The organism is Actinomyces culturomici, from assembly GCF_900499005.1.
Lineage (GTDB): Bacteria > Actinomycetota > Actinomycetes > Actinomycetales > Actinomycetaceae > Pauljensenia > Pauljensenia culturomici.
Genome location: NZ_LS991316.1, coordinates 1232473 through 1290143, shown reverse-complemented (window position 1 = coordinate 1290143; position 57671 = coordinate 1232473). Strand labels below are relative to the sequence as shown.

45 protein-coding genes, 2 tRNA genes and 4 pseudogenes are annotated in these 57671 nt (G+C 70.8%); 35 read left to right on the top strand and 16 right to left on the bottom strand.

Going from position 1 to position 57671, the window contains the following annotated elements; genetic code table 11:
- The first annotated feature begins 1079 nt into the window (after window positions 1-1079).
- The 3 genes and pseudogenes from DY157_RS11695 to DY157_RS05695 all read left to right on the top strand — a co-directional run bounded on the left by DY157_RS11695 (window position 1080) and on the right by DY157_RS05695 (window position 3352).
- A complete protein-coding gene (locus DY157_RS11695) occupies window positions 1080-2423 on the top strand; it encodes an ATP-binding cassette domain-containing protein (RefSeq protein WP_235827077.1) in 1344 nt (447 codons plus the stop codon).
- Window positions 2424-2492: 69 nt separating this feature from the next.
- Window positions 2493-2720 (top strand): annotated as a pseudogene (locus DY157_RS11690) (hypothetical protein); the annotation flags it as partial.
- The gene (locus DY157_RS05695; protein WP_328587400.1) at window positions 2612-3352 is read left to right on the top strand and encodes an aldo/keto reductase; all 741 of its coding nucleotides are present in this window, start codon (window positions 2612-2614) and stop codon (window positions 3350-3352) included. The pseudogene DY157_RS11690 and the gene DY157_RS05695, both read left to right, overlap by 109 nt.
- Window positions 3353-3438: 86 nt before the next feature.
- On the opposite strand, the gene DY157_RS05690 is transcribed toward DY157_RS05695, so the two are convergent.
- Window positions 3439-3515, bottom strand: a tRNA-Pro gene (locus DY157_RS05690).
- 112 nt (window positions 3516-3627) lie between these two features.
- Between DY157_RS05690 and DY157_RS05685 the strand changes: the two genes are divergently transcribed.
- Window positions 3628-3701, top strand: a tRNA-Gly gene (locus DY157_RS05685).
- 68 nt (window positions 3702-3769) lie between these two features.
- Here DY157_RS05685 and DY157_RS05680 read toward each other — a convergent pair.
- Both DY157_RS05680 and DY157_RS05675 read right to left on the bottom strand, forming a co-directional pair.
- Window positions 3770-4096: an SNARE-associated domain-containing protein gene (locus DY157_RS05680; RefSeq protein ID WP_115727616.1), complete on the bottom strand. Its 327-nt coding sequence runs from the start codon at window positions 4094-4096 to the stop codon at window positions 3770-3772.
- 152 nt (window positions 4097-4248) lie between these two features.
- Entirely contained in the window at window positions 4249-4599 is a 351-nt protein-coding gene (locus DY157_RS05675) for an NINE protein (protein ID WP_115727615.1), read from the bottom strand.
- Window positions 4600-4711: 112 nt separating this feature from the next.
- Between DY157_RS05675 and DY157_RS05670 the strand changes: the two genes are divergently transcribed.
- A complete protein-coding gene (locus DY157_RS05670; RefSeq protein WP_115727951.1) occupies window positions 4712-4990 on the top strand; it encodes an FMN-dependent dehydrogenase in 279 nt (92 codons plus the stop codon).
- Window positions 4991-5007: 17 nt separating this feature from the next.
- Here DY157_RS05670 and DY157_RS05665 read toward each other — a convergent pair whose 3' ends face one another.
- A complete protein-coding gene (locus tag DY157_RS05665) occupies window positions 5008-5229 on the bottom strand; it encodes a hypothetical protein (RefSeq protein ID WP_160159462.1) in 222 nt (73 codons plus the stop codon).
- The gene (locus DY157_RS05660; RefSeq protein ID WP_160159461.1) at window positions 5226-6335 is read right to left on the bottom strand and encodes an MFS transporter; all 1110 of its coding nucleotides are present in this window, start codon (window positions 6333-6335) and stop codon (window positions 5226-5228) included. The genes DY157_RS05665 and DY157_RS05660 overlap by 4 nt, the downstream gene beginning before the upstream one ends.
- Before the next feature lie 66 nt (window positions 6336-6401).
- Here DY157_RS05660 and DY157_RS05655 point away from each other — a divergent pair, with 66 nt between their 5' ends.
- Window positions 6402-7049: a TetR/AcrR family transcriptional regulator gene (locus tag DY157_RS05655; RefSeq protein WP_115727613.1), complete on the top strand. Its 648-nt coding sequence runs from the start codon at window positions 6402-6404 to the stop codon at window positions 7047-7049.
- A gap of 40 nt (window positions 7050-7089) precedes the next feature.
- Here the strand turns inward: DY157_RS05655 and DY157_RS05650 are convergent, their stop codons facing one another.
- Window positions 7090-8511, bottom strand: a complete 1422-nt coding sequence (locus DY157_RS05650) for an MBL fold metallo-hydrolase RNA specificity domain-containing protein (protein WP_115727612.1) — start codon at window positions 8509-8511, stop codon at window positions 7090-7092.
- A 207-nt stretch (window positions 8512-8718) separates the two neighbouring features.
- Here DY157_RS05650 and tig point away from each other — a divergent pair, with 207 nt between their 5' ends.
- From tig to DY157_RS05635, 3 genes are all read left to right on the top strand, one after another.
- Window positions 8719-10062: a trigger factor gene (gene tig, locus DY157_RS05645; protein ID WP_115727611.1), complete on the top strand. Its 1344-nt coding sequence runs from the start codon at window positions 8719-8721 to the stop codon at window positions 10060-10062.
- A gap of 258 nt (window positions 10063-10320) precedes the next feature.
- On the top strand, window positions 10321-10902 hold the full coding sequence (locus tag DY157_RS05640; RefSeq protein ID WP_115727949.1) for an ATP-dependent Clp protease proteolytic subunit: 582 nt from the start codon (window positions 10321-10323) through the stop codon (window positions 10900-10902).
- Window positions 10899-11543 (top strand): ATP-dependent Clp protease proteolytic subunit, encoded by a 645-nt coding sequence (locus tag DY157_RS05635; RefSeq protein ID WP_115727610.1) that lies wholly within the window; start codon window positions 10899-10901, stop codon window positions 11541-11543. The genes DY157_RS05640 and DY157_RS05635 overlap by 4 nt, the downstream gene beginning before the upstream one ends.
- A 69-nt stretch (window positions 11544-11612) precedes the next feature.
- On the opposite strand, the gene DY157_RS05630 is transcribed toward DY157_RS05635, so the two are convergent.
- On the bottom strand, window positions 11613-11882 hold the full coding sequence (locus DY157_RS05630) for a hypothetical protein (RefSeq protein WP_115727609.1): 270 nt from the start codon (window positions 11880-11882) through the stop codon (window positions 11613-11615).
- Complete coding sequence (locus DY157_RS05625) at window positions 11876-12496, bottom strand: hypothetical protein (RefSeq protein WP_115727608.1); 621 nt, start codon at window positions 12494-12496, stop codon at window positions 11876-11878. Before DY157_RS05625 ends, DY157_RS05630 begins: the two co-directional genes overlap by 7 nt.
- Window positions 12497-12731: 235 nt before the next feature.
- Between DY157_RS05625 and clpX the strand changes: the two genes are divergently transcribed.
- The 3 genes from clpX to DY157_RS05610 all read left to right on the top strand — a co-directional run bounded on the left by clpX (window position 12732) and on the right by DY157_RS05610 (window position 16515).
- Window positions 12732-13988 (top strand): ATP-dependent Clp protease ATP-binding subunit ClpX, encoded by a 1257-nt coding sequence (gene clpX / locus DY157_RS05620; RefSeq protein ID WP_115727607.1) that lies wholly within the window; start codon window positions 12732-12734, stop codon window positions 13986-13988.
- Between the two features lie 114 nt (window positions 13989-14102).
- Window positions 14103-14462, top strand: coding sequence for a chorismate mutase (locus DY157_RS05615; protein WP_115727606.1), 360 nt, complete (start codon window positions 14103-14105; stop codon window positions 14460-14462).
- Between the two features lie 130 nt (window positions 14463-14592).
- Window positions 14593-16515: an AMP-dependent synthetase/ligase gene (locus DY157_RS05610; protein ID WP_115727605.1), complete on the top strand. Its 1923-nt coding sequence runs from the start codon at window positions 14593-14595 to the stop codon at window positions 16513-16515.
- Window positions 16516-16594: 79 nt separating this feature from the next.
- Here DY157_RS05610 and valS read toward each other — a convergent pair whose 3' ends face one another.
- The gene (gene valS / locus DY157_RS05605; RefSeq protein ID WP_115727604.1) at window positions 16595-19327 is read right to left on the bottom strand and encodes a valine--tRNA ligase; all 2733 of its coding nucleotides are present in this window, start codon (window positions 19325-19327) and stop codon (window positions 16595-16597) included.
- A gap of 110 nt (window positions 19328-19437) precedes the next feature.
- Here valS and DY157_RS05600 point away from each other — a divergent pair, with 110 nt between their 5' ends.
- From DY157_RS05600 to DY157_RS05575, 6 genes are all read left to right on the top strand, one after another.
- The gene (locus tag DY157_RS05600; RefSeq protein ID WP_115727603.1) at window positions 19438-20796 is read left to right on the top strand and encodes a M20/M25/M40 family metallo-hydrolase; all 1359 of its coding nucleotides are present in this window, start codon (window positions 19438-19440) and stop codon (window positions 20794-20796) included.
- Between the two features lie 117 nt (window positions 20797-20913).
- Window positions 20914-22503, top strand: a complete 1590-nt coding sequence (locus tag DY157_RS05595) for an ABC transporter substrate-binding protein (protein ID WP_115727602.1) — start codon at window positions 20914-20916, stop codon at window positions 22501-22503.
- Window positions 22504-22573: 70 nt separating this feature from the next.
- Window positions 22574-23536 carry an ABC transporter permease gene (locus DY157_RS05590; RefSeq protein WP_115727601.1) on the top strand — a complete coding sequence of 321 codons (963 nt, stop codon included), beginning with the start codon at window positions 22574-22576 and terminating at the stop codon, window positions 23534-23536.
- Window positions 23533-24444 carry an ABC transporter permease gene (locus tag DY157_RS05585; protein WP_115727600.1) on the top strand — a complete coding sequence of 304 codons (912 nt, stop codon included), beginning with the start codon at window positions 23533-23535 and terminating at the stop codon, window positions 24442-24444. Before DY157_RS05590 ends, DY157_RS05585 begins: the two co-directional genes overlap by 4 nt.
- Window positions 24441-26072, top strand: a complete 1632-nt coding sequence (locus DY157_RS05580; RefSeq protein ID WP_115727599.1) for an ATP-binding cassette domain-containing protein — start codon at window positions 24441-24443, stop codon at window positions 26070-26072. Before DY157_RS05585 ends, DY157_RS05580 begins: the two co-directional genes overlap by 4 nt.
- Window positions 26069-27172 (top strand): peptidase C39 family protein, encoded by a 1104-nt coding sequence (locus tag DY157_RS05575; protein WP_115727598.1) that lies wholly within the window; start codon window positions 26069-26071, stop codon window positions 27170-27172. The genes DY157_RS05580 and DY157_RS05575 overlap by 4 nt, the downstream gene beginning before the upstream one ends.
- Window positions 27173-27326: 154 nt before the next feature.
- Here the strand turns inward: DY157_RS05575 and DY157_RS05570 are convergent.
- The 3 genes and pseudogenes from DY157_RS05570 to DY157_RS05560 all read right to left on the bottom strand — a co-directional run.
- Window positions 27327-28352 (bottom strand): annotated as a pseudogene (locus DY157_RS05570) (Na+/H+ antiporter NhaC family protein); the annotation flags it as partial.
- A gap of 79 nt (window positions 28353-28431) precedes the next feature.
- Window positions 28432-29238, bottom strand: coding sequence for a pyrroline-5-carboxylate reductase (gene proC / locus DY157_RS05565; protein WP_115727596.1), 807 nt, complete (start codon window positions 29236-29238; stop codon window positions 28432-28434).
- Between the two features lie 115 nt (window positions 29239-29353).
- Window positions 29354-31041 (bottom strand): annotated as a pseudogene (locus DY157_RS05560) (helicase HerA-like domain-containing protein).
- 81 nt (window positions 31042-31122) lie between these two features.
- Here DY157_RS05560 and DY157_RS05555 point away from each other — a divergent pair.
- The 4 genes and pseudogenes from DY157_RS05555 to DY157_RS05540 form a co-directional block, all read left to right on the top strand.
- Entirely contained in the window at window positions 31123-31935 is an 813-nt protein-coding gene (locus DY157_RS05555; RefSeq protein ID WP_115727595.1) for a ComEA family DNA-binding protein, read from the top strand.
- A 53-nt stretch (window positions 31936-31988) separates the two neighbouring features.
- Entirely contained in the window at window positions 31989-33497 is a 1509-nt protein-coding gene (locus DY157_RS05550; protein WP_160159460.1) for a ComEC/Rec2 family competence protein, read from the top strand.
- 72 nt (window positions 33498-33569) lie between these two features.
- Entirely contained in the window at window positions 33570-34556 is a 987-nt protein-coding gene (gene holA / locus DY157_RS05545) for a DNA polymerase III subunit delta (protein ID WP_115727593.1), read from the top strand.
- A gap of 377 nt (window positions 34557-34933) precedes the next feature.
- A pseudogene (locus DY157_RS05540) lies at window positions 34934-36214 on the top strand (BCCT family transporter); the annotation flags it as partial.
- Between the two features lie 67 nt (window positions 36215-36281).
- Here the strand turns inward: DY157_RS05540 and rpsT are convergent.
- Together rpsT and DY157_RS05530 are read right to left on the bottom strand one after the other, a co-directional pair.
- Window positions 36282-36545 carry a 30S ribosomal protein S20 gene (gene rpsT, locus DY157_RS05535; RefSeq protein ID WP_115727591.1) on the bottom strand — a complete coding sequence of 88 codons (264 nt, stop codon included), beginning with the start codon at window positions 36543-36545 and terminating at the stop codon, window positions 36282-36284.
- Window positions 36546-36812: 267 nt separating this feature from the next.
- The gene (locus DY157_RS05530; RefSeq protein WP_235827076.1) at window positions 36813-37454 is read right to left on the bottom strand and encodes a type II toxin-antitoxin system PemK/MazF family toxin; all 642 of its coding nucleotides are present in this window, start codon (window positions 37452-37454) and stop codon (window positions 36813-36815) included.
- Between the two features lie 217 nt (window positions 37455-37671).
- Between DY157_RS05530 and DY157_RS05525 the strand changes: the two genes are divergently transcribed.
- From DY157_RS05525 to DY157_RS05475, 11 genes are all read left to right on the top strand, one after another.
- Window positions 37672-38640, top strand: a complete 969-nt coding sequence (locus tag DY157_RS05525; RefSeq protein WP_115727589.1) for a tetratricopeptide repeat protein — start codon at window positions 37672-37674, stop codon at window positions 38638-38640.
- 97 nt (window positions 38641-38737) lie between these two features.
- Window positions 38738-40606, top strand: coding sequence for a translation elongation factor 4 (gene lepA / locus DY157_RS05520; RefSeq protein ID WP_235827075.1), 1869 nt, complete (start codon window positions 38738-38740; stop codon window positions 40604-40606).
- Window positions 40607-40613: 7 nt separating this feature from the next.
- Window positions 40614-41486 carry a tRNA (guanosine(46)-N7)-methyltransferase TrmB gene (trmB, locus tag DY157_RS05515; protein WP_115727588.1) on the top strand — a complete coding sequence of 291 codons (873 nt, stop codon included), beginning with the start codon at window positions 40614-40616 and terminating at the stop codon, window positions 41484-41486.
- Window positions 41483-42748, top strand: a complete 1266-nt coding sequence (locus DY157_RS05510; RefSeq protein WP_115727587.1) for an MFS transporter — start codon at window positions 41483-41485, stop codon at window positions 42746-42748. The genes trmB and DY157_RS05510 overlap by 4 nt, the downstream gene beginning before the upstream one ends.
- Window positions 42745-43998, top strand: coding sequence for a radical SAM family heme chaperone HemW (gene hemW / locus DY157_RS05505; protein WP_115727586.1), 1254 nt, complete (start codon window positions 42745-42747; stop codon window positions 43996-43998). The genes DY157_RS05510 and hemW overlap by 4 nt, the downstream gene beginning before the upstream one ends.
- Window positions 43999-44167: 169 nt before the next feature.
- Window positions 44168-44590: a cupin domain-containing protein gene (locus tag DY157_RS05500; protein ID WP_115727585.1), complete on the top strand. Its 423-nt coding sequence runs from the start codon at window positions 44168-44170 to the stop codon at window positions 44588-44590.
- Window positions 44591-44753: 163 nt separating this feature from the next.
- Window positions 44754-46715, top strand: coding sequence for an OPT family oligopeptide transporter (locus tag DY157_RS05495; protein WP_115727584.1), 1962 nt, complete (start codon window positions 44754-44756; stop codon window positions 46713-46715).
- 303 nt (window positions 46716-47018) lie between these two features.
- Window positions 47019-47810: a DUF3097 family protein gene (locus DY157_RS05490; protein ID WP_407923464.1), complete on the top strand. Its 792-nt coding sequence runs from the start codon at window positions 47019-47021 to the stop codon at window positions 47808-47810.
- A 92-nt stretch (window positions 47811-47902) separates the two neighbouring features.
- Complete coding sequence (gene hrcA, locus DY157_RS05485) at window positions 47903-48943, top strand: heat-inducible transcriptional repressor HrcA (protein ID WP_115727582.1); 1041 nt, start codon at window positions 47903-47905, stop codon at window positions 48941-48943.
- Window positions 48944-49025: 82 nt separating this feature from the next.
- Window positions 49026-50141: a molecular chaperone DnaJ gene (gene dnaJ, locus DY157_RS05480; protein ID WP_115727581.1), complete on the top strand. Its 1116-nt coding sequence runs from the start codon at window positions 49026-49028 to the stop codon at window positions 50139-50141.
- A complete protein-coding gene (locus DY157_RS05475) occupies window positions 50138-50908 on the top strand; it encodes a 16S rRNA (uracil(1498)-N(3))-methyltransferase (protein WP_115727580.1) in 771 nt (256 codons plus the stop codon). The genes dnaJ and DY157_RS05475 overlap by 4 nt, the downstream gene beginning before the upstream one ends.
- A gap of 73 nt (window positions 50909-50981) precedes the next feature.
- Here the strand turns inward: DY157_RS05475 and DY157_RS05470 are convergent, their stop codons facing one another.
- Both DY157_RS05470 and DY157_RS05465 read right to left on the bottom strand, forming a co-directional pair.
- Complete coding sequence (locus tag DY157_RS05470; protein WP_218938050.1) at window positions 50982-53897, bottom strand: alpha-L-rhamnosidase; 2916 nt, start codon at window positions 53895-53897, stop codon at window positions 50982-50984.
- Between the two features lie 166 nt (window positions 53898-54063).
- Window positions 54064-54726: a TetR/AcrR family transcriptional regulator gene (locus DY157_RS05465; protein WP_115727579.1), complete on the bottom strand. Its 663-nt coding sequence runs from the start codon at window positions 54724-54726 to the stop codon at window positions 54064-54066.
- Window positions 54727-54903: 177 nt separating this feature from the next.
- On the opposite strand from DY157_RS05465, the gene DY157_RS05460 reads away from it, so the two are divergent.
- Both DY157_RS05460 and DY157_RS05455 read left to right on the top strand, forming a co-directional pair.
- The gene (locus tag DY157_RS05460; RefSeq protein WP_115727578.1) at window positions 54904-56226 is read left to right on the top strand and encodes an MFS transporter; all 1323 of its coding nucleotides are present in this window, start codon (window positions 54904-54906) and stop codon (window positions 56224-56226) included.
- 107 nt (window positions 56227-56333) lie between these two features.
- Entirely contained in the window at window positions 56334-57596 is a 1263-nt protein-coding gene (locus tag DY157_RS05455) for a glycoside hydrolase family 1 protein (RefSeq protein WP_115727577.1), read from the top strand.
- The last annotated feature ends 75 nt before the right edge of the window (window positions 57597-57671 follow it).

Below are 57671 nucleotides of genomic sequence, written 5' to 3'. Positions count from 1 at the left end.
AATCGCAGGCGCGCGCGTGCTTGAATATTCACCATGCCCAGCCGCGCGCCCCGTCCCGCCCGCCCCGTCATCTCCGTGCGCGGAGCGCGCGAGAACACCCTGAAGAACGTCGACGTCGACATCCCCAAGCACGCCCTCACCGTCTTCACCGGGGTATCCGGCTCGGGGGAAGTCCTCCCTCGTCCACGACACGATCGCCGCCGAGGCGACCCGCCAGCTCAACGAGACGCACTCGGCCTTCGTCCAGGGGTTCCTCGACTCGGCGCCGAGCCCCGACGTCGACGCCCTCACCGGCATCACCGCGACGATCGTCGTCGACCAGGAGCCGATGGGCGCGAACCCGCGCTCGACCGTCGGCACCGCGACCGACATCGACGCGATGCTCCGCGTCCTCTTCTCCCGCCTCGCGTCCCCGGCGATCGGCGGTCCGAAGGCGTACTCCTTCAACACGCCGTCCGTCAGCGGCGGGGGAGCGCTCAAGGAGGTGAAGGACGGGCGCACGGTCGTCGTCCACAAGACCTTCTCGATCACCGGCGGCATGTGCCCGAAGTGCGAGGGCCGGGGCTCCGTCTCCGAGATCGACGTCACCGCCCTCTACGACGAGGAGCGCTCGATCGACGAGGGCGCCATCCTCATCCCCGGATTCAAGGTCGGCGGATGGGCGGTGCGACAGTACGCCGACTCCGGGCTGTTCCCCTCGGACCGCCCGATCAGGGAGTTCACGCCGAAGCAGCTCGACCACCTCCTCTACGCCGAGGGGCTCAAGGTCCGCGTCGCCGACATCAACATGACCTACCAGGGGCTCGTTCCGCGCGTGCGCGGCTCCTACCTCTCGAAGGACCCCGATTCCCTCCAGCCGCCGGCTCGCGCCTTCGTCGATCGGCTCGCCACCTTCCGGACCTGCCCGGAGTGCGGCGGCACGCGCCTCGCCGAGGCCGCCCGCACCTCGAGGATCGGGGAGGTCTCGATCGCCGACGCGTCGGCGATGCAGGTGAGCGACCTCGCGCGTTGGGTCCGCGAGATCGACGCCCCCCGAGGTCGCCCCGCTCCTCGAACGGCTCGGCACCGCCCTCGACCCGATGACGACCATCGGCCTCGGCTACCTCTCCCTCGCCCGCCCGACCGGGTCGCTCTCGGGCGGCGAGTCTCAGCGCGTCCAGCTCGTGCGGCAGATGGGGTCGGCCCTGTCCGACCTCACCTACGTCTTCGACGAGCCGACGACGGGCCTCCACCCCCACGACGTCGCCCGCATGAACGCCCTCCTCCAGGACCTGCGCGACCAGGGGAACACCGTCCTCATCATCGAGCACGACCCCACGACCATCGCGATCGCCGACCACGTCGTCGACATGGGGCCGGGGGCGGGCGCGGCCGGCGGGTCGATCGTCTACGAGGGCGACGTCGCCGGGCTCGCCGCCTCGGGGACGAGGACGGGGACCCACCTGTCCGTTCCGGCGAGGCTCAAGGACGCCTCGGCCCTGCGGGAGCCCCGCGGACATCTCGCGATCGCCCACGCGAACGCCCACAACCTGCGCGACGTCTCCGTCGACGTCCCCCTCGGGATGCTCGTCGCCGTCACCGGCGTCGCCGGGTCCGGGAAGTCCTCCCTTATCCCGGGATCCCTCCCGAAGAACTCGGGCGCCCTCGTCCTCACGCAGGAGGCGATCAAGGGCTCCTCGCGCTCGAACGCCGCGACCTGGACGGGGATGCTCGAGCCGATCCGCAAGGCCTTCGCGAAGGCGCACGGCGTCAAGCCCGCCCTCTTCTCCGCGAACTCCGAGGGCGCGTGCCCGCAGTGCAAGGGCCTCGGGATCATCACGACCGAACTCGGATTCATGGAGTCCGTGTCGGCCACGTGCGACGCGTGCGGCGGGCGACGCTTCGACGCCGCCGTCCTCGACTACGCGCTCGGCGGGCTCTCGATCGCCGACGTCCTCGACCTCTCCGCGGCCGAGGCCGCGCAGTTTTTCAAGGGCGAGGGCGTCGCGGGCGCGAAGGAGGCGAAGGTGAAGGCCGCCGCCGACATCGCCGCCTCGCTCACCGCCGTCGGCCTCGGCTACCTCGGCATCGGTCAGCCGCTCTCCACCCTCTCGGGCGGCGAGCGCCAGCGCCTCAAGCTCGCCCAGGCCCTGCGCTCCGACGCCGCGATCCTCGTCCTCGACGAGCCGACCACCGGACTCCACCCCGCCGACGTCGACGCCCTCGTCGACGTGTTCGACGCGATCGTCGACGAGGGCCGCAGCGTCATCGTCGTCGAGCACGACCCCGCCGTCATCGCCCGATCCGACTGGGTGATCGACCTCGGCCTCGGGGCCGGCACGGACGGCGGGCGCGTGGTCTTCGAAGGACGCCCCAGCGCCCTCGCCGACCTCGACGAGAACCTCACCGGGCACCACCTCGCCCTCGCCCTTAGTCGGGCGTGAACGGCGACGCGGGAGGACAATAGGGGCAGCCGGTCCGTCGGAACCACCCCACCCCAATGGAGGCACCCCATGCCCGAAGTCCTCGCCTACGCGTGCGACGACACGACGTCGACCTTCCACAAGACCACGGTCACCCTGAGGGAGCCCGGGCCCGGGGAGATCTACTTCGACGTCAAGTACGCCGGAATCTGCCACTCCGACGGCATCACCACCTACTCGCCCCTCACACGCTACGGTGCCGGCCCCGGGAAGAAGGTCGCCGTCGTCGGCATAGGCGGGCTCGGACACATGGGCGTTTAGATCGCCTCGGCCTCGACTTCGTCGACCTCCTCTACTGCCACCGCCCCGATCCGGAGACTCCCATCGAGGAGACGGTCTACGCGATGAGCGACATCATCGCCTCCGGCAAGGCCCTCTACTGGGGCACCTCGGAGTGGAGCGCCGACGAGATCCGCGCCGCCTGGGAGATCGCCGACAAGCGGAACCTCCGCAAGCCGGTGATGGAGCAGCCGCAGTACAACCTCGTCCACCGCGACCGCGTCGAGAAGGAGTACGCGCGCCTCTACGAGGATCTCGGACTCGGCCTCACGACGTGGAGCCCGCTCGCCTCCGGCATCCTCACCGGCAAGTACGTCGACGGGATCCCCGAGGGATCGCGCGCGTCCCTCTCTGGTTACGACTTCGTGGCGGAGAAGGCGACGGACGCCGAGCTCATTGAGCGCATCCGCGAGTTCGTCGCGATCGCCGGCGAGCTCGGGACGACGCCTGCGAAGCTCGCCCTCGCGTGGACCGCGTACAACCCGCACGTCTCCTCGGTGATCCTCGGCGCCTCCTCGGTCGCGCAGCTCGAGGAGAACCTCGGCGCCGTCGAGGTCCTCGAGACGATGACGCCCGAGATCGCCCGGAAGATCGAGGCCGTCTTCGAATGAGCACGGTCGGCTGAGCTCGGTCGCCCGACCCGAGGGGAGGGGCTGCCGCCACCATCGCATCGGACGGGATCGCGCAGGGGTCCGCGTGGTCGGGGCGACAGGATTTGAACCTGCGATCTCCTGCTCCCAAAGCAGGCGCGCTACCAAGCTGCGCTACGCCCCGTCTCCGCCGTCGAGGCTGCGGATCCTCCTCGCATCATAGGGGGGGAGGTGCAGGATTTCGCAATCGTCCGATCAACCCGTTAGGATCAGTGCTGCGCGCTCACGCGGGCGACGCGGACGTAGCTCAATGGTAGAGCCTCTGCCTTCCAAGCAGATCACGCGGGTTCGATTCCCGTCGTCCGCTCCAGTAGGGAAAAGGCCCCGCACCTGGGAGAATCCGGGTACGGGGCCGTTCGCTATGAGGCGCCGGGCCGGTCAGGCGCTCTGCTTCGCAGGGATCAGCTTCCGGACTAAGGAGGCGACGGTCGGCAGGACGGAGATCCCGACGATGACGAACGTGATCGCATCGATCGAGTGGGCGATTCCGGGGATCTGCCCGAGGAAGAGGCCGACCGAGGCCATCGCGACGACCCAGGCGATCGCGCCCGAGACGTTCCATCCGATGATGCGCGAGTCTCCCGGGAGGAACGGGAAGAGGACCACCGACTCGATGAAGACGATGCTCGCCATTCCGACGAGCGCCCAAGGGCCGAAGCCCTGGAGCAGCGTTGCCCAGTCGAGGATCTGCGTGAGAGAAGCCATTGCGTCCGTCCTTCTGGGCGCGTGCCCCGCGCCCAGAATCAATGGTTCCGGGCGGGTCCTGAGAATCCTCCAAGAAAGGAGAAGGCGGCGCCTGTGACGAGGAGCCGCCGTCGCGCGGACGGTGGCTCCTCGTTGCTCAGGGCGAAGCGCGATCAGGCGAGCGGCTGACCGTTCGCGTCGGTCGCGTAGCGGCCCTTGCGCATGAGAATCTGGATGAAGGTGACGATGGCCCAGATGCCGAGCGCCGCCATGAGGAGGCCGCCGATCGCCATTGCCGGAGACGGTGAGGGCATGACTCCGTTCTGGATGCTCGCGACGGCGGAGAGATATCCGGGGACGTAGAGGACGGCGCCGATCGCCCAGACGACGAGCTTGATGACGCCGATCTTCGTGTATCCGAGGTAGAAATCGGGAGCGCCGAAGCCCCCGAGGAAGAATCCGAGAACGGCGGCGACGGCCTTCGACTTCGGAGCGGCGGCGGGGGCGGAGGGATTCGGGTTCATCACGAATCTTTCTACGAGAATTGTCTGGTTGTCTGGCGAGGCAGGTCGGTGACCGGGTCAAGCCAACGAGTACCCTAGTTGTACTTCCCCGTGAGTCGCAAAGGTGTGCCCCGTGCCTTCCTATCGGACGATCCTCGGCATCGGCGCCCTCCATCCTGGGCATGCGCCCCAGGAGGTTGAGGCGAATGCCCGACGTGCTCACCTCCTTGAGGCGTTCGACGTTGGAATCGTTCGTGGGGCCGCGCAGGTGACCTGCCGTTTCGCCGCGATCGACGACGAGGAGGCGATCCGCGTGCATCGTGAGATCGTTGCGGCCGTTCGGCTCGCCGCGCAGGTTCCGCGGGCCGGACTCGCGAAGGTCGTGCGTGGAAGGAACGCGCCGATCCTCTGAACGCCGTCCGCCAGGGCTCACGTCGGATTCGCAGTGGGGGAGGCGCTTATCGTTCCCGGCTCGCCCTTGGTCGACGGGAGTGCGCGAAGATGGACGAGTCCGGAGGCGGTGACCGGGAGCGCGGCGAGGGCGAGGAGACAGGCGGCGAAGGCGAGGCTCGGAAGGAGCCCGAATGTCTGCCCGAAGGCTCCGCCCGCCAGGGCTCCGATCGGCATCGCGCCCCACTCGAGGAATCTCAATGTGCCGAGGATACGGCCCCGCGATCGCGCGGGTGCGATGCTCTGGCGAAGTCCCGCCGCCATGGTCTGGCTGAGCATGACGCCGAAGCCCGCGACGGCGGCTCCGACGTGGACGAGGGGGAAGGCGGGAATGGAGGCCGTTGCGGCGACGAGGACGGGAAGGAATCCTGAGGAGGCGGGGGCGGGCCCCGCCTCCCCCCACCCCCCCCGNAGGAGGCGGGGGCGGGCCCCGCGGCGAGGAGGGGACCGGGGCCGAGGCGCCGTGCGAACCTGTCGGCTCCCAGGCCGCCGGCCGCGGCTCCGAGCGCGAAGGCGGCGAAGACGAGGCCGATCCCGAGCGCGCCGAGTCCGAAGGAGCGCGCCAGGATGAGGAGGAGGACGGCCGACGTTGCGTTGAGTCCGATCGCGGTGAACGCCCCCATGAGGCCGATTCCCACGAGTCGCCGATCGGAGCGGACCTCGGCGATCCCGGCGAGGATTTCCTGGAGCGGTCTGGTGTCGCGCGGGCCCGGCTCGGATTCCGCAGGGCTGGCGCGTCGAAGCGCGAGGATCGAAACTGCGGAGACGAGATAGGAGGCGGCGTCCGAGACGAGCGCGAGCGGTGCTCCGACGGCGGAGATGAGAATCCCCGCGAGGCCGGGCGCGGCGAGCGAGGCGATGCCGGTGGCCGCTTGAAGCTCACCGTTCGCGGCCACCAGGCCCTTCGCTTCGACAAGTTCGGGCATCTGCGCCTGGCAGGCGACGTCGAAGACGATGTTGCCGACGCCCACGGCGAAGGCGATCGCGCCGAGGAGGGGGAAGGAGAGGTGGGAGGAGAGGGCCATGATCGGGAGGAGGATCGCGAGCGCACGCATGAGGTCCGCCCGGATCATCAGGGGCCTGCGTTTGCGTCTGTCGACGAGAGGGCCGACGAGGAGCCCGAAGAGGAGGTAGGGGAGATTGTCGAGGGCGGCGAGCACCCCCATCTGCCAGGGGGAGGCGCCGAGGGTGGTGGCGGCGATGAGCGGGAGGGCGATGAAGGTGACCTGGGAGCCGAGAGTGGAGACCGTCTGCCCGGCGAGGAGGTATCGGAAGGCTGCGCGTCGACGGTCGGACTGTGACGCCATCGTTGGTGCCTTACGCTGTAAGTTGCTGATGGCCGGTAGAGTATCCTTACGACGTAAGGAGTTCAAGTGGCGGCTCGAGGAATAACGAAGGACGCGATCATCGATGCGGCGCTCGCCATCGGCGACGCCGCGGGGCTCGAGGCCGTATCCATGAGAGCGGTCGCCTCCCGCCTCGGCATTCAGGCGATGTCCCTCTATCACCATCTCGCGAACAAGGCGGACCTCCTCGACGCCCTCCACGAGCGCCTCATCACCGAGATGAATCTGCCCGACGGCGCCGGAACCGACTGGCGCGACATACTCCGGGGAGTCGCCGCCGCCTACCGCGCGGTCGCGCTCGCCCACCCGAGGCTCTTCGTCCTCCTCGCGACGCGTCCGATCTCCACGCCCGCGTCCTTCGCGCACATCTCACCGGCGCTGAGGGTGCTCGACGCCGAGGGGATCGCGCCCGACGTCCAGTTCTTCGCCATCGAGGTCTTCTTCACCTCGCTCAACGGCTACCTCCTCGCCGAAGTCGGTCCCGTGCCCGGACATCCCGACCTCCTCAATCCCGCGATGCCGACCATCGGCGAGGACGCTCCCGCGATGCTCCGCCTCCTGCGCGAGCTCGATGAGGCGGGACGCGGCGACCACTACTTCGCCGACACCTTCGACGCGTACGTCGAGGTCCTCATCGGCGGCCTCGCCCCGCTCGTCGATGGCGCACAATCGTGAACGCCCGGGCCGCAGGGGCGGGCCGACGTGGTGATGCTTGTCAGGCCCGATAGCAGCCCCTCGCGACGATGTCGCGCAGGTCGACGCAGACCCCCGGCTCTGCCGGGACGGCGTTGAGGCCGAGCCCCTCGGAGAGCTTCTCCGCGAGAGCCTTCGTCGAGTCCTCCTCGCCGTGGACGCAGAAGACCTGCGCCGGCGCGGGCCGGAGGGCCTCCACCCAGTCGACGAGTTCGGAACCGTCGGCGTGAACAGAGAACTCCTCGTCCTTGACGATCCTCGCTCGCACCGCGACCTCCATCCCGTGCATCTTCAGTGAGGTCGCACCGTCGACGAGGGCGCGACCGCGTGTGCCGACGGCCTGATAGCCCGTGAGGACGACGCAGTTGCGCTCGCCCGGCAGCATGCGCTCGAGATGATGGAGAACCCGGCCGCCCGTCGCCATTCCGGACGCGGAGATGATGATCGAGGAGTGCCCGAAGGTGTTGAGCCCCTTCGACTCGTCGACGCTGTGGATTTCGCGCAGATCGAGGTGGGGAAGTCGCAGTCCGTCCGCGCCCTCGTTCAGCTCCTCGGCCTGTCCGTGCGCCCGGTAAATCTCGAGGGAGGCGAGCGCCATCGGCGAATCGACGAAGACCGGCAGGTCGGGGATCCGCCCCGACGCGACCATTTCGTCGAGGGCGAGGAGGACGACCTCGGTCCGGTCGACCGCGAAGGCGGGCACGAGGACGGAGCCGCCCGCATGGACCGTCTCCCGGATCGCCTCGGCGAAGGCCTCGTGCGAGGGCCCGTCGGGGTCGAAGTGCTCGCGGTCGCCGTACGTCGACTCGACGAGGACGACGTCCGCGCCCGGCGGAATCTCCCTCCCGCGGAGCACCGGATGGGTCGTCCGCCCGAGATCGCCCGAGAAGAGGATCGATCCATCCGGGGTGGTGAGGCGGATCGAGCCCGAGCCGAGGATGTGCCCCGCCCTCGTCCACGTCGCCTCCATCCCGTCGCCGAGGTCGAGGGGGCGCCCGAATTCGATCGTCCGGAAGAGGGGGAGGGTGCGCTCGACGTCGCCGATCCGATAGAGCGGCTGGGCCTTCGAATGACGCGAGTAGCCGTGCTCGTTCGCGAACTCGGCGTCGCGCTCCTGGAGATAGGCGGCGTCGCGCAGGACGATCTCCGCGAGCGCGAGCGTCGAGTCCGTCCCCCAGATCGACCCGGTGAAGCCGTTCTTCACGAGCCGCGGGAGGTACCCCGAGTGGTCCATGTGCGCGTGGGTGAGGAGCACGTCGGTGATCGTCGAGGGCGGGACGGGGAACTCCGACCAGTTGAGGAGACGGAGCTTCTTCACCCCCTGGAACATCCCGGAGTCCACGAGGACGCGTCGCGGCCCCTCGGGCCGATCGATCTCGACGAGGTACTTCGAGCCGGTGACCGTGCCGGCGCCGCCGAGGAAGGTCAGGGTCGTCGCTCCCATGCCTCCAGTGTGCCCCGCATCACGTTCCGATGCGCGCGGTACGGCCCGCGAGCCTCGCGCGAGGGGCCCGGGGAGTGGAATCGGCCGCATGAGGCCCCGAATCCCGGGGCCGACGGCGACACCGCCGGGCGCCTGTCGTAAACTGACGGGGTTGTCATGCGCCCTCGTGGGCGCCCCTCATTCGAAGACGTTTTGGAGTGCACGCACGTGAAGAGCACCGTTGAGACCCTCGAGCCCACCAAGGTTCGTCTGACCGTCGAGGTCCCCTACGAGGAGCTGTCCTCGGAGATGGACAAGGCCTACAAGGACATCGCCGGCCAGGTCTCCATCCCCGGCTTCCGCAAGGGCCACGTGCCGGCGCGCATCATCGACCAGCGCTTCGGCCGCGCCGCGGTCATCGAGCAGGTCGTCAACGAGGTCCTCCCGGGCCACTACTCGGACGCCGTCGCCGAGCACGAGCTCCGCCCGATGGCTCAGCCCGAGGTCGAGGTCACCGAGATCCCCAACACGACCGGCGCCCAGGGCGGCCAGCTCGTGTTCACCGCCGAGGTCCCGGTCGTCCCGGACTTCGAGGTCCCCGACTTCGACGAGTCCACCGTCATCACCGTCGACGCCGCCGAGGTCACCGACGAGGACGTCGCCAAGGAGCTCGAGTCCCTCCAGGGCCGCTTCGCGACCCTCAAGACCATCACCCGCAAGGCGAAGACCGGCGACTACGCGACCATCGACATGGTCGCGACGATCGACGGCGAAGAGGTCGACTCCGTCTCCGACGTCTCCTACGAGATCGGCTCGGGCAACATGCTCGACGGCCAGGACAAGGCGCTGCGCGGCACCAAGGCCGACGACGTCGTCACCTTCACCTCCACCCTCAAGGGCGGCGAGCACGAGGGCGAGGAGGCCGAGGTCACCCTCACCGTGAAGAACGTCAAGGCGCGCGAGCTCCCGAAGGCCGACGACGACTTCGCCCAGATGGTCTCCGAGTTCGACACGATCGACGAGCTCATGGAGGACCTCAAGACGCAGGCCGCCTCCACGAAGACCTCGCAGCAGGCCCTCCAGGCCCGCGACAACCTCGTCGAGCACCTCCTCGACCAGGTCGAGATCCTCCTCCCCGAGTCCGTCGTCGAGCACGAGGTCTCGCACCGCGTGGCCGAGGACGCCAAGCCGAAGGAGAAGAAGGAGGCCCGCGAGGCCGTCGAGAAGGAGCTCCGCACCGACCTCCTCTCCGAGGCGATCGCGAAGAAGTTCGACGTCCAGGTCTCCCAGCAGGAGCTCATCGACTACGCGATCCAGATGTCGCAGAACTTCGGCATCGACATCAACCAGCTCTTCTCCTCGAGCCAGCAGATGGCCTCCGTCGTCGCCGACCTCGGTCGCGCGAAGGCCCTCATCGAGGCCCTCCGCAAGGTGACCGTCAAGGACGCCAACGGCGAGGACGTCGACCTCTCCTCCTTCCTCGGCGATGTTCCCGCCGACGAGGACGAGGCCGAGGTCGAGGAGACCGAGGTCGAGACCGCCGAGGCGAAGGACGAGGCCCCCGAGGCCTGATCCGACACCCAGTTCCGATCGCGGGGCCGACGCCGAGAGGCGCCGGCCCCGCGCCGTCGTCAACGCCCCGCCCCGGCCTCGTCGATCGAGAAGCCGGGGAGGCGGTGCGCCCACAGCGAAAAGGGGGCGCAGCGCGAGCCGAGGGCGCCGACCTGCCACTAGGTTGGACGCAGTGGGATCCGGAAAGCGGATCCATGAATCAAGGAGGAGCACGTGTTCGACGCGCGCATCACGGACGCGGCCGGCCCCGAGTCGCCGATGGGCCTGTCCGACTCCGTCTACCACCGTCTTCTCAAGGAGCGGATCATCTGGCTCGGCGGCGAGGTCCGCGACGAGAACGCCAACGCGATCTGCGCGCAGATGCTGCTCCTCGCGGCGGAGGACCCGGACCGCGACATCTACCTCTACATCAACAGCCCCGGCGGCTCGGTCACCGCGGGCATGGCGATCTACGACACGATGCAGTACATCAAGCCGGACGTCGTCACCGTCGGCATGGGCCTCGCCGCCTCGATGGGGCAGTTCCTCCTCACGGCGGGCACCCCGGGCAAGCGCTACATCACGCCGCACACCCGCGTCCTCCTCCACCAGCCCCTCGGCGGCGCCGGCGGCTCGGCCACCGAGATCCGCATCAACGCCGACCTCATCCTCAAGATGAAGAAGGAGCTCGCGGAGATCACCGCCGCCCGCACCGGCAAGTCCGTCGAGCAGATCGAGCTCGACGCCGACCGCGACCACTGGTTCAGCGCCCGCGAGGCCCTCGAGTACGGCTTCGTCGACCGCGTGATCGAAACCCCGCAGGAGATCGGCTCGCTGGGCCGGGAGGGAGAGAACCGATGAGCACCGCCCCCTACTTCGAGGCCGTCGCCCGCCAGCTTCCGCAGGCCCGCTACGTCCTGCCGAACTTCGAGGAGCGCACCGCCTACGGCTTCAAGCGCCAGGACCCCTACGCGAAGCTCTTCGAGGACCGCATCGTGTTCCTCGGCGTCCAGGTCGACGACGCGTCCGCCGACGACGTCATGGCCCAGCTCCTCGTCCTCGAGTCGCAGGACCCGGACTCGCTCATCACCATGTACATCAACAGCCCCGGCGGCTCCTTCACGGCGCTCACGGCGATCTACGACACGATGCAGTACATCAAGCCGCAGATCCAGACCGTGTGCCTCGGCCAGGCGGCCTCCGCCGCGGCGGTCCTTCTCGCCGCGGGCTCCCCGGGCAAGCGCCTCGCCCTGCCGAACGCGCGCGTCCTCATCCACCAGCCGGCGATGGAGGGCATGCAGGGGCAGGCTTCCGACATTCAGATCGTCGCCGACGAGATCGACCGCATGCGCGTGTGGCTCGAGCAGACGATCGCCCACCACTCCGGAACGCCCGTCGAGCAGGTCCGCCGCGACATCGAGCGCGACAAGATCCTCACCGCCGAGCAGGCCAAGGAGTACGGACTCATCGACCAGGTCCTCGCCTCCCGGAAGGGCGCCTGAAAAGCGGTGAAGACGGCTCCTCGTCACGCGCGTGACGAGGAGCCGTCTTCACCGCTCAGAGGGAGGGCTTCAGACGGCGTCGTCGCGGCCATCGGCCCCGTATCGCGCGATGATCCGGAAGATGAGGAGCTCTGCGACGACGACGGCGCTCGACACCACGGCGAGGGAACTGCTGAGGACATGCACCCTCCCCTCATCGGGGCCGAAGAGCCAGATGAGGAAGGAGACCGCGAAGGCGGTCAGACTGACGGCGAGCCCGAAACGGCGCGCAATCCGCCTCCGCCGCCGGGTGCGCAGCTCAGGCTCCTGAGCGGATTTCGGCTCTCGATCGTCTAGCACTTCGTGCTGACCCAAACCATGAGGGCGTCGAAGCCGTACGCATAGATGAAGGCCACGACTGCGGCACCGGCCGCACCGGCGGCGAGCGCCGCAGCCAGAGCAGCCGACCAACCTGCGTGATGAACGAGAGTCACCACCCAGATTGCGTACGAGCACAACAAGGTCGAATTCGATGCGGCGAGCATCGGTGGGTGGGGGGCGTCGTCGTTCGGAAGGATGAGCGGCGATGGTGTCGCCGTGTCCTTCAGGGATACCAATTGAGCCGTGGAAATAGGCTCGATCGATGTCGGTGAAAATCCCGGCGGCGGGGGGAGGAGGACCTCGTCGCCGTCGGAGTAGGTCACCCGGAACAGACCTGATGAGGCATCGAACGCGGCTGTCACGCTCTGGCCGTCAACTTCGATGGTGGCGTGACCGTTTCCAAGCGATTTCATCGTGAGGGGGTTGACGGAAGAATCGGCAAGTTCGAAGTCTTCGATGCTCGCGATTGACAATAGTGATGTCTGCGGTTGCGGAGAGGCTGCGAGGGATGAGGGTGCCATGAGGCTTGTGACGAGGAAGAGAGTGCAGGTGACAACTAGAGATTCGGTAATGAGGATCAGCTTCTTGTACACGGGTGCGCTCCACATCTGCGAGCTCCCATACCGTGTGACAACTCACAATCTAGGGAAACTGCCATGCGCATCGCAATGCCTGGCTCATTGGAATTTCAGGAATTCGATCGGAACCGTCGAGTCGCCGCGGAGGATGCTCGAATGACGCCGCGCGCCGCATGGCGCCGGAATTCGGCCTGCCATAGGCTGGACGACAACACGCGCGCACCTGTGCGCCCGACGAAGCGGAGGAACCGTGGCTCGACTGACCGACGGAGCCGAACTGCTCAAGTGCTCGTTCTGCGGGAAGAGCCAGAAGCAGGTTCGGAAGCTCATCGGCGGCTCGGGCGTGTACATCTGCGACGAGTGCATCGAGCTGTGCAACGAGATCATCGAGGAGGAGCTCGGCGCCAAGCCCGCGGAGACCACGTCGACGCCGCTGCCGAAGCCCCGCGAGATCAACGACTTCCTCGACTCCTGGGTGATCGGGCAGGACCGCGCGAAGCGCGCGCTGTCGGTCGCCGTCTACAACCACTACAAGCGCGTCCGCTCGCGCGAGGCCGGCAATGAGGAGGACATGCTCGGCACGAAGTCGAACATCCTCCTCCTCGGCCCGACCGGCACCGGCAAGACCCACCTCGCGCGCTCGCTCGCGCGCCTCCTCCACGTCCCCTTCGCGATCGTCGACGCGACGGCGCTCACCGAGGCCGGCTACGTCGGCGAGGACGTCGAGAACATCCTCCTGCGCCTCATCCAGGAGGCCGACGGCGACATCAAGAAGGCCGAGCGCGGCATCATCTACGTCGACGAGATCGACAAGATCGGCCGCAAGGGCGAGAACGCCTCGATCACCCGCGACGTGTCGGGCGAGGGCGTCCAGCAGGCGCTCCTCAAGATCATCGAGGGCACGGTCGCTTCGGTCCCGCCGCAAGGCGGCCGCAAGCACCCGCATCAGCAGTTCCTCGAGATTGACACCTCCGGGATCCTCTTCATCGCGGCCGGAGCCTTCGCGGGCATCGAGGACATCGTCAAGGCGCGCCTCGGCCAGCGCTCGACCGGCTTCGGCTCCGACCTCAAGTCGAAGGCGGAGATGGGCGACCTCTACGAGGCCGTCACCCCCGAAGACCTCCACAAGTTCGGCATGATCCCCGAATTCATCGGCCGTCTTCCGATCCTCACCTCGACGAAGGAACTCACCGAGGAGGATCTCGTCCGCGTCCTCACCGAGCCGAACAACTCCCTCGTCCACCAGTACCAGCACCTCTTCGAGCTCGACGGCATCGATCTCGAGTTCACGCACGACGCGCTCCTCGGCATCGCGGGCCTCGCGAACGAACGGCGGACGGGCGCCCGCGGGCTCTCCTCGATCATGGAGCAGACGCTCTCCGACCTCATGTTCGAGCTGCCCAGCAGGCAGGACGTCGCCCGCGTCGTCATCACGCGCGAGTATGTTGAGGGAACGGGCGACCCCGAGCTCTACGCCGAGCGCGCCGAAGGGGTCCGCACCGCCTGAGTCCACGTCCGTCCGGGGAACCTCCGCGGCGAGCGCTCGCCGGTCGCAGCGCGCGTCCACCGCGTTCTCGCGGATCGACGAGGGCGGGGCGAGCATTCGCGACGAGGAGGAACGATGAGCGAGGACTGCGAGAAGGCCGCCGCGGCCGAAGGACCCGCCGACCCGGTCGGCGAGGGGATCCCCGCCGAGCTCGCCGAGGCGCGCCGCACGATCGACAACATCGACGCCGCGCTCATCCACATCCTCGCCGAGCGCTTCCGCTGCACGCAGCGCGTCGGCCACATCAAGGCCCGCCACGATCTGCCGCCGGCCGATCCCGCCCGCGAGGCCCGTCAGGTCGCGCGCCTGCGGGGCCTCGCCGAGCAGGCGGGCCTCGACCCCGACTTCGCGGAGAAGTTCCTCGCGTTCATGATCACCGAGGTCATCCGACACCACGAGGACATCAAGGCGGAGTACCGGTCCGAGGAGTCGTGAGGCCGCCGCGGAATCCGTGCGCCGCCCCGACCTCGTCGATCCTCGACCGTCCCGTCGGGCGGGCGACGGCGAGCCGCCGCGCCTGGGATAAGGTGAACGGGTCGAAGTGAACCCGAGGCGAGGAGCGAGCATGGACGAGCGCGAGTTGGAGGAGACCCCCGTCGAGCAGACGGTCGAGGAGACTGCGGGGACCGAGGAGGCGCCGCTGTCCGAGAACGGCGCGACCGAGGCCCTCGAATGGCACGCCCCCGTCCTCGTGCGGATCGACGAGACGACGACGATCCCGCAGCTCCTCAAGGACCGTGTCAAGCGCTCCGCCCGCCGCCCCCTCATCCTGCGCAAGCAGTCCGTATCGAACACATGGCGCCCCGTCTCGGCGCGCACCTTCTACGAGGAGGTTCAGCAGGTCGCCGCTGGCCTCATCGGCCTCGGGCTCGGGGAGGGCGACCGCATCGCGATCATGTCGCGCACCCGCTACGAGTGGACGCTCCTCGACTACGCGTCGTGGACGGCGGCGCTCGTGCCCGTGCCGATCTACGAGACGAGCTCGATCGAGCAGATCGAGTACGTCCTCACCGACGCCGACGTCGACCTCGTCGTCGCCGAGACCGTGACGATGGCCGAGCTCGTGCGCGCGGCCGCCGAGAAGGCGGGGCGCGCGAACCTCCGCGTCCTCTCTCTCGACTCCGACGCCATCTCCCAGATCATCGAGGCCGGTACGACCGTCGCCCGTTCCGAGGTCGACGCTCGCACTTCGGCGCTCACGACCTCGTCGATCGCGACGATCGTCTACACCTCCGGAACGACCGGCACGCCCAAGGGCACGGTGATCTCCCACGGGAACTTCACCGACCTGTGCCAGAACTCCCACGCGTGGATGCCGGAGATCGCGGCGCACGAGACCTCGAGGCTCCTCCTCTTCCTGCCGCTCGCCCACGTGTTCGCCCGCTTCCTCCAGGTGTTCCAGCTCGCCGGCGAGGGCGTCCTCGGGCACGTCCCCAACATCAAGAGCCTGCTTCCCGACCTCGCGTCCTTCAAGCCGAGCTACCTCCTCGTCGTCCCGCGCGTCCTCGAGAAGATCTACAACTCGGCCGACGCGAAGGCGTCGAGCCCAGCGAAGAAGCGGATCTTCCGATGGGCGGCGAAGACCGCCATCGAGTATTCGCGGGCGCTCGACACCCCCGAGGGCCCGTCGCGGGCGCTGAAATCGCAGCACGCGCTCGCCGACCGGCTCGTCTACCAGACGATCCTCAAGCTCATGGGCGGCAATGCCGAGTACATCGTCTCCGGCGGCGCGCCGCTCGCCCCGTGGCTCGCGCACTTCTACCGCGGTCTCGGCATCCCCGTCCTCGAGGGCTACGGACTCACCGAGACGGTCGGCCCGATCTCGGTGTCGACGCCGCGCCTCGCGAAGATCGCGACCGTCGGCACGCCGCTACCGCCGATGTCGGTGAGGATCTCCGAGGACGGCGAGGTGCTCATCAAGGGCCCGTCCGTCTTCGTCGGCTACCACAACAACCCCGAGGCGACGGCCGCGGCCTTCGACGAGGACGGGTGGTTCCGCACCGGCGACATCGGCACGCTCGATCGCGACGGCTACCTCTCGATCACCGGGCGCGCGAAGGAGATCATCGTGACGGCCGGCGGGAAGAACGTCTCGCCCGCTCCGCTGGAGAACGAGCTGCGCGCGCACGCGCTCATCAGCCAGGTCCTCGTCGTCGGCGACCAGAGGCCCTTCATCTCGGCCCTCGTCACGCTCGACGCGGAGATGCTCCCGGTGTGGCTTCACGCCCACGGCCTCCCCTCGATGTCGGTCGCCGAGGCGTCGACGAACATCGAGGTCCTCGCCTCGCTCGAGCAGGCGGTCGCCCGCGCCAACGAACACGTCTCGCGCGCCGAATCGATCCGGAAGATCAAGGTCCTCTCCACCGACTTCACCGAGGCGAACGGGCTGCTCACGCCCTCGCTCAAGGTGAAGCGCAAGGAGGCCCTCAAGCGCTTCGAGTCGGCGATCGACGAGATCTACGGCGGCCCCGTCCATTCCGAGGGCTGACGGCCGCTGGCGGAGCGCCCAGACGAACGGTGGGGGGCGCGAGCTTTCGCTCGCGCCCCCCACCACTGCGTTCAGGCGATCAGTTCTTCTTCTTCGCCGGGGCCTCTCCCAGCTCGAAGGAGGCGACGCGGGTCTCGGCCTCGGCGCCCTCGGCGACCTCGTAGGGGACGAGATCGAAGGAGCCCTCGACCTTGGAGGCCGCCGACAGGTCCGCGACGACCCCGCGGATCGCGTCCGCCGACTCGGCGGGCGCCTCGAGGACGACGGAGAGGAACGGCGTGCGCGGGGAGACCTTCGCCTCCGACTTCACGCGGCGCAGCGCGATGAGCGCGCCGGAGGCAGCGGCGAGGACCGCCGGGTCGCCGTCGACGCCCTCGAGGGGCTCGACGGTCGGCCACGCGGCGCGGTGGATCGAGCCGGCGCGGTACCAGCTCCACACCTCCTCGGCGACGAAGGGGAGGTAGGGGGCGAGGAGACGGCAGACGTTGTCGATGACGAGCGCGAGCGCGGCGCGGGCCGACGCGGCCTCCGACTCCTCCCACGTGCCCTCGCGGTTGTACGCGCGCTCCTTGACGAGCTCGAGGTAGTCGTCGCAGAAGGTCCAGAAGAACGACTCGGTGAGCTCGAGGGCCCGGGAGTGGTCGTAGGACGCGAGCGCCTCGGTCGCAGCGGTGATGACGCCGCGGAGCTCGGCGATGACCGAGCGGTCGAGCGCGTTCGTCACGTGCGCGGGATCGAGGTCGAGGTCCGCGCCCTCGCCGCCCATCGTGAGGGCGAACTTCGAGGCGTTGAGGACCTTGATCGCGAGGCGGCGGCCGATCTTCATCTGCTGCTCGTCGAAGGTCGCGTCGAGTCCGAGGCGCGCGGAGGCCGCCCAGTAGCGGACCGCGTCGGAGCCGTACTTCTCGAGGAGGCCCATCGGCGTGACGACGTTGCCCTTCGACTTCGACATCTTCTTGTGGTCGGGGTCGAGGATCCAGCCGGAGATGCCGGCGTGCTTCCACGGCAGCGCACCGAACTCGAGGTCGGCGCGCACGACCGTGGAGAAGAGCCACGTGCGGATGATGTCCTGGCCCTGGGGGCGAAGATCCATCGGGTAGGTGCGCGAGAAGAGGTCCTCGTCCTCGAGCCAGCCGCAGGCGAGCTCGGGGGAGAGGGACGACGTCGCCCACGTGTCCATGATGTCGAGCTCGCCGACGAAGCCGCCGGCCTTGCCGCGCTGATCCTCCGAGTAGCCCTCCGGAGCGTCCGACGAGGGGTCGACGGGGAGCGAGTCGATCGAGGGGGTGAGGATCTTCTCGTAGTCGACCTCGCCGTTCGCATCGACCTCGTACCACAGCGGGAACGGGACGCCGAAGAAGCGCTGACGGGAGACGAGCCAGTCGTTGTTGAGGCCCTTCACCCAGTTCTCGTAGCGGACGCGCATGAAGTCGGGGTGGAACTCGAGCTCGCGGCCGCGACCGACGAGCTCCTCGTTGAGGTCGGCGCCGCTCGCCGGGTTCGTCCACGGCTTGCCGCCGTTGCGGATGTACCACTGGCGCGAGGTGACGATCTCGAGGGGCTTGTCGCCCTTCTCGAAGAAGTTCGTCTGGCGGATCGTCTTCGTGGGCTCGCCGCGCATCTCGCCGGAGGCGCGGAGGCGCTCGACGAGGAGTTCGCGGGCCGAGTAGGTCGTCTTGCCGGCGATCTCCTCGAAGGCGGCGACGCCCTCGTCCGTCGTGATCCACTCGGGGACCTCGGTCTGGATGCGGCCGTCCTTCCGGAGGATCGCGCGCAGCGGGAGGTCGAGGTCGCGCCACCAGTCGATGTCGGTCGTATCGCCGAAGGTGCAGCACATCGCGATGCCCGCGCCCTTGTCCATCTCCGCCTCGGGGTGGGGGAGGACCGGGACCTCGACCCCGTAGACGGGTGAGGCGACCGTCGTGCCGAAGAGCGGCTGGTAGCGCGGATCGTCGGGGTGGGCGACGAGGGCGACGCACGCGCCGAGGAGCTCGGGACGGGTCGTCTCGATGCAGACGTCGACGCCGTTCTCCACCGGGGCTCCCGCGGCCGCGGCCTTCGCGGCCGCCTCCGGGTCGGTGAGGTGGAAGGCGATGCGGTGGTAGAAGCCCGGGTACTCGCGGGACTCGAGCTCGGCCTGGGCGACCGCGGTCTGGAAGGTGATGTCCCAGAGTCCCGGGGCCTCGGACTGGTAGGCCTCGCCGCGCTCGAGGTTCTTGAGGAACGCGGCCTGCGCGATCTTGCGCGCGCGGCGCCCAATCGTCTGGTAGTTCTGCTTCCAGTCGACGCTGAGGCCGAGGTAGCGCCACAGGGCCTCGAACTGGGCCTCGTCCTCGACGGTGAGGCGCTCGCACAGCTCGACGAAGTTCTTCCTCGAAATCGGGAGCTGATCCTTCGCCTTGATCGACTTGCCCTCCCCGCCCTCGTGCGGCGGGACGAAGCCCTCGACGTACGGGAGGGTGGGGTCGACGCGGACGCCGTAGTAGTTCTGGACGCGGCGCTCGGTGGGCAGGCCGTTGTCGTCCCAGCCCATCGGGTAGAAGACCGCCTTGCCGCGCATGCGCTGGAAGCGGGCGACGACGTCGGTGTGCGTGTAGGAGAAGACGTGGCCGACGTGGAGCGAGCCGGAGACGGTGGGCGGCGGGGTGTCGATCGAGTAGACCTCCTCGCGGACCGCGGTGCGATCGAAGGCGTAGGTGCCCTCGTTCTCCCAGGTCTCGCCCCACTTCGCTTCGAGGCCTTCGGCTCCGACGCGATCGGGGACGATCGGCGCGGGGACCGAGGCGGGGGTGGTGTCGAGGCGCTCGCCCATATCTGTATTCTCCATCCGAGTCGTGGACATGTACCCGCTCAGCGTAGTGGGCGCGGGGCGCGCCTTCAAAGCGCGTAGCGTGGGCGCAGGCCCGAAGGAAGGATCCGCCGATGACCTCCGCTTTCGCACCCGACTCGCGCGCCGCGCGAACGCTCGACCTCCTCGTCGAGCTCGTGCGCGCCGCCTGCGTCAACGACCTCACCCCCGAGTCGGGCCACGAGGAGCGCGCGGCCGCGATCCTCGAGCGCTTCTTCGACGGCGCGCCCGTCGACCTCACCCGGATCGAGCCGGCCCCGGGTCGCACGACCCTCGTCGTCTCCCTCGAGGGAACCGACCCCGACGCCGAGCCGCTCACCCTCCTCGGGCACACCGACGTCGTCCCCGCGGACGCCGCGCACTGGTCGCGCGATCCCTTCGGCGGCGAGGTCGCGGGCGGCGCCGTCCACGGGAGGGGAGTCGTCGACATGCTCCACCTCACCGCCTCCATGGCGGTCGTCGTCCGCGACCTCGCCGTGTCGGGAAGGCGCCCGAAGGGGCGCCTCGTCTTCGTCGCCGAGGCCGATGAGGAGGCGCGAGGCGGGCTCGGGGTCCCGTGGATCGGGGAGCATATGCCGGACGCGATCCCCTGGGACAACTGCCTCTCGGAGATGGGCGGCTCCCACATCCACGGCGCGGACGGATCCGATGCGATCGTCGTCGTCGTGGGGGAGAAGGGGTGCGCGCAGCGGCGGATCCGTTTCACCGGGGACCCCGGGCACGGCTCCGTCCCGTATGGTCGGCGCTCCGCCCTCGAGAATCTCGTCGAGGGCGCGAGGCGCATCGCGGGGGCGAATCTCCCCGTCTCGCGATCGGATCTGTGGGCCGCGTTCGTCGCCGCCTTCGGTTTCGCACCCGAGGTCGCCAAGCCCCTCATCGCGGGCGACGAGAGCGCGGACTACTCGGCCTTCGGCCCCCTCGCCGCCTACGCCCACGCGATCTCGCGCCTCACCATCGCCCAGACCGCGGCGCGCGCCGGAGGTCCCATCAACGTCCTCCCCTCGAGCGCGAGCCTCGACCTCGACATCCGCACGCTGCCCGGCCAGGACGACGACGCCGTCGACGCGGTCCTGCGCCGCGCGCTCGGCGACCTCGCGCCCGTCGCGTCGATCGAGCGCCTGCTCTGCGAGGAGGCGACCGAGAGCCCGACCACGACCCGCCTGTACGCCGCGATCGAGCGGACCCTCGTCGCGCAGCACCCGGGGTCGGCGGTGCTCCCCGTCCTCTTCCCCGGCGGCACCGACCTGCGTGTCGCGCGGCGCCTCGGCGGAGTCGGCTACGGCTTCGGATCCTGCGCGAGCGAACGGACCCTCGACGCCGTCTACGCGCAGATGCACGCCCACGACGAATCCCTCCCGCTCGACGACCTCGCCCTGACGGTCGACGCTCTCGCGACCCTCGTCGACGACTTCCTCGGAGACGAGACGTCGTGATCGCGAGCGCGCCGGATGTCACACCCGCTCGGTGGGCGTCCGAACGCGCGCCGCGGGCGCGGGGCACCTAGTGTGTGCACGTACCGGCTGGCGCCGGCCCATCATCCGGAGGTTCGCATGTCCCCTCGACGATTCACACGCGCGGCGGCGATCGCCGCGGCGGCCGCCACGACGTTTGTCCTCACCGCCTGCGCCCCCCAGCAGGCGCAGTCGGGCGCTTCACGCTCGTCGAACGCGAAGTCCGGCGTCGTCACCGTCGGCCTTCCCGGCTCGATCTCGACGCTCGATCCCGCCAAGGAGGCGGGCATGCTCAACTACTACGTCGCCCAGGTGTCCTCCGAGGGCCTCCTCTCGGTCTCGGCGACCGGCGAGCTCCAGCCCGCGATCGCCCAGTCGTACGAGGCGCCCGACGCCGTCAAGTGGGTCTTCGAGATCCGTCAAGACGCGAAGTTCCAGGACGGCAACCCCGTCACCATGGACGACGTCCTCTTCTCCCTCGACCTCGCGATGGACGCCGAGAAGTCCCCCTCGACCGCCGTCTACTGGCCGCAGGGCACGACGGTCGCGCAGACCGGCGACTGGGAGGTGACGATTACCCTTCCGAGCCCCGCTGTGAACTTCGGCTGGACCGTCTCCTCCGACGGCGGCCTGTGGATCACCGAGAAGTCCTACTACGAGAAGGCCGCCTCCTACGGGTCGGCGCAGGACCTCATCATGGGCACCGGCCCCTACAAGGCGACGGAATTCGCCCCCGACTCCCACGCGACCTTCGAGAAGGTCGACACGTGGTGGGGCGGCGACGTCGACGCGCAGACGATCGAGTTCGACTTCTTCTCCGACGAGAACACGCGACTCCTCGCCGCCCAGTCCGGCGACATCGACATCGCCGTCCAGGTGCCCGCCGCCCAGTACTCCCAGTACGAGAAGATCGACGGCATCGATCTCAAGACCGAATCCGACCGCTCCTACGTCGGTCTCACCTTCGATGCGAACGTCGCCCCCTTCGACGATGAGCACGTCCGCAAGGCGATCGCCCATGCCGTCGATCGGAAGTCGATCGTCGACACGGTCCTTCAGGGCAGGGGCGAGGTCGCAACCGGCCTCGAGCCGCCGGACCAGCTCGGCTCCGAGATCGGCGAGGATAAGGCGCGCGACATGCTCGCCGGCCTGACGAACTACGACTACGACCTCGACGCCGCGAAGTCCGAGCTCGCCCAGTCGAGCGTCCCCGACGGCTTCTCCGCGGAACTCACCTACCCGAACTCGATCCCCGAAATGGGAACCGCCGCCCTCGCGATCGCCGCCGAGCTCAAGAAGATCGGCATCGACCTCACGGTGACGGAGAAGCCGATCGAGGAGTGGATCTCGAAGGTCGGCACCGGCGAGTACGGGCTCTACTACATGTCGTACACGTCGACGACCGGCGACGCCGCCGAGATCCCCGGCTGGCTCCTCGGCGAGTCCAACCCCGCGCAGTACGTCAACGCCGAGGTCCAGGACCTCATTGCGAAGTCGAACGCGGAGACCGATCCGATGGCGCGCGCCGAAGAGATCATCACGGCGGCCGACATCGCGCAGAAGGACGTCGCGTACTCGCCGATCTGGTGGGGCGAATCGACGACCTCCTTCGGGCCGCGCGTCTCCGCGAACGAGTTCACCTCGTACTTCTTCATGACCCAGTGGGCGGCCGCGCTCACCGTCGACTGAACCGACGGAGGGCGCGCCCGTCGCGCCCGCGGATGATCGCCGGCAGGGGCGGAAAGGAGGGGACGGGGGAATGAGGCTCGGCTACCTCGCGTTGAGGATCGTGCAGTTCCTCGGCGTGCTCCTCGTCCTCTCCTTCCTCGTCTTCTCCCTCCTCGGACTCGTGCCCGGCGACCTCGTGAAGATCCTCATCGGCACGCGAAGGGTGACCCCGGAGATCCGGGCGACGATCACCGAGAAGTACCGACTCGACGATCCGATCCCGGTCCGCTACGCCCACTGGCTCGCCGACGCCGTCCACGGGGACTTCGGCGAGTCCGTCCGATCGGGCACGTCCGTCGCCTCGGTCGTTGGAGCGCGCCTTCCGCTCACTCTCTCCCTCACGCTCCTCGCCTTCGTCCTCGCCCTCGCGGTCGGCATCCCACTGGGAATCGCCTCGGCGAGGCGGATCGGCACCGCGCTCGACCGCCAGATCGTCATCTGGTCGGTCGTCGGCGTCTCGGCGCCGGGCTTCGCGCTCGGCATGCTCCTCCTCTACGTCTTCGCGGTCATGCTCCGCTGGTTCCCGCTCTACGGCGCGGGGGAGGGCCTCCTCGACTCCCTGTGGCACCTCGCCCTTCCGGCGCTCGCTCTCGCCGTCGGCACGGCGGCCGTCATCATCCGCATCACGAGGGCGTCCGTGGCGCGCGAACTCGAGCAGGACTACGTGACCTTCGCGCGGTCGAGGGGCCTCAACCCCCGTCGGATCGCCCGCATGTACGTCCGCAACGCGTCCATCCCGATCCTCACCTCGGCGGGCCTCATCCTCGGTTCGCTCTTCGGCTCGACGGTCCTCGTCGAGGAGGCCTTCTCCCTGCCGGGACTCGGGCAGCTCCTCGCCGACTCCATCACCTTCAAGGACGTTCCCGTCGTCCAGGCGATCGCCCTCCTCGTCGCCGTCGTCATCATCACGGCGACCTTCGTCGTCGACCTCGTCGCCGCCTGGATCGATCCGACCCAGCGGCTCGGCGAGAACCACTCGGGGGTGCGCGCATGAGCCGCGTCTCCGCCCGTCGATCCTCCACCGCCCCGGCCGTCGGCGGCCCGCGGCCCGGCCCCGTGCGCGGCGCCCTGCGCGCGACCGGCGCCACGCTTCGCCGCGTCCCCGGCTCGGTCGTCGTCTCCGTCCTCGTCCTCGCGGTCCTCGCCCTGTGGGCGCTCGCACCCGCCCTCTTCGCCCCCGGCGCCCTCGATCAGGACCTCGGGATCGGCGTCACGCCCGCGGGAACCCCCGGCCACCTCTTCGGCACGGACTCGCTCGGGCGCGACGTCCTCGCCCTGTCGATCGCGGGCGCGCGCTCCGCCCTCGCGGGCCCGATCGTCATCGCGATCGGCTCGATGATCTGCGGACTCGTCCTCGGCCTCACCGCCGCCTGGTTCGGAACCTGGTGGGACGCCCTCGTCTCGCGGACCGCGGAGATCCTCCTCTCGCTGCCCGTCACGCTCCTCGCGATCGTCGTCGCGGGCATCCTCGGGGGCGGCTACTGGGCGACCGTCGGCGTCCTCGTCCTCCTCTTCGCGCCCTCGGACGTCCGCATGATCCGCGCCGCGGCGCTCCAGCAGCTCCCCAAGCCGTACCTCGAGGCGACCCGCGTCCTCGGCCTGGCCACCCCGCGGATCCTCGTGCGCCACCTCCTCCCGAACGTCCTGCCGATCGTGTGGGCGAACCTCTTCGTCAACGTCGCCTTCGCCCTCGTCTCCCTCTCCGGGCTCTCCTACCTCGGTTTCGGGGTGTCCGCCCAGGCCGCCGACTGGGGGCGTCAGCTCGCCGACGGACGCGACTTCCTCTACCAGAATCCGGCGGGCAGCGTCGTCCCGGGCGTCCTCATCATCCTCGCGGCGACCGCGATCAACATCGCGGGCGACTACTTCGCCGAACGGGCCGAGGAGAGGATCGGCGCATGACGACTCCCCGTCCCCAGCTCGACCGCGTCGCGGGCGAAGTCGCCCTCCTCGCCACCGGCGTCGAGGTGCTCGCCGAGGCGCGGCGCGACCGCCCCGAGCGCGCGCTCGTCGACGGCGTCGACGTCGAGGCGCGCGTCGGGAGGACCCTCGTCATCGTCGGGGAGTCGGGAGCGGGCAAGTCGATGCTCGCGCGCGCCCTCACGGGGCTGCTCCCCACCGGCGTCACGGCGAGCGGCGCGATGCGCCTGGGCGGCGCGTCGATCGACCTCGCGCGCGCACACACCCAGCTCGACGGCCTGCGCGGCTCCGGGATCGTCTGGCTCCCGCAGGACCCCTTCACCTCGCTCTCGCCGACGCACCGCTGCGGCGACCAGATCCTCGCCCACCGATCGGGAGCCGGCGCGCGCGAGTCCCGGATCGCCGACAGGCTCGCCGAAGTGGGCCTCGAGCCGCGCGTGCGCGACGCCTACCCGCACGAGCTCTCCGGCGGCATGCGCCAGCGCGTCGCGATCGCCGCGGCCCTCGACGCCGAACCGGCGGTTCTCATCGCCGACGAGCCGACGACGGCCCTCGACGTCACGACGCAGCGAGAGGTCCTCGACCTCCTCGCCGACCTGCGCGATCGCCACGCGATGGCGCTCGTCCTCATCACGCACGACCTCGCGCTCGCCCGCGAGTTCGGCGACGACGTCTTCGTCATGCGCGCCGGCCGGGTCGTCGAGGTCGGGCCCGCGGCCGCCGTGCTCTCCTCCCCGCGCGAGGAGTACACGCGCGCCCTCGCCGCGGCCGAGCCGCGCCTCGACGGCCCCGACCCGCGCGCCGGCGTCCCGAGCCTCCCCGAGTCTGCCCGGGTCATCGTCGAGGCGGTCGAGACGACGAAGATCTTCGGGCGGGGCTCCGAGGCGCACGTCGCCCTCGACTGCGTCTCCCTCGCGATCCGCGAGGGCGAGTCGGTCGGCCTCGTCGGAGAGTCCGGATCGGGCAAGACGACCCTCGCCCGGTGCCTCATCGGCCTCGAGACCCCGACCGCCGGCGAGATCCGCCTCGACGACCCGCGTCCGTCCTCGGCCGCGCCGCGAGGGACCGGTTTCCTCGGCCGGCGGCGAAGGCCCGCCCCTCCGATCGGCATCGTCTTCCAGAACCCGTACTCCGCCCTCAATCCCGCGCTCAGCGTCGGCGCCGCCCTGCGCGAGGCGCTCGAGATCGCCGGCCGATCGAAGGACGAGGTCGGGGCTCTCCTCGAACAGGTGGGGCTGCCAAGTGCGTACGCGACGCGACTGCCCGCGGCCCTGTCGGGCGGCGAGCGCCAGCGCGTCGCCATCGCCCGGGCCCTCGCGACCCGACCGGCCCTCCTCATCTGCGACGAGGCCGTCTCCGCGCTCGACGTCTCCGTCCAGGCGCAGATCCTCGCCCTGCTCTCCCGCCTCCAGCGCGAGGAGGGCTTCGCGCTCCTCTTCATCACGCACGACCTCGCCGTCGCGCGGGCGATGTCGGACCGCCTCGTCGTCATGAAGGACGGCCGCATCGTCGAGGAGGGGCCGACCGCCCAGGTGCTCGAGCGACCGCGCACGGAGTACGCGCGCCGCCTCCTCGCAGCGGTGCCCGGAAGAACAGGGGAGATCCGATGACTCCGATCGACGTGCGCCGACTCACCCTCGTCGGCCTCGATGCGGCCCTCGAACAGGCGGGCGTCCCCGAGCCCGCCCGCTCGGAGTGGGTGCTCGCCGACGGCGCCCAGGTCCCGACCCTGCGCATCGCCGCGATCCCGGGAGGGCGCGTGCTCCTCTGGGAGATTCACCGCTCCCTCGCCTCGCAGCGGACGATCGCGGCCTGGACGAGCGACGGAGAGCCGGACGCCGCCGATGTCGCCCGCGGTCTCGGCGCACTCGTCGACTCGGTCCTCGAGGAGGCGCGCACCGACGGCGCCCTCCTCGTCAAGGCCGCGACGGCCTCCGAATCGGATCCCCTGCGCGAAATCCTCCTCGCCCGCGGCTTCGCGCCGATGCCGAACGCCGGCTCCGCGTTCTCGCTCGAGCCGCCCGAGCGCCTCCACCCGCGCACCATGCGCGGATGGGTGCGCCGCGCCGACGGGGAAGCGCTCGACCTGGCGGGCGCCCCGGCGTACGAGCGTCAGAAGACCGAGTTCACCTGCGGTCCCGCCTGCGCGATCATGACGCTTTCGACGTCCGGCGGCGTCGAAAGCGACTTCGCCGTCGAGTTCGGCATGTGGCGCGAGGCCACCTACTTCGGCGGATGCGACCACTTCGGCGTCGCCTCGCTCCTCGCCGCCCGCGGGCGCGATGTCGACGTCCTCGTCGACGTCGACGCGCCGATCCTCGGGCTCGGTTCCGAGCACGCCCACTACGACTCCGCGATCCGACTCCTCGTCCACCGCGAGCAGGAGGAGAAGGCGGCCGCGCTCGGCGTCGCGACGCGCTTCGGGGACTTCTCCCTCGACGAGGTCGACGCGGCGCTCGACGAGGGGCGCCAGGTCGTCCTCCTCGTCGACCTCGAACGCCTCAACGCCGAAACCGTCCCGCACTGGCTCGTCGTCTGGGGAAGGGCCGGTTCCGCCTACCTCGTCCACGATCCCTGGTCCGACGAGGACTTCGGGGAGACCTGGCTCGAGACCTCCGTCCTCCCTCTCGAGCGGCGCGACCTCTGGGAGATCGCGTCGTGGACCGAGGACGAGACCGGCCCGCACCGGGCCGCGATCCTCGTCTCCTAGCATCGGGGCGCCGCGGCGCCCCGCCCCGGCCTCGTCGACGACCCCCGGAGGGCCGAAGACGGGCGTGCGGCGCGACCGCGGCGAACGCCGGAACTCCGGACGACGGAGCCCCCGACCTTTCGGCCGGGGGCTCGAGTCGCGTTCGATGCGGGGATCAGAGGACCATTGCCGCGATCCAGCCGCCGATGAGCAGCGGGATGTTGTAGTGGAGGAAGGTCGGGATCACCGTGTCGCGCATGTGATCGTGCTGGCCGTCGACGTTGAGGCCGGTCGTCGGGCCGAGCGTCGAATCCGAGGCCGGGGAGCCCGCGTCGCCGAGCGCGCCCGCCGTGCCGATGATGGCGACCGTCGCGACCGGGGAGAACCCGAGGGCGGCGCACAGCGGCACGTAGATCGCCGAGATGATGGGGAGCGTCGAGAAGGACGAGCCGATGCCCATCGTGATGACGAGGCCGACGAGGAGCATCGCGAAGGACGCGAGGAGCTTCGAGCCGGCGAAGAGCTCGGCCGTGTGGCGGACGAGCGGCTCGATCGAGCCGGAGGCGTTGAGGACCGAGGCGTAGCCCTGCGCGGTGATCATGATGAGGCCGATGAGGGACATCATCTTCATTCCGCCGGAGAACACGTCGTCGGCCTGCTGCCAGGGGACGACGCGCATGAAGAGGAGCATGCACAGGCCGACGAGCGCGCCGATGAGGAGCGGATCCGCCTCGGAGTTGACGATCGTCAGCCAGGTCTGGATACCGAAGCAGACGAGGAGGGCGGCGACCGCGGCCCACACCTTGCGCGGCTCGATGTTCTCGACCGGACGGGTGTACTCGGAGGAGGCGGGCGCGTACTCGCGCGGCTTCGAGTAGACGATGAGCGAGAGGATGAGGCCCATGAGCATCGAGAGGGCCGGGATCGCCATCGCGACGACCGGGTTGACCCCGTCGAGGTTCATGCCCGCCTTCTCGATGTTCGCGAAGAGGATGTCGTGGAGGTAGATCCGGCCGAAGCCGATCGGCAGGAACATGTAGGCCGTGACGATGCCGAAGGTGATCGCGCAGGCGACGAGACGGCGGTCGAGCTTGAGCTCGTTCATGATCCCGAGGATCGGCGGGATGAGGAGCGGGATGAACGCGATGTGGATCGGGATGAGGTTCTGGCTCATGACGCCCATGACGACGGCGTTCATGAGTGTCCTGGGATGGGGATGCGGAACGTGGTGGTACTGCGCGCGGAGGGCGGATGGCCGGGCCGCGAGAAGGGGGAGGGGCTCAGCCGAGTTCGGCGTCGCGCCGCACGGCGGCGTCGACGGCGGCGACCAGCGAGGTCGACAGGCCCGCGGCCTCGGCGGCGAGGAGGCCCGCGATCGTCGTCCCGCCGGGGGAGCAGACCTGATCGACGAGCTGAGCGGGGACGACGCCGCGCTCGCGGGCGTCGAGGACGAGGTCGGCGGAGCCGGCGAGCGCCTGGGCGGCGATCGTCACCGCCGCGTCCTTCGACAGGCCGTGCTTGACGCCGGCGCGCGCGAGGGACTCGATGATGTGGAAGACCCAGGCCGGCGAGCAGCCGGCGAGCGCCGAGTAGACCGGGAAGTCCTTCTCGGGAATGCGGACGCTCCGGCCGACGGAGTTCATGAGGGCCTCGACGGCGCCGACCTGCGCCTCCGAGGCGTTCGCCGTGCAGATCCCCGACATCGACTCGCCGATCGCGGCGTTGACGTTCGGCATTACCCGGATGAGGGGGATCGCCGCGCCGAAGTCGTGCTGGATCGCGTCGAGGGTGCGTCCCGCGGCGAGCGAGACGACGCACATTCCGGGGCGGTCGCGGACGATGTCGGCGATGTCGGAGATGACGGCCCTCTGCGCGTAGGGCTTCACGCCGAGGACGAGGACGTCGGCCATATGGGCGAGCGCCCGATTCGACGAGGCGGTCTGCCCGCCGAGCTCGGCGGCGAGGGCGGGGGCATGGACGCCGTGGAGATCCGTGAAGAGGAAGTCCGAACCGTCCATGCCCGCGGCGACCGCCCCGCGGGCGATCGCGGCGACCATGGAGCCGGCGCCGATGAATCCGATGCGCATGACGCGCCCCTTCCGTTGAGCGGGAGTCTTCCCGGGACACCCTAATGCCCGCGGGGATGAGTTCGGGGCGCCGCCCCGCATGCGGACGGCGCCCCGGGCCCTCGATTTCCGGCGCTCAGCGCCTGCGGGTCCCGAAGATCGAACGGGTGATCTCACGACCGGCAGTCCGCAGGATCTGCCCGAATACGGACTCGACCTGCTTGGCGCGGCGCTCGGAGGCGCGCTTCTTCGCCGCCTCCTCCTTCTCCGCTTCGCGCTCGGCGCGGCGCTCGGCCTCGCGGCGCAGCCTCTCGGCCTCCTTCTCGGCCGCGGCCTTCTCCTTCGCCTCCTGCTTCGCGCGCTCGGCGGCCTCCTTCTCCGCCTGGATGCGCGCCTCCTCCTCGGCCTTCGCCTTCGCGGCGGCGGCCTCCGCGTCGGCCTTGCGCTGGGCGAGTTTCTCCTCGGCGGACTCGGGGTTGACCTCCGTCGCGTACTTCGCGTTGAGCGGGGAGGAGGAACGGACGAGGGCGAGGGTCGTCGCCTGCGCGGGCCCCATGACGGACGCGGGCGCCCACATCGACGTCGGCGCGACCGGGGTCGGCTGGCCGTCCTCGCCGAGGACCGTGACGACCGCCTGACCGGTGCCGAGGTTCGTGAGGACCTCGTCGAGCGCGAGAGGCGTGTCGGGGAAGGTCTGGACGGTCGCCTTGAGCTTCTTCTGGTCGTCGGGGGTGACGGCGCGCAGACCGTGCTGAATGCGCGAGCCGAGCTGGGCGAGGACGTCGGCGGGGATGTCCTTCGGCGTCTGGGTGACGAAGACGACGCCGACGCCCTTCGACCGGATGAGGCGGACCGTCTGGACGACCTGGCGGACGAACTCCTTCGTCGCGTCGGCGAAGAGGAGGTGGGCCTCGTCGAAGAAGAAGACGAGTCGCGGATGGTCGACGTCGCCGACCTCGGGGAGGGTCGAGAAGAGGTCGGCGAGGAGCCACATGATGACCGCGGAGACGAGTCCGGGCCGTTGGGAGATGTCTCCGACGCCGAGGAGCGAGATGATGCCGCGTCCGTCGGGGGCGGCGCGCAGGAGGTCCTGGGTGTCGAAGCCGGGATCGCCGAAGAACTCGTCGGCCCCCTGAGACTCGAGGGCCGTAAGCGCTCGGAGGATGACGCCGGCCGTCGCCTTCGAGACGCCGCCGATCGTCGAGAGCTCGGCCTCGCCCTCGTCGGACGTGAGGAAGCCGATGACCGCGCGCAGGTCGGCGAGGTCGATGAGCTCGAGCCCTCGGCATCGGCCCAGGCGAAGATCAGCTGGAGGGCCTGCTCCTGGGTCGTGTTGAGGTCGAGGGCGCGCGCGAGGAGGATCGGCCCGAAGTCGGTGATCGTCGCGCGGATGGGGGTGCCCTCGAACTGCGTCGTCGCGCCGCCGAGGCTGAGCAGGTCGATGGGGAACGAGGCCGGCGCCCAGTCCTGACCGTTGGCGGAGGTGCGGGCGAGGAGCTTGTCGGAGGACTGCCCCTTCTCCGCGAGGCCGGTGAGGTCGCCCTTGACGTCGCAGAGGAGGACCGCGGAGCCGGCCTGCGAGAGCCCCTCGGCGAGGAGCTGGAGCGTGCGGGTCTTGCCCGTGCCGGTGGTGCCGGCGACGAGGAGGTGGCGGTTGAGCATCGCGAGGGGGATGGCGGTCGTCGTGCCGACCACGCGCGTGCCGCCGTCGAGGACGGTGCCGAGCGTGATCGCCGGGTTCTCGAAGGCGTAGGCGGGGCGGATCGAGTCGGCGAAGTCGGAGGCGGGGGCCGCTACCGCGCGCGGGTCGGAGGAGATCCACAGGCGAGACGGTGCTCGTCGGCCGTCCACAGGCCAACTCGAGCGCCGGCGCGACCGAAGGGATCGGCGCCTAGCGTCGGCGCCATGGACCTCGCGACCCGCCTGAGAGTGCGCAGGCTGACGCGGGCCGTGTACCGATCGGTCGAGGAGGCGCCGGGGGAGCGGCCGGCGCGCCTCGCGCGCGTCCTCCCGTCGATGCGCTCCGTGCTCGTCCTCGTCGTCGTCCTCGTGCTCGTCGCAGGGGTCGGGCTCTGGCGCGCGATGGCGCCGAGCTTCGCCGGGCCCGACGGCGCCGAGAGCGGACGGGCGCCGGGCGCGGAGTCCGGCGCGCTCGCGAACGGAGGGAAGAACCCGGGCGGCGTCGACGAGGCCACGGCGGAGGCCGAAGAGGGGAGCGCCTCGGGCGCCGACGTCTCCGCATCCGATGGCGCGGTCCTGCTCGTCGTCCACGTCGCGGGGGCGGCGGTCTCGCCGGGGGTCGTCCGGGTCCCCGCGGGCTCCCGCGTCGTCGACGCGATCGATGCCGCGGGCGGCCCCGCCGCCGACGCCGACCTCGACGCGCTCAACCTCGCGCGTCCCGTCGTCGACGGCGAGCGCATCGCGGTGCCGAGGATCGGGGAATCCCCACCGGCGCAGGCCTCGGAGGGACCGATCTTCGCAGACCCCTCCGGCTCCGGCGCACCCGGCTCGGACACGGGGGCGAGGAGCTGCATCGATCTCAATACGGCGCCGCCCTCCGTCCTCGAGGGCCTCGACGGTGTCGGACCGGCGCTCGCCGAGAGGATCGCTCGATTCCGCGAGTCCTCCGGCCCCTTCGCCTCCGTCGACGACCTCGACGCCGTTCCGGGCATCGGCCCCGCCCTCGTCGAACGGATCCGAGCGGGGGTGTGCGTATGAACCGCGTGGATGCGCCGACGAGGAGGCGAGATGTCCGTGGACCGGTTCCCGCGATGTCCGATTGGAGGCTCGTGCCCGCGGCCCTCGCCGCATGGGGCGCGACTCTCCTCGCGACCGGACTCGATGCGGGGCACCCGCTCGTCCTCGCGGTCGCGGCGGGACTCGTCGTCGCCGCCGGTCTCCTCCTCGTCTCGCTGCGCCGTGCCCGCCCTCGCGGCGGTCGGCATTCCCTCACCCCGGGCGGCCTCGTGCGGGGCGCTGCCCTCCTCGGAGTCGCCGCCGCGCTCGCCGGGATCGCGGTCGGGAGCGCGCATCGCTCCGTACTCGAGGGGACGCGGGCCGCACGGGCGGCCGCTGAGGGAGTCCTCATCACGCTCGACGCGCGTCTCGACGGGGACCCGACCCCGGTCGACGGACGATTCGGCGGAGGAGGGGAGGCGGTGGCGACGACCGTTCTGTCGGCCGGTCGCGCCGCCCTCGCCCCGAGCGCGCCCATCGGCGTGCGCCTTCAGGGGACGGGCTGGCCGCGCCTCCACCGCGGCGACGTCGTCGAGGTCCGCGGGCTCATCGATCCGAGCTTCCCCGGGGCGCTCCCGGTCGCGGGGACGATGAGAGTGCGGGCGCTCCGCCTCGTCGAACGGCCCGGAGGGTGGCGCGGAGCCGTGCGGACGCTGAGATCGGCGCTCGTCGAGGTCTGCGCCGATCTGTCGGATCAGGGCCGCGCCCTCGTCCCGGGAATGGCGATCGGCGACGACCGGGCGATGGGACGGGAGCTCGAGGACGCGTTTCGCGCGACCTCGCTCAGCCACCTCACCGCGGTCTCGGGCTCGCACATGGCGATCGTCCTCGGCGTCGTCCCGCTCCTCGTGCCCGGGGCGCGGCGCGCCCGGTCGATCGCTCTCGTCCTCGTCCTCTTGGCCTTCCTCGCGGTCGTCGGACCGAGTCCGCCGGTCCTGCGCGCGGCCGCGACCTCCGGGGCGGGGATCGGAGCGGCGACTCTCGGGCGCAACTCCCAGGGCCTCGCGACCCTCTCGACGGTCGTCCTCTCGATGCTGCTCCTCGACCCCTGGGCCTCGCGCGACTTCGGCTTCGCCCTGTCGGCCGCGGCGACCTTCGGCGTCGTTGCTCCCGCGCGCGCCGGTTCGCGGTGGGGCCGCGCGCATCTGCGCGACGACACCCGCGCGGGGCGCCTCGCGAAGAGGTCGCTCGACGCGCTGCTCGTGCCGACGTGGTGCTCGGTCCTCGCCGCGCCGATCCTCCTGCTCGTCGATCCGCGCCTGCCCGTCTACGCGATTCCCGCGAACCTCCTCGCCGCGCCCGCGGTGGCGCCCGCGACGCTCCTCGGGCTCGCGGCGGCGCTCCTCGCACCGGTGCTTCCCGGCGCGGCGGTGCACGTGGCCTCATGGGCCCAGATCCCGACGGCGTGGATCGCGGCGGTCGCCGAGGGGTTCGCCGGTCTCCCGGGCGCGCGGATGGAGACGCGCGCCGAATGGATCGGGGCGCTCGCCCTCGTCCTCGTCGCGCTCCTTCGACGGCGGATTCGCCGGCGCCTCCGGCGTTGACGGCGCGAAGCGCGTGCGCGAGGCGCCCGCGGGTCGTGACACACTGGGGGCGCGTCGACGAAGGAGGAGCCCATGGCCGCGAGGGGGCAGCAGCGCAGGAGCGCGCCGGTCCGGATCGAGCTCGCGCCGATCGTCCTCATCAAAGGGAAGGAGGGGCTCCTCATCGACCGCGCCCTCGACCGGCTCCGCACCCTCGCGCACGAGGCCGATCCTCAACTCGAGCGCACGGACATCGAGGCCGCCTCGTATCGGGCCGGCCAGCTCGACGTCCTCACCTCGCCCTCGCTCTTCGGCGAGTCGCGGCTCGTCCAGATCCTCGACCTCGACGCCCTGTCGGACGCGCTCGCGGAGGACCTCCTCGCCTACCTCGCGGCGCCCGCACCCGACGTCTGGCTGCTCCTCGTCCACCCGGGCGGCAACGTCCGCGGCAAGAAGGTCACCGACGCGATCGCGAAGGCGGGATTCCCCGTCATCCCCGCCGACGAGGTGAAGTCCGACCGCGACAAGCTCGAGCTCATTCGCTCCGACGTCCGCGATGCGGGGCGTCGGATGGAGACCGAGGCGATGCAGGCGCTCGTCGACGCGCTCGGCTCCGACCTCCGGTCGATGATGGCGGCCGTCGCCCAGCTCCTCGCCGACGTCGAGGGGACGGTGCGCGTCGACGATGTGCACCGCTATCACGCCGGCCGCGTCGAGGCGACCGGCTTCGACGTGGCGGACGCCGCGATCGCAGGGGACACCGCACGGGCGCTCACGCTCCTGCGCCACGCCTTCGCGACGGGCGTCGACCCGATCCCTCTCGTCTCCGCGCTCGCCCTCAAGGTGCGGGCGATGGCGAAGGTCTCCGCCTCCGGCTCCTCGGGCGGGGCGCTCGGCATGGCGCCCTGGCAGGTCGAGCGGGCCAGGCGCGAGCTTCACGGATGGAACGACCGGTCGCTCGCGGGAGCGATCGCGGCGATCGCGCGCGCGGACGAGGAGACGAAGGGACTCTCGCGCGACCCCGAGCGGGCAGTGGAGAAGGCCGTCATCACGCTGTGCCGGCTGCGCGCGCGCCGCTAGGGGCGGGGTCCGGCCCTGCGCCGACCGCGCCCCAGGGTTACCCTCAAAGGGTCCTGTCCCCTTCGAAAGGTACCCATGTCCGCGCAGGCGCCCGGCATGCCGAAATCCGAACCGCGATCGAATGAGCCCGAGGGCGAAGGGGCCGGAGGCGGTGAACCGAGCGCCGCATCCGAACTCGTCGAGATCCTCGTTGAGACGAGACGGGCGGACCCCCGCACGCCGGAGGAGCCCGCGGCCTACGAGGCCCGCCTCATCGCGGAGGAACGGGCTCTCGCCGCCGCCGAGGCGTCAGCCGACGGCCGGCGCCTCGACCCAGCGGTGGACGACGAGGAGGATCCCCGGGCGGGCACCGGGAAGGCGTCCCCGGGCACTCGCCCCACGAGGTCGGGACCGCGATGGCCCAGGCGATGTTCCACTGGACTCTCCGCCCCTGGGCGTTCTACGCGATCGTCGGCCTCGCGATCGCCTACTCGACGTTTCGGGTCGGTCAGCGCCAGCTCCTGTCGCAGGCGTTCGTGCCGCTGTTCGGCGAGCGGCTGTCGAATGGATGGCTCGGCAGGCTCATCGACATCGCCTCCATCGTCGCCATAATCTTCGGCACCGCGTGCTCGCTCGGTCTCGGCGCCCTTCAGATCGGCGCGGGGCTGAGGGCCTCCGGACTCATCGAGGATCCGACGACGACCGTCATCGTCGGCATCGTCCTCGTTCTCACGCTCTGCTTCCTCCTCTCCGCGATGAGCGGAGTCGGCAAGGGCATTCAGTTCCTCTCGAATGCGAACATGGCGCTTGCCGCCCTGCTCGCGATCTTCGTGTTCGTGCTCGGACCGACCGTCGCCACGCTCAACCTCATCCCCTCATCGATCGGGTCGTATCTCAACCAGTTCTTCGAGATGGCGGGCCGTAGCGCCGAGAGCGCCGATGCGACCGCCGGGGCATGGCTCGGCGGCTGGACGATCTTCTACTGGGCGTGGTGGATCTCGTGGAGTCCCTTCGTTGGCATGTTCCTCGCCCGCATCTCCCGCGGTCGCACGATTCGCGAGTTCTGCATGACCGTGCTCTTCGTCCCCGCAGGGGTCTCCGTCGTCTGGTTCGCGATCTTCGGCGGCACGGCGATCACCCTCGAACGCGCCGGCACCAGCATCTGGGGCGATGGAAGCGCCGAGACCCAGCTCTTCAACCTCTTGCACACGCTGCCCGGCGGAACGATCGCGGGCCTCGTCGCGATGGTGCTCCTCGCGACCTTCTTCATCACCTCCGCCGACTCGGCCTCCACCGTCATGGGGTCGATGAGCCAGCGAGGTCGGAGCGATGCCAGCCCGTGGGTGTCGGCGGCCTGGGGGCTCGTGACGGCGCTCATCGGGCTCACGCTCCTCCTCTCCGGCGTCGACGGCGCGCTCTCGAATCTTCAGAATGTCACGATCATCGCCGCCAGCCCGTTCCTCGTGGTCCTCGTCGCGCTCATGTTCTCGATCGTCAAGGGACTGAGGGAGGACGTCCTCTACCTCGACTATCGGGAGAGCCAGCAGTGGCAGCGGCGCATGGCCGTCGAGCGCCGTCGTCATCGCGAGGCGAAAGAGCGCCGGGCGCGACTCGCCCAACTGCGCCACCCCCTCCGTTCGGGGCATCGCGCGGGAGCGAAGCACGATCCCCTCGGCTGATCCTCGCGCCCGAACGCGCGAAGGGGCCGCCCCGAACGGGGCGGCCCCTTCGCGAAGAACGACTGATTCAGCCGAGCTTGGAGACGCGGTGCGCGAGCTTGGACTTGCGGTTCGCGGCCTGGTTCTTATGGATGACGCCCTTCGAGACGGCCTTGTCGAGCTTGCGGGAAGCGGCCTTGAGGGCCTCCACGGCGGCGTCCTTATCGCCGGCCTCGACGGCCTCGCGGGTCTTGCGGACGAGCGTCTTGAGCTCGGACTTCACGGACTGGTTGCGGAGACGGCGCTTCTCGTTGGTGCGGATCCGCTTGATCTGGGACTTGATGTTCGCCACAGTCGGATAACTCCTTGGATATTGACGTGCAGGGTCGGTGAGGGCTGTGTCTGAACCGGGACTGGGACGTGGGGACATCCTCGAACGGTTCGGACCAGACCCCCTGCCCGACCAGGCTGGGAGTCCGACTGACAAGATTACCAGCGCGGCGAGGGGCCGCGCCAATCCCCTCGGGTGCGCAACCGCGTGAATGCGCTCACGTCGCGCGGCGCTCGGGCCCTCGAAACCGTGAGCGCGAGTCCCGGACGGGGGCGAACCGTCGCGCGTTCAGGCGTGGTCGCGCAGGGCCCCGACGATCGTCTCCCACGTCGAGCGGGGGAGCGTCGCGCCCTCGCGACGGACCTCTCCGGTCCGCACCCACAGGGCCCGGTCGAGGCGCACCTCGGAGGGGCGGCCCTTGGGATCCCATGCGCCGGTCCCGATGTCGAGCCAGTAGCGGCCCCAGCGGGCCTCCTGCTCGGCGTCGCGGTCGTGGTCCTTCGACGTGAGCTGAACGACGTAGACGCCGCCGTTCGCGCGTCCGAGGACGACGACGGGACGGTCCTTCCCCTGGGTCGCGTCCTCCTGATAGGGCACCCAGGTCCACACGACCTCGCCCGGATCCGCCGCCCCGTCCGGATCGGGGGCGTACTCGGCGTGGGCGAGGGCCTCGGCGACCGGGACCTCGCGGATCGACCGGCCCGGCGAGCCCGCCGCCGCGCCCTCGTCGATGTCGCGAACGGTCCGCGAGGAGTGCCGGGACGGGGTCGGGCGCGATGAGCCCGAGCGGCGCGACGAGCGCGAGTCGGCGCGGCTCGAGGAGCCGGAGCGCGACGAGCCGGACTTCAAGGAGTCGGCGACGGCGTCGACGAGCGCATCGGCGATGATCTTCGCCGCCTGACGGACGAAGGAGTTGAGCGAGAACGCCACGGGAAGTCCTTCCTGAGGAGGGGTCGCCCCGAGCCTAGGCCGAACCGGCTTCCGGCGCTTCGCGATCCGCGCATCCGCGACGCCGGAGTGTCCACAGTCCGGGGCGCGCGCCGCCCTCCGTCCACAGGCGAGCGGGGCGCCCTTCACGCGCAGCCGCGCCCTCGGCGAGAGTGGGCCCCGCCGGACGGTCCGGCGACGACGTCGAAGGAGGCGTGACATGGGAGTGACGACGACGGGGCGCGCATCGGGATCGGAGACGAGGAATCGTCTCGGACGCGCGATCGGGCTCGCGGTGAACGGGGACCTCGAGGGGGCGATCCGCGAGGGGATGCGCCAGCTCGATTCGGGCAGGATCCCCCTCGAGGAGCGCATGGGCCTGATCCGCATGCTCATCGACTGGAACCGGGCGGTCGGGGACTCGCTCGCCTGCAAGCGGCTCGCGAGCCGCGCGGTCGAGGTCGGAACCTCGTTCCTCGGGCCGTGCGCGACCGAGGTCCTCATCGCGCGCAACTCCGAGCTCTACTGGATGTGCGGGATCGGACTCGACGCACTCGCCGCCCGGAGGTTCCCCGACCTCCTCCGCGACGTCGAGGAGCACGAGGGACGGGACTCCGAGCTCGCGTGGGCCGTGCGGAACAACTCGGCGATGCCGTGCAAGTCCCAGGGCGACTACGCCGCCGCGGTCGCGATCTACCGCGACCTCGTCGTCGACATGGCCGAGGTACTCGACGCCGACGACATCCTCCTCCTCACCGAACGCGACAACCTGGCCGAGGCCCTCGCCCTCGACGGCCAGTTCGACGAGGCGCGCCTCCTCTACGAGGGGCTTCTCGAACTCGTCGAGGCGAAGTGGGGCTCCGACGACGAGCGCGCGATGCGCCTGCGCTTCGAGATCGCGCGGATCCTCTTCCTCATGGGGGAGGAGTCGGAGGCGGTGCGCCGCTGGGAGGAGATCGCCGTCGACGCCGCGCGGGCGCTCGGGCCGCACCACCCGAGGGTCTTCGCCTGCCGGTCGATCCTCATCGCCGCGGCCCTGCAGCTCGGGGACGACGAGGGTGCGATGCGTCAATGCGAGGCGCTCCTCGACGATCCGCCGCCCGTCCTCGACGCGCTCGACGTCGAGGACTTCGCCGACCTCCTCGCCGACTGCGAACTGCGGATGGGGCTTCACGAGGGCGGGGCCTGACGCCTGGCGCGCCGGGAGGCGGGGCGGTGTGCCCGACCTCGCGCCTCATGGTTGGCGCGGGGGGCGGCGATGATGGGACGATGGGGACGTATCCCCGATGGAGGTTGACGTGCCGATCCCTACGCCCGAGCAAGAAGCGACGATCCGCCCGGCTCGCACCGAGCAGAAGCGCATCCGGAACTTCTGCATCATCGCGCACATCGATCACGGGAAGTCGACGCTCGCGGATCGCATGCTCCAGCTCACCGGCATCGTCGGGCAGCGCGACATGCGCGACCAGTACCTCGACCGCATGGACATCGAGCGCGAGCGCGGCATCACGATCAAGTCGCAGGCGGTTCGCATGCCGTGGGCCGTCGGCGACGAGTCCTACGCCCTCAACATGATCGACACCCCCGGCCACGTCGACTTCACGTACGAGGTCTCCCGCTCCCTCGCCGCGTGCGAGGGCGCGGTGCTCCTCATCGACGCCGCCCAGGGGATCGAGGCGCAGACCCTCGCGAATCTCTACCTCGCCCTCGAGAACGACCTCGCGATCATCCCGGTCCTCAACAAGATCGACCTGCCGGGCGCCCAGCCCGAGAAGTACGCGCACGAGGTCGCCCAGCTCATCGGCTGCGACGAGGACGAGGTCCTCAGGGTCTCCGGGAAGACCGGCGAGGGCGTCGCCGACCTCCTCGACCGGATCGTCGAGGTCGTCCCCGCGCCGTCGGGCGATCCCGAGGGCGCGACTCGCGCGATGATCTTCGACTCTGTCTACGACACCTACCGCGGCGTCGTCACCTACGTCCGCGTCGTCGACGGCGTGCTCGAGACCCGCCAGCGCGTGAAGATGATGTCGACCGGTGCGACCCACGAGCTCCTCGAGATCGGCGTCATCTCGCCCGAGCCGACGCCCGCCGAGGGCATCGGCGCGGGCGAGGTCGGCTACCTCATCACCGGCGTGAAGGACGTCCGCCAGTCGAGGGTCGGCGACACCGTCACCTCGAACGTCCGGGGCGCCGAGGAGCCGCTCGCGGGGTACCGCGACCCGAAGCCGATGGTGTTCTCCGGCATCTACCCGGTCGACGGCACCGACTTCCCCGACCTGCGCGATGCTCTCGAACGGCTTCAGCTCAACGACGCCGCCCTCACCTACGAGCCGGAGTCCTCGGCCGCCCTCGGGTTCGGGTTCCGCTGCGGCTTCCTCGGCCTCCTCCACCTCGAGATCATCCGCGAGCGCCTCGAGCGCGAGTTCGGCCTCGACCTCATCGCGACGGCCCCGAACGTCGTCTACACGGTCGTCGCCGAGGACGGGTCCGAGATCCGCGTCGAGAACCCCTCGGCGTTCCCCGAGGGGAAGATCGCCGAGGTCCGCGAGCCGCTCGTCGAGGCGACGATCCTCACGCCGACCGATTTCACGGGCACGGTGATGGAGCTGTGCCAGGAGCGCCGCGGCGCGATGAAGGGCATGGACTACCTCAGCGAGGACCGCGTCGAGCTCCACTACACGATTCCGATGGCGGAGATCGTCTTCGACTTCTTCGACCAGTTGAAGTCGCGCACCCGCGGCTACGCGTCCCTCGACTACCAGGAGCGCGGCGAGCAGTCCGCGGACCTCGTGAAGGTCGACATCCTCCTCAACGGCGACCGGGTCGACGCGTTCAGCGCGATCGTCCACAAGGACGCCGCCTACTCCTACGGGCAGCGGATGACGAAGCGGCTGAAGGAGCTCATTCCCCGCCAGCAGTTCGAGATCCCCGTGCAGGCGGCCGTCGGCGCGCGCGTCATCGCGCGCGAGACGATCAAGGCGCTGCGCAAGGACATGCTCGCCAAGTGCTACGGCGGCGACATCACCCGCAAGCGCAAGCTCCTCGAGAAGCAGAAGGAGGGCAAGAAGCGGATGAAATCGATCGGTCGGGTCGACGTCCCGCAGGAGGCCTTCATCGCGGCCCTCACCTCCGACGTCCCGACCGGGAAGAAGTGACACCTCGATGACCGAGCGCTCGAGCCGTCCCGGCGAGGCGCCGGACGGCGCCGTCTACCTCGCGCGGACGAAGTCCTTCACGCGCCGGACCCGCGAACTGCCGGGGAACCTCAAGCGGACCTGGGACGAGCACGCGGGACGCTACGTCGTCGAGGTCGAGCGCGCGATCGGGTACACGACCGTCGCCGAGACCGTCCGGCTCGATCCGGCCGAACTCTTCGGGCGCGTCGCGCCGCTCACCATCGAGATCGGCTCGGGCACCGGCGAGCAGATCGTCGAGTCCGCGTCCGCCCATCCCGAGCGCGACTACCTCGCCTTCGAGGTGTGGGTGCCCGGCATCGCGAAGCTCGTCTCGAAGGCCGTGGCGGCGGGCGTCGAGAACATCCGGGTCGTCGAGGCCGACGCGCAGCTCGCGCTCCCCATCGTCTTCGCGGACGCGGTGGCCGAGGAGGTGTGGACCTTCTTCCCCGATCCGTGGCGCAAGGCCCGCCACCGCAAGCGACGTCTCGTCTCCGACGCCTTCGCCCCCGAGGTCGCGCGCGTCCTCGTCGACGGCGGGATCTGGAGGCTCGCGACCGACTGGGACGACTACGCCTGGCAGATGCGCGACGTCGTCGAGGCGTGCGACCTCTTCGAGAACCCCTACGCGGGGGAGCGCCCCGATCCGGCCGACCCCGAGCCCGCGCGCGGCGGTTTCGCCCCGCGCTTCGCGGGCAGGGTCGTCACGCACTTCGAGACGCGCGGGATCGACGCCGGCAGGCGCGCCCACGACCTCGTCGCCGTGCGCCTGCCGCGCACGCCGGGCGCAGCGCCCGTCTCCGCGCAGTCCGAGCCCGCCGGCGGGGCGGGGGAGTCCGGAGAGCCCGTGACCGGTCGATGAGCGCGACTCCTTCGCCGCGCTCGCGGCGCCTCGCCCTCGGCATCGTCCTCGCGGGGTTCCTCGCGTTCTGCGCCTCGCTGCGCGCACCGATCACGGTCCTCCCGCCGATCATCCCGCTCGTCCGCTCGGCGACGGGCCTGAGCGCCGCCCAGGCGGGGCTCCTCACCTCGATCCCTGTCCTCGCCTTCGGCGTCCTCACGCCGCTCGCCGCGCGCCTCCTCGCGCGCACCGGCGTGACCCGCGGCGCGTCGATCGCGCTCGCGGCGATGGCCGCGGGCGCCCTCCTCCGCTCAGCGGGGTCTCCGACCGCCCTCTTCGCGGGCACGGCGATCCTCGGCGCGGGGATCACGATCGGGAATCTCGTCGCGCCGATGGTGATCGGCCGCGACTTCAAGTCGCGGACCGCGCTCGTCACCTCCCTCTACGCGACGGCCCTCGACATCCTCATCGCGATCTCGACGGCGACCGCCGCGCCCCTCGCGGCGGCGCTCGGCTGGACGGGGGCTGCGGCCCTGTGGGGCGTCCTCCCGCCGCTCCTCGCGCTCGTCGCGTGGATGCTCCTCTACTCGGGCCGCCGCGACGGCCTTCGGGCGGGCATCGCGGCGCGGGCCGGGCGTGCGGCACCCGCCCCCGCGCGCCGGACGGCCTCGCGATCGACGGGTGCGACCCGCTGGCCGATGGCGTGGCTCATGGCGGCGGCCTTCGGCGCCCACAACTTCTGCTACTACTCGCTCGCCGCCTGGCTCCCCTCGATCCTCGCCGACGAACTCCATCTCGACGCGACGAACGCGGGCCTCGCCGGCTCGGTCTTCCACCTGCTCGGCATGGTCGGTCCGCTCCTCCTCCCGCTCGCCTTCGGTCCCCTCCACTGGTCGACGCGGAGGATCCTCCTCACGATCGCCGGCATGTGGATCGTCATGCCGCTCGGCATGCTCCTCGCCCCGGCCGGGTGGCTCGCCTGGTCGATCGCCGGCGGGCTCGCGCAGGGCGCCTTCTTCGGCGCCCTCTTCACCCTCGTCATCCGCAGGACGACGACGGTCGAGCAGAATCGCGATGTCTCGTCCCTCGTCCAGACGGTCGGCTACTGCCTCGCGGCGATCGGGCCGACGGCGATCGGCGCGGTCCACGACGCCGCCGGATCCTGGCGCCCCGTCTTCGTGGTCCTCGCGATCGTCACCGGGCTCCTCGGCCTGCTGTGCGCGAGAATCGCCTCGGACTCGCGGCCCATGCCCGCGATCGGGAGCGAAGGAGGACGTCGATGAGCCCGGCCCAGCCCGAGGGCATCGCCTGGCCCTCGGACGGCGCGCTCGACGCTGCGCTCGCCGAACCGGATTCGGGCCGTCCACTCAGCCTTTACGTCCACGTCCCGTTCTGTTCGGTGAGGTGCGGGTACTGCGACTTCAACACCTACACGGTCGGCTTCGGCGAGGGGGCCGAGCCCGGCTCCTACGCCGCGACGATCGGCGCGGAAGCCGAGCTCGCGGCCCGCGTCCTCGCCGGGGCATCGTGGGCGCAGCGGTCGGCGAGCACCGTCTTCATCGGCGGCGGGACGCCGACGCTCCTCGACGCCGCGGAGCTCGGGGAGATCCTCTCCCGGCTGCGCGACGTCATCGGGATCGACGAGGACGCCGAGGTGACGATCGAGGCGAACCCCGACACGGTCGACGCCCGGATCCTCGAGGCGCTCGCCGAGGCGGGTGCTACGCGGATCTCCTTCGGCATGCAGTCGGCGGTCCCGGAGGTCCTCCGCACGCTCGATCGCACCCACGACCCCGCGCGCGTCCCCGAGGTGGTCGCCGCCGCGAAGGCGGCGGGCCTGGCCGCCTCCGTCGACCTCATCTACGGGACGCCGGGGGAGAGTCTCGACGACTGGCGGCGCTCGCTCGACGCGGTGCTCGACATGGAGCCCGGTCACGTCTCCGCCTACGCCCTCGTCGTCGAGGAGGGGACGCGGATGGGCGCGGCCGTCGCCCGCGGGGAGCTTCCGACCCCCGATCCCGACGACGAGGCCGCGAAGTACGAGGCCGCGGACGCCGCGCTCGGCGGGGCGGGATACCGGTGGTACGAGATCTCGAACTTCGCGAAGCCGGGACCCGGGGAGGAGGGCGTTCCCGCCCACGAACTCGCGCGCGCATCGCGGCACAACCTCGCGTACTGGCGCGACCACGACTGGTGGGGCTTCGGTCCGGGCGCCCATTCGCACGTCGGGCGCTACCGCTGGTGGAACGTCAAGCATCCGGGGGCGCACGCCGGGAGGCTCCGCGCGGGGCTGAGCCCCGCAGCGGCCGGGGAGGTCCTCGACGAGGAGTCTCGCGCCCTCGAACGGGTGATGCTCGCCGTGCGGACCTCTCAGGGCATCGGGATCGACGAGGTGCCCGAGCCCCGCGCGGTCGCCGGGCTCATCGCCGACGGCCTCGTCGACCCCGCGGCGGCGCTGCGCGGGCGGATCCTCCTCACGCTGCGGGGGAGGCTCCTCGCGGACCGGGCGACCCGGGAGCTCATGGGGTTCTGACCCGTCGTCCCCACCGGGTCCTTTCGATCAGTCGACGAGAGCTCGTCGAGTCGGCCGGCCCGATGGCTCCCGCGCGCGCCGTGGACCTGCGGGAAGGGCCGCGCGCGCCTACCCTGGAGGGGAGGGCCCGAGGCGCCCGGCCCGGGCCGGTCAGTCGAGGAGGACCGCCATGTCCGAGGATCACGGACCGAATCCCTACGTCATCGACATCGAGCAGGCGACGACGGAGAACACGAACTACCGCACGACGCTGTGGACGGGGAAGAACCTCCAGCTCACCGTCATGTGCATCCAGCCCGGTCACGACATCGGGCTCGAGGTCCACGAGGATCACGACCAGTTCCTCCGGATCGAGTCCGGTCGCGGTCTCGTCCAGATGGGGCCCGCGAAGGACGACCTCTCCTTCGAGTGCGAGGCCGCCGACGACGACGCGATCTTCGTGCCCGCGGGCTCGTGGCACAACGTCACCGCGATCGGCGACGAGCCGCTCAAGGTCTACTCGATCTACGCGCCGCCCGAGCACCCGCACGGCACCGTGCACGTCACCTACGAGGAGGCGATGGCCGCCGAGGCCGCCGAGCACGGCGCCTGAGAGCGGCGGCGCCCGGCTCCCCGCGAGCCCGAGCGCGACGCGCCACGAGGGGGCGCCCGGTCGTGAGGACCGGGCGCCCCCGTCGTGCGAAGGCCCGTTTTCCTGCGGATTAGCCCCCGGTGCTAGACTCGTTCGCGGTCAATTCCATAAGAAACGAGCCGTTATGTTGTCGAACACGCGGCCCGCCGGGACCTCCGTCAAAGAACTGACGCTCCGAGGGATCCTCATCGGCGGGCTCATCACCCTGATCTTCACCGCCGCGAACGTGTACCTCGGTCTCAAGGCCGGCCTCACCTTCGCGACGTCCATCCCCGCGGCGGTCATCTCGATGGCGATCCTCCGCTACTTCAAGGACCACACGGTTCAGGAGAACAACATCGTCCAGACGATCGCCTCGGCGGCGGGCACGCTCTCGGCGATCATTTTCGTCCTCCCCGGCCTCGTCATGGTCGGCTGGTGGCAGGGCTTCCCGTACTGGGAGTCCGTCGCCGTCATCGCCCTCGGCGGCGTCCTCGGCGTCATGTACTCGATCCCGCTGCGCCGCGCCCTCGTCACGCACTCCGACCTCCCGTACCCCGAGGGCGTCGCCGCGGCCGAGGTCCTCCGCGTCGGCGACACGAACGAGGGCGTCGAGGAGTCGCGTCGCGGCCTCCTCGCGATCATCCGCGGCGGCATCGCCTCGGCCGGGTTCGCGATCCTCGGCTCGCTCCAGGCGGTCGCGACCGAGCTCGGCACGGTCTTCAAGGTCGGCGCCGGCGGCTCCATGCTCTCCGCATCGCTCTCCTTCGCGCTCATCGGCGTCGGGCACCTCGTCGGCATCGGCGTCGGCATCGCGATGATCATCGGCCTCCTCATCTCCCACGGCGTGCTCCTCCCGATCCGCACCTGGGGACACGTCTCCGACCCTGCGACCTTCGCCGACACGGTCTCGGGGATCTTCCGCTCCGACGTGCGCCTCATCGGCGCGGGCGCGATCGCGGTCGCGGCCGTGTGGACGCTCCTCAAGCTCCTCGGCCCGATCATCGGCGGCATCCGCGACTCCCTCGCCTCCTCGGCGAAGCGCGAGGCCGGCGAGACCGTCCCGCTCACCGAGCAGGACCTCTCCGGCAAGGTCGTCATCGGCGTCACGGTCGCCTCGATGCTCCCGATCGGCGCGCTCCTCTGGCTCTTCCTCAAGGACACCGCGATCGCCCACGGCGCCCTCGGCCTCGTCCTCGTGTCGATCCTCTTCATCCTTCTCACGGGCCTCGCCGTCGCCTCGGTCTGCGGCTACATGGCCGGCCTCATCGGCGCGTCGAACTCGCCGATCTCCGGCGTCGGCATCATCGTCGCGATCGCCGCGGCCCTCGTCGTCAAGGCGGTGCACGGCGCGGTCTCGGGCGATCAGCTCTCCGCGCTCGTCGCCTACACGCTCTTCACGGCGGCCGTTGTGTTCGGCATCGCGACGATCTCGAACGACAACCTTCAGGACCTCAAGACCGGTCAGCTCGTCGGCGCCACCCCGTGGAAGCAGCAGGTGGCCCTCGTCATCGGCGTCGGCTTCGGCGCGGTCATCATCCCGCCGGTCCTCAACCTCATGCAGACCGCCTTCGGCTTCCAGGGCGCGCCGGACGCGGGCAAGAACGCCCTGGCCGCCCCGCAGGCCTCGCTGATCTCGGATCTCATCAAGGGCGTCTTCGGCGGCGACCTCGACTGGGGCCTCCTCGGGATCGGCGCGGCGATCGGCGTCGTCGTCATCATCATCGACGAGGTCCTCAAGCGGACGACGAAGAACCTCTCCCTCCCCGGCCTCGCGGTCGGCATGGGCATGTACCTCCCGATGACGGTGACGCTGACGATCCCGATCGGCGCGCTCCTCGGCATGCTCCACGACAAGTGGGCCGACAAGCAGGCGAACCCCGAGCGCGCGAAGCGCCTCGGTACGCTCGTCGCGACCGGCCTCATCGTCGGCGAGTCCCTCTGGGGCGTCGTCTACGCGGGCATCGTCGGCTTCTCCGGGAAGGACGCGCCCCTCGCGATCGTCCCGGCGTCCTTCGGCGGCGCGGCCCAGTGGATCGGCGGGCTCCTCTTCGCCGGTGTCATCGCCTACCTCTACACGCGCATGCGCAAGGACTCGGTCGACTGATCGACGCGTTCGCTCGAGGCGCCCGGTCCCGCAAGGGGCCGGGCGCCGTCGTCTTCAGGCGCGCCCCCGGCCTCGTCGATCCTCCGGGCGACCGCGCGGAGGAGGACCCGCGGCCGACCGCGGTTCGGCGTTGGGCGGCGTTTCCCTCGACGAGGACGGGGCGCGCGCCCCTAGGGTGGCCGGGTGAACGAGCCGAACGCCTACTTCGACCCCTACGGCGCCGACGTCCTCGGGCGCGATCCTCATCGCGAGGGCCCGAATGCGCGCAGGCCGCGCTCGACGCGCGTGCCTGTCGAGATCGGAATGGTCCTCGAGGATGTGGCGACCGGCTGGGTCGGCGCCGTCGTCCGCGTCGAGAAGTCCGGCGGCATGCACCTCGTCGAGCTCGAGGACCGGCGCGGACGGACCCGCTCCTTCCCTCTCGGCGGCGGATTCTGGCTCGACGGACGGCCGATCGAGGCCCTGCCGCCGATCCCGCGCCCCGCGGCGGCGGAGCCGGGCCTCACGACCCCCGGCGGGCGGCGCGTGACGAACTCCGGGTCGATCGCGGCGCCGAAGGGGCCCGCCCGCGTCGCCCGAGCCTCGCGCATCTGGGTCGAGGGACGGCACGACGCCGAGCTCGTCGAGCACGTCTGGGGCGACGACCTCGCCGAGGTGGGCATCGCCGTTCAACTCCTCGAGGGCGTCGACAACCTCGAGGAGATCCTCGAGGTCTTCGGCCCGAACGACGAGGCCCGCGCGGGCGTCCTCGTCGACCACCTCGTCGCCGGTTCGAAGGAGTCGCGGATCGCCGCCGCCGTCGAGAAGCGGTGGGGGAGCGCGGTCCTCGTCCTCGGTCACCCCTTCGTCGACGTCTGGCAGGCGGTGAAGCCCTCCCGCCTGGGGCTCGAGGCCTGGCCCGATGTTCCGCGGGGCACCGACATCAAGCACGGGACGCTCGAGGCGCTCGGCTGGCCGCACGCGAACCAAGCGGACATCGCGATGGGGTGGAGGCGCATCCTCGGGACCGTCCGCGACTACCGCGACCTCGAGCCCGCGCTCCTCGGGCGCGTCGAGGCGCTCATCGACTTCGTCACGGAGCCCGGCGCCCGCTAGGCCCGAGCGGGCCCGCCGCGCGATGGGGGAGTAGGCTTGGCACTCAGGAACCGGGAGTGCCAGATCCCGGCGGATCGCTCGGAGGAGGGCGCATGAGCGGGGACCGCAGGCTCGACGTGCTGCGCGCCATCGTCACCGAGTACGTCCACACCCGCGAGCCCGTCGGATCGAAGGTCATCGCCCAGGGGCACGATCTCGGCGTCTCCTCTGCGACGATCCGCAACGACATGGCCCTCCTCGAGGAGGCCGGGCTCATCTACCAGCCCCACACGAGCGCGGGACGCGTCCCCACCGACAAGGGCTACCGCGTCTTCGTCGACTCCCTCGCCGCGCTCAAGCCGATGAGCGCCCCCGAGCGACACGCGGTCGAGGCCTTCCTCGCCGATTCGGCCGACCTCGAAGACGTCGTCGCCCGGACCGTCCGGCTTCTCGCCCAGGTCACCCATCAGGTCGCCGTCGTCCAGTACCCGACGCTCGCCCGCCAGGCGCTGCGCCGCGTCGAGGTCCTCGACCTCGCCCCGACGCGCCTCCTCGTCATCGTCGTCACGATGACGGGCCGCGTCGACGAGCGGACCCTCGAGTTCGCGGCGCCCATCGCCCCCGAGACCATCGCGGGCCTGCGCGAGCGCCTCAACGACGCCGCTCACGGGCTCACCGCCGACGAACTCGTCGACCGGCGCAACGACCTCCTCGCCGCCTTCCCCATGACCGCAGACGAGGGGCCGACGGCGCGCGACGCGGCCGGAACGGTGATCGACGCCGTCATCGACCTCCTCGCCCCCGATGCGGGCTCTCGCATCGTCATGGCCGGAATGTCGAACCTCGCGCGCGGCGCCGTCGACTTCCGCGACATCGTCCCCGTCCTCGACGCCCTCGAGGAGCAGGTCGTCCTCATGAGGCTCTTCGCCGAGCTCGGGGTCGACGACGAGGTCCACGTGACGATCGGCGCGGAGAACCCCCACGACGCCCTCGCGGAGACCTCCGTCGTCACTGGCACCTACCGGGCTCCGGTGAGCGGCGGCGAATCGCGCGCCCACCTCGGCGTCGTCGGCCCGACGCGCATGGACTACGCGCGGACGATGGCGTCGGTCCGCGCCGTCGCCGCCTACCTCTCGAGGTTCCTCACCCGATGAGCCCCGTCGACGTCCCCCTCCCCGCGCCGGCCCGTGAGGCCCGGCCCTCCCTTCTCACCACCCCGATCAGGAACGAGTGCGAGTGAACGACTACTACGAGGTCCTCGGGGTCTCCCGCGAGGCGACCCAGGACGAGATCAAGAAGGCCTACCGGAAGAAGGCCCGCCAGCTCCACCCCGACTACGCGGGCCCGGAGTCCGAGGAGGCGTTCAAGGAGCTCTCCGTCGCCTACGAGACCCTCTCCGACCCGGAGAAGCGCCGGATGTACGACCTCGGCGGTCCGGACGCGCTGCGCGGCGGCGGTGGCTCGCCCTTCGCCGGCGGCGGATTCCCCGACATCTTCGACGCGATGTTCTCGGGATTCTCCGGTGCGGCGGCGGGCCCCGCCTCGCGGACCCGTCGCGGCGCCGACCAGCTCGTCGGCGTCGAGATCACCCTCGAGGAGGCGGCCTTCGGCGCGAAGAAGACCGTCTCCTTCGGGACGTACATCGCGTGCGACGCCTGCCACGGGACGATGTGCGAGCCCGGAACGTCGCCGACGACCTGCCGCACCTGCGGCGGCTCCGGCGTCGTCACGCGCGTCCAGAACACGATGTTCGGCCAGATGCAGTCGCGCGGCGCCTGCACCGCCTGCCAGGGGTACGGGACGATCATCGAGCACCCCTGTCACGAGTGCTCCGGTCAGGGCCGCGTCCGCTCGCGCCGCTCGCTCACCATCGACATCCCCGCCGGCGCCGACGAGGGGACCCGCATCCGCGTGGCGAACGAGGCCGAGGTCGGCCCCGGCGGCGGCCCCCACGGCGACCTCTACCTCGAGATCCGCGAGAAGAAGCACGAGACCTTCGACCGCCGCGGCGACGACCTCCACACGTGGATCACGATCCCCATGACGACCGCCGCCCTCGGCACGGACTTCGAGCTCTCGACGCTCGACGGCCCGCGGACGGTGACGATCCCCGCGGGCACGCAGCCGAACGCCGACATCGTCCTCGAGGACCGCGGTGTCGGCCGCCTCCAGCGGAGCGGGCGCGGCGACCTCCACGTCCACATCGACGTCGAGATCCCGAAGAAGCTCGACCCGCGCGCGAGGGAGCTCCTCGAGGAGCTCGCGTCGCTGCGCAAGGAGGTCCGCCTCGAGCCGAAGAAGCGCGACCAGGGCGTCTTCGGGAAGCTCCGCGAGAAGCTCGCCGGCCAGTGACCCGGCCCGTCTTCCTCGCCGACCCCTCCCTCGACCTCGCCTCCCTCGAACCGGGGGAGCGCGTGGCGCTCGGCGGCGACGAGGGGCGCCACGCGGCGACCGTCCGCCGGATCGGAGCGGGAGAGGAGCTCGATCTCGCCGACGGCGCGGGCGTTCGCGCGACCTGCGTCGTCGTCGACGCCGCGAAGTCGGGCCTCGACCTCGAGGTCCTCTCCGTCGTCGTCGAGCCGCAACCGGAGCCGCGCCTCCTCCTCGTTCAGGCCCTCGCCAAGGGCGGGCGCGACGAGCAGGCGATCGAGACGTGCACGGAGATCGGGATCGACGAGGTCGTCCCCTGGCAGTCCGACCGCGCGATCGTCCGCTGGGCCGGGCCGAAGGCCGACAAGGGCCGGGCGAAGTGGGAGTCGGTCGTGCGGGCGGCCGCCAAGCAGGCCCGCCGCGCGCGCGTTCCCGAGGTCGGCCCGCTCGTCGATACACGCGCCCTCGCGACCTTCGCTCGTTCGCTCATCGGCGAGGGCGGGCGCGTCTACGTCTGCCACGAGGAGGCGACGACGCGCCTGTCCGAGATCCTCGCGAACCGACCGATGGGCGGCGCGACCGCGCTCGCGATCGTCGTCGGACCCGAGGGCGGAATCTCCCCCGACGAGGTCGGGGCGCTCGAGGACGCGGGCGCTGAACTCGTCGGCCTCGGCCGCAACGTCCTGCGCTCCTCGACCGCCGGCGCCGTCTGCGCGACGCTGCTCGCCGCGGCCTCCGGACGCATGTGAGAGTCGGCCCGGCCCCGTTGGGGCCGGGCCGACGTCCGTTCTCGAGCCCGGTCATTCGACCGGGCCTCCCCGTTCAGCCGCGCTGGGCGGAGGGGAGTTCGGGCGCGCGCGGCGCGACCTCGTCGATGACGGTCGAGAGCGCGGCGGCGGCCGCCTCCATCCCGGGGATGAACCCGTACATCGTCGCGGCCCCCGGGACGACCCGCGCGGTCGTGTCGAGTTCCTTCTTGAGGAATCCGGTGAGCGTCGACGCGGGATCGCGCATGTACGCGCCGTGCGTTCCGGCCACCGCCGCGACGACCCTCGCCCACGCGTCCTCGTCGTCGATGAGGTCGCGGACGGTGAGGATCTCGGTCTCGGGTGCGGCCGGGAGATCGAGCTCGCGGACGTGGAGGCCGTGGCCGATGGTCTCGGCCTCGGCGCCGGGCAGCTCGAGGGTCGCCCTCGCGCCGACCGGGACCTCGGCCTCGACGCGAAGGCGCCGGCCCTCGAGGCTCCACGCGCAGCGGGCGACGCCGAGGGGAAGGCGCCGGGTCGCGCGCGCGGAGGTGAAGCCGTTGCCGACCTGCGGGGCGATCCGCAGCTCCGCGCCGCCGGGGGCGGCGAGTCCGAGGCCCGCGAGGTCGGAGATCAGCCAGTGGGCGACGGCGCCGAGCGCGTAGTGGTTGAAGCTCGTCATCTCCCCGGGGTTGATCGATCCGTCCGGGAGCATCGAGTCCCAGCGCTCCCAGATCGAGGTCGCGCCCATCGTCACCGGGTAGAGCCAGCTCGGGCACTCCTTCTCGAGGACGAGGCGCGACGCGGTCGCGGCCTGCCCGCCGATGACGAGCGCGGCCGGAACGAGGGGAGTCCCGACGAAGCCCGTCGAGATCCGGAAGGACCGGAGGCGCACGAGGTCGGCGAGGCGGGTGCCCGCGCCGAGGCGGCGCCGCTCCGTGTCGAGAAGCCCCCAGGCGAGCGCCTGGGCGTAGACGGTCGCGCAATCGGAGAGGACGAGGCCGTCGGCGGTGACGTAGGCGTCGAGGTAGGCGCTCCGGACCTCGTCCGCGAGCCGTCCGTACCGCTCGGCCCTCGCCTCGTCGCCGACGATCCGCCACGAGCGGGCGGTGAGTTCGGCGCTGCGCGCGAAGTAGGCGGTCGAGACGACGTCCGGATCGGCCTTCGCGGCTCCGGGGTCCTGGGGCGGGGCGTCGGGGTCGAGCCAGTCGCCGAACTGGAAGCCGCCGCGCCACAGGCGCGCGGGGCCGGCGACCTCGGCGACGCCGTCGACGAAGCGGCTCATCGCCGGGAGGGACGCCTCGAGGACGCTCGCGTCGCCGGTCGCCTCGTAGATCGCCCACGGGACGAAGACGATCGCGTCGCCCCACGCGCTCGTGAGCTTCGTGCCGTCGAGGACGTCGGGCGAGACGACGGGGAGGGCGCCGTCCGGGGTCTGCGCCCATGCGAGGTCCTCGAGCCAGGAGGCGAGGAAGGCGCCCGCATCGGCGAAGTCGAGGGCGGTCGGTGCGAAGACGCCGATGTCGCCGGTCCAGCCGAGGCGCTCGTCGCGCTGGGGGCAGTCGGTCGGCACGGAGAGGAAGTTGTCGATCTCGGACCAGCGGGTGTTCTCCGCGAGCTTCGCGACGAGCGCGTCGGAGCAGTCGAACCATCCGGTGCGCGCGAGGTCGGCGGAGACGACGCGGGCGACGATCGAGGCCCCGAGAAGCGCGTCGTCACCGGGGAAGCCCTCGACCTCGACGTAGCGGAAGCCGTGCTGGGTGAGGGAGGGGGCGAACTCGTCGTCGCTGCCGGAGAGGATCGCCCGGTCCGTCGCCTCGGCGCCGCGCAGGGGGCGGGTGCCGAGTTCGCCGTTCTCGAGGACCTCCGCGTGGCGCAGGACGACGACCGCGCCGCGATCGCCGTGCGCGCGCAGGCGGACGTGGCCGGCGAGGTTCTGGCCGAAGTCGACGATCCGCTTGCCGGAGGGGGTCGTGAGGATCGCGGTGGGCGCGAGCTCGCCGATGACGCGGGGCATCGGCAGGGTCGTCGGCGCGAGCGCGGCGTCGGGCAGTGGGAGCTCCTCGACGCCCGTCTCCTCCCCGGGATCCCCGAGGTCGGGGCGGGTGAAGTCCGTCGTCTGGCCGTCGTACAGATCGTTGGCGACGACGTTCGAGGGACGGGCGCCCCACGTCGCGTCGGTGCCGATGACGAGGTCGGGGCCGCCCTCGCGGGCGATCTCGAGCTGGGCGAGGGCCCAGAGCTCCGCGCCGTAGACGGCCTCGCGCTTCGCCCAGGTGAGGTGGCCGCGGTACCAGCCGTTGCCGAGGACGATCGCGAGCTCGTGCTCGCCCGCCTCTACGGCGCGCGGGACGTCATGGGTCTGGACGAGGTGACGGTTCCGGTACTCCGTCCAGCCCGGCGCGAGTTGGTCGGCGCCGATGCGCTCGCCGTCGAGGAAGACCTCGTAGACGCCTCCGGCGGTGATGTGGAGCCGGGCGGAGGCGGCGTCCTCGGGGGCGGTGAAGCGGCGGACGAGGACGGGGGCGGGGTCGGTCCTCGCGTTGCCGCGGGCGCGGATCGGACGAGCGCTCCAGTCGTCACGGTCGAGCGGGCCGGTCTCGATGACGAGGGGCTCGGACCAGGCGGAGGAGGCGCCCTCCTCGCCGAAGACGCGGACGCGGACTTCCGCCCGTTCGCGCGAGGCGAGGGGGGCGAAGGGCCAGGCGCGGAAGAGGGGGGAGGGGCCCTCGAGGACGGCCTCCTCGACGATCGCGGTGGCGTTGGCGCCGATGCGCCGGACCTCGACCTCGGCGCGCGCCTGGGACCATCCTGCGGGAGCGGCGGCGATCTCCCACGAGAGCCTCGGCATCGGTCCCGTCGCGCCGAGCGCAGCGCCCGCGGGGAGTCGATCCGCGCGCAGTCGGGAGGGCGCGGAGAGGGGGCCGATCGGGTCGACGGGCTCGGGTTCGAGCGCGTCGAGGGCGCCGGTTACGGGTGCGGGAGTCGTCATCGTGTCCTCCGGATCTCTAATGAACCGTTTCATTTGAGGGGGTCGAGCGAGACCGTAGGCGCTCCTGCGCGGTGCTGTCAATGGCTCCGCGCGAAATCCCCGTCCGGCGGAAGCGTCGCCCGGTGGAGGGGGAAGGGTGCTCTTCGGGCGTTGAAATCAGTGGTGATCAGGCGCGGAGCTGGTCCGCGAAGGCGGAGACGACCGCCGCCATGTCGACGCTCGGGTCGAGGAGCCATTCCATCTGGACCCCCTCGATGAGCGACATGATGCGGATCGCGGTGATCTCGAGGTCGAGATCGTCGCGCAGGCGCCCCGCGGCCCGCTCCGCCTCGAGGTCGGCGAGGAGCTGGCGGCGGAAGCGCCGGCCCAGTGCGACGACGTAGTCGTGGGCGGGGTGATCGGGATTGATGGCCTCGGCCCGCAGGACCGCATCGAGGTGGATGAGTCCGCGGATCGTCGCGTTGTGCGCCATGACCCTCGGGAGGGCGTCGAGGAGGCCGAAGCGCGCGAAGAGGTCGGCGCGCCAATCGCGCTCGGCGTCCTCGCGGCGGGTGAGGACCGCCTGGAGGATCGCGTCCTTCGTGCCGAAGTGGTGGCGCAGGAGCGCGTGGCTCACGCCGATCGCATCGGCGAGCTGGCGCAGGGACAGGTGCTGGTAGCCCTGCTCCGCGAAGATCCGCGAGGCCCGTTCGACGATCTCGGCGCGTCGGCGCTCGCCGTTCGCGTAGCGCGTCCGCCCGTCGGGCGCCGCGCTCCCCGGCGCACCCGGCTCGGGGCGCGGGGCGTCTCCGACGCGCGGGAGGGAGTCCTCCGTGTTCGCTGCGTTCATCGCCCGCCTTTCGCCTGCTCAGGCGATTCTAGTCGTTCGGGGGACGGTCGCGAATGCGAGAGTGTGCGCTAGATCTCATCCAAAGTGGATAAAGTTGAGATACGCTACTGCCGTTCGACACGGCGACAGCCGCATGGACGCCGGCACCGATGCCGACCCTCACATCAAGGACGATCGATGAGCAATCCCACTGACACCCCGGTCGAGTCCCCGACCGACGCGCCCCTCGGCGCCGACGACCAGGCGGCCCGCGACGCCGCCGAGTACGAGGCGATCGCCGCCCGCTTCGGAAACCCGAAGAAGACGGTCTGGCTCGTCCTCATCGCCGCTATCGGCGGCTACATCATGATGATGGGCATGAGCACGGCGCTCCAGCTGCGCCTGTCCGCCATCGACCAGGACCTCGCGACGCTCGTCTACTCGCGCGCGACCTCCCTCTCCGCCCTCCTCATGCTGATCGTGGTCCCGCTCGTCGGCGCCCTCTCCGACCGCACCCTCTCCCGCTTCGGCCGCCGCCGCCCGTGGATGCTCGGCGGTTACCTCGTCGCCCTCGCGTGCTTCCTCATCATCGGCGCCCAGACCAACTCCATCGCGATCATCGCCGCCTACGTCGTCGGCATCGCCGCCGCCCAGGCCGGCTTCAACGCCTACGGCACCATTCCCGTCGAGGGCGTTCCCGGGAACATGCGCGGTCGGATCATGGGCCTCATGGGCCTGTGCGGCGCGCTCGCGATGAGCGTCGGCGCCTACCTGGCCGGCGCGCTCGTCCAGGTCTCCACCATCCTCCTGATGACCGTGCCCGCTCTCCTCGCACTCGTCTGCGCGATCCCGCTCCTCCTCTTCTACAAGGATCCGCAGCACATGCGCGAGGAGGTGCCCCAGGGCGGACTCGTGGAGCTCTTCACCCACATGTTCGTCAACCCGCTCAAGCACCCGAACTTCGGATGGGTCTGGCTCTCCCGCTTCCTCGCGGGCTCCGGCATGGCGGCGTTCCTCGGCTTCTTCGTCCTCTACCTCATCGTCGGCCTCCACCTCGATCCCGCGGCCGCCGGCGCCCAGGCGGGACGTCTCTCGCTCATGAGCGCGCCGGTCTCGATCATCGTCTTCATGGGTTCGGGCTGGATCTCCGACAAGCTCGGCATGCTCAAGCCCCTCGTCGCCCTCGCCGCGATCATCATGGCCGCAGGCCTGATCCTCGGCGCGACCTCGAAGAGCATCGACGCTTTCACGGTCGCGTGGATGGTGTTCGCCATCGGCCAGCCGATGTACCTCACGGTCGACCTCGCCCTCTGCGCGAAGGTCCTCCCCTCGCAGGCGGACGCCGGCAAGGACATGGCCGTCTTCGGCCTCGCCCTCAACCTCGGCAACGTCCTCGTTCCCGCGCTCGCGCCGACGCTGCTCGGCCCCGCCTCGAACAACTACCCGGTCCTCTGGGGGACCGCCGCCGCCCTCTGCGTCATCGGCGCCCTCATCATGCCGCTCGTCCGCGGCGTCAAGTGACGTCGGCGACGACTTCCGCCGCCTCGAGCGCGCGCCCGCCGCGCTGACGGTTCCGGCGAGGCCGACCGCCCCGCCGGAACCGTCGCCCGTATATAAGGAGAACACCCATGACCGCACCCGCGACCGCCGCGCGCTTCCCCGAGGGATTCCTCTGGGGAACGGCCACCGCCTCCCACCAGGTCGAGGGCGGGAACGTCAACAACGACGTCTGGCTCTACGAGCACGTGCCGAACACGATGTACGCCGAGTCCTCCGGCGACGCCTGCGACCACTACACCCGCTACCGCGAGGACATCGCGCTCCTCGCCTCACTCGGATTCAACGCGTACCGCTTCTCTCTCGAGTGGAGCCGCATCGAGCCCGCCGAGGGCGAGTTCTCCGCGGTCGCGATCGCCCACTACCGCGACATGCTCCTCGCCTGCCGCGAGCACGGGCTCGAACCGATCGTCACCTACCACCACTTCACGTCCCCCCAGTGGCTCATCGCCTGCGGCGGTTGGGAGGACGAGGGGACGATCGAGCTCTTCGCCCGCTTCGCGCGGCGCGTCACCGAGGAGCTCGGCGACCTCTTCGACATCGCGTGCACGATGAACGAGCCGAACCTCGCGGTCCTCCTCGGGGAGCTCGGCCTCGCCGAGCGCGACCCCGCCGACCGCGTGAAGAACCCGACCTGGGTCGGGGCCGGTCGCGCCCTCGGCATCCCCGCCGAGCGGGTCGCCGGATTCCAGCTCACCGCGACCGAACGCTCCTTCGAGGTGAAGAGCCGGGCGCACAAGGCCGCCGCGGCCGCCATCAAGGAGGTCAAGCCGTCGATGAGGGTCGGCTGGACCCTCGCGAACTCGGACTTCCAGGCCGCGCCGGGCGGCGAGGAGCGCGTCGCGCGCCTCATCGAGGAGAACAACCTCCGCTACCTGCGCGTCAGCGAGGGCGACGACTTCGTCGGACTCCAGACCTACAACCGGACCCTCCTCGACGCGAACGGCCCGGCTCCCCTCGCCGAGGACGCCGTCCTCAACACGATGGGCGAGGAGATCTGGCCCTGGGCGATCGGAGCGGTCGTCCGCCAGGCGTGGGACCACCTGAAGATCCCGATCATCGTCACGGAGAACGGCCTCGCCACCGACGACGACGCGCAGCGTGTCGACTTCCTCCGCACCGCGGTCGACGAGGTCGGGCGGGCCGTCGCCGACGGGATCCCCGTCCTCGGCTACATGTGCTGGTCCGCCTTCGACAACTTCGAGTGGATCTTCGGCTACGGCCCGAAGTTCGGCATCATCGCCGTCGACCGCGAGACCCAGGAGCGCGCGCCGAAGGAATCGGCCCGCGTCCTCGGGCGCATCGCCCGCGGCAACGGCGTCGAGGGGGACTGACGCCCGGGACTCGACAGCGCGAGGGGCGGCCGGTAACAACCGGCCGCCCCTCGCGTTCGAATCAGTCGCGCGTTC

Coding starts and splice junctions, on each gene's coding strand:
- proC (WP_115727596.1), bottom strand. CDS start 29,238: ATGCGCATCGGATTCATCGGCGCCGGCTCCATGGTCGCCGCGATCGCC.
- holA (WP_115727593.1), top strand. CDS start 33,570: ATGGCCGCGAGGGGGCAGCAGCGCAGGAGCGCGCCGGTCCGGATCGAG.
- DY157_RS05610 (WP_115727605.1), top strand. CDS start 14,593: ATGGACGAGCGCGAGTTGGAGGAGACCCCCGTCGAGCAGACGGTCGAG.
- trmB (WP_115727588.1), top strand. CDS start 40,614: ATGACCGAGCGCTCGAGCCGTCCCGGCGAGGCGCCGGACGGCGCCGTC.
- DY157_RS05455 (WP_115727577.1), top strand. CDS start 56,334: ATGACCGCACCCGCGACCGCCGCGCGCTTCCCCGAGGGATTCCTCTGG.
- valS (WP_115727604.1), bottom strand. CDS start 19,327: ATGGGCGAGCGCCTCGACACCACCCCCGCCTCGGTCCCCGCGCCGATC.
- DY157_RS05675 (WP_115727615.1), bottom strand. CDS start 4,599: ATGAACCCGAATCCCTCCGCCCCCGCCGCCGCTCCGAAGTCGAAGGCC.
- DY157_RS05495 (WP_115727584.1), top strand. CDS start 44,754: ATGTTGTCGAACACGCGGCCCGCCGGGACCTCCGTCAAAGAACTGACG.
- DY157_RS05550 (WP_160159460.1), top strand. CDS start 31,989: ATGTCCGATTGGAGGCTCGTGCCCGCGGCCCTCGCCGCATGGGGCGCG.
- DY157_RS05615 (WP_115727606.1), top strand. CDS start 14,103: ATGAGCGAGGACTGCGAGAAGGCCGCCGCGGCCGAAGGACCCGCCGAC.
- DY157_RS05465 (WP_115727579.1), bottom strand. CDS start 54,726: ATGAACGCAGCGAACACGGAGGACTCCCTCCCGCGCGTCGGAGACGCC.
- DY157_RS05510 (WP_115727587.1), top strand. CDS start 41,483: ATGAGCGCGACTCCTTCGCCGCGCTCGCGGCGCCTCGCCCTCGGCATC.
- DY157_RS05470 (WP_218938050.1), bottom strand. CDS start 53,897: ATGACGACTCCCGCACCCGTAACCGGCGCCCTCGACGCGCTCGAACCC.
- DY157_RS05500 (WP_115727585.1), top strand. CDS start 44,168: ATGTCCGAGGATCACGGACCGAATCCCTACGTCATCGACATCGAGCAG.
- DY157_RS05595 (WP_115727602.1), top strand. CDS start 20,914: ATGTCCCCTCGACGATTCACACGCGCGGCGGCGATCGCCGCGGCGGCC.
- hrcA (WP_115727582.1), top strand. CDS start 47,903: ATGAGCGGGGACCGCAGGCTCGACGTGCTGCGCGCCATCGTCACCGAG.
- DY157_RS05575 (WP_115727598.1), top strand. CDS start 26,069: ATGACTCCGATCGACGTGCGCCGACTCACCCTCGTCGGCCTCGATGCG.
- DY157_RS05640 (WP_115727949.1), top strand. CDS start 10,321: ATGGGCCTGTCCGACTCCGTCTACCACCGTCTTCTCAAGGAGCGGATC.
- hemW (WP_115727586.1), top strand. CDS start 42,745: ATGAGCCCGGCCCAGCCCGAGGGCATCGCCTGGCCCTCGGACGGCGCG.
- DY157_RS05680 (WP_115727616.1), bottom strand. CDS start 4,096: ATGGCTTCTCTCACGCAGATCCTCGACTGGGCAACGCTGCTCCAGGGC.
- DY157_RS05585 (WP_115727600.1), top strand. CDS start 23,533: ATGAGCCGCGTCTCCGCCCGTCGATCCTCCACCGCCCCGGCCGTCGGC.
- lepA (WP_235827075.1), top strand. CDS start 38,738: ATGGAGGTTGACGTGCCGATCCCTACGCCCGAGCAAGAAGCGACGATC.
- DY157_RS05580 (WP_115727599.1), top strand. CDS start 24,441: ATGACGACTCCCCGTCCCCAGCTCGACCGCGTCGCGGGCGAAGTCGCC.
- DY157_RS05635 (WP_115727610.1), top strand. CDS start 10,899: ATGAGCACCGCCCCCTACTTCGAGGCCGTCGCCCGCCAGCTTCCGCAG.
- DY157_RS05555 (WP_115727595.1), top strand. CDS start 31,123: ATGGACCTCGCGACCCGCCTGAGAGTGCGCAGGCTGACGCGGGCCGTG.
- DY157_RS05590 (WP_115727601.1), top strand. CDS start 22,574: ATGAGGCTCGGCTACCTCGCGTTGAGGATCGTGCAGTTCCTCGGCGTG.
- DY157_RS11695 (WP_235827077.1), top strand. CDS start 1,080: ATGACGACCATCGGCCTCGGCTACCTCTCCCTCGCCCGCCCGACCGGG.
- DY157_RS05650 (WP_115727612.1), bottom strand. CDS start 8,511: ATGGGAGCGACGACCCTGACCTTCCTCGGCGGCGCCGGCACGGTCACC.
- DY157_RS05460 (WP_115727578.1), top strand. CDS start 54,904: ATGAGCAATCCCACTGACACCCCGGTCGAGTCCCCGACCGACGCGCCC.
- DY157_RS05600 (WP_115727603.1), top strand. CDS start 19,438: ATGACCTCCGCTTTCGCACCCGACTCGCGCGCCGCGCGAACGCTCGAC.
- DY157_RS05490 (WP_407923464.1), top strand. CDS start 47,019: ATGGTCCTCGAGGATGTGGCGACCGGCTGGGTCGGCGCCGTCGTCCGC.
- DY157_RS05525 (WP_115727589.1), top strand. CDS start 37,672: ATGGGAGTGACGACGACGGGGCGCGCATCGGGATCGGAGACGAGGAAT.